The organism is Albimonas pacifica (assembly GCF_900113695.1).
Classification (GTDB): domain Bacteria; phylum Pseudomonadota; class Alphaproteobacteria; order Rhodobacterales; family Rhodobacteraceae; genus Albimonas; species Albimonas pacifica.
Genome location: NZ_FOQH01000014.1, coordinates 1 through 55,145 on the forward strand (window position 1 = coordinate 1; position 55,145 = coordinate 55,145).

The 55,145-nt window shown below is 74.4% G+C and carries 51 protein-coding genes (1 of these 51 running past the window's edge); 26 read left to right on the forward strand and 25 right to left on the reverse strand.

Features of this window, described 5'->3' with window-relative positions; translation table 11 throughout:
• On the reverse strand, positions 1-233 hold a 233-nt coding region (locus BM064_RS23715), incomplete at its 3' end, for a transposase (RefSeq protein ID WP_092865287.1).
• A gap of 216 nt (positions 234-449) precedes the next feature.
• On the opposite strand from BM064_RS23715, the gene BM064_RS23720 reads away from it, so the two are divergent.
• The gene (locus tag BM064_RS23720) at positions 450-1,640 is read left to right on the forward strand and encodes a phosphoglycerate kinase (RefSeq protein ID WP_092865045.1); all 1,191 of its coding nucleotides are present in this window, start codon (positions 450-452) and stop codon (positions 1,638-1,640) included.
• 170 nt (positions 1,641-1,810) lie between these two features.
• Positions 1,811-3,382 carry a sel1 repeat family protein gene (locus BM064_RS23725; RefSeq protein WP_092865048.1) on the forward strand — a complete coding sequence of 524 codons (1,572 nt, stop codon included), beginning with the start codon at positions 1,811-1,813 and terminating at the stop codon, positions 3,380-3,382.
• A gap of 4 nt (positions 3,383-3,386) precedes the next feature.
• Here BM064_RS23725 and BM064_RS23730 read toward each other — a convergent pair whose 3' ends face one another.
• Entirely contained in the window at positions 3,387-3,899 is a 513-nt protein-coding gene (locus tag BM064_RS23730; RefSeq protein ID WP_092865051.1) for a TspO/MBR family protein, read from the reverse strand.
• 383 nt (positions 3,900-4,282) lie between these two features.
• On the opposite strand from BM064_RS23730, the gene BM064_RS23735 reads away from it, so the two are divergent.
• Positions 4,283-5,212 (forward strand): class I fructose-bisphosphate aldolase, encoded by a 930-nt coding sequence (locus BM064_RS23735; protein WP_092865054.1) that lies wholly within the window; start codon positions 4,283-4,285, stop codon positions 5,210-5,212.
• A gap of 88 nt (positions 5,213-5,300) precedes the next feature.
• Here BM064_RS23735 and BM064_RS23740 read toward each other — a convergent pair whose 3' ends face one another.
• The gene (locus BM064_RS23740) at positions 5,301-5,735 is read right to left on the reverse strand and encodes a lasso peptide biosynthesis B2 protein (protein ID WP_177236388.1); all 435 of its coding nucleotides are present in this window, start codon (positions 5,733-5,735) and stop codon (positions 5,301-5,303) included.
• A gap of 411 nt (positions 5,736-6,146) precedes the next feature.
• The gene (locus BM064_RS23745; RefSeq protein ID WP_092865060.1) at positions 6,147-7,511 is read right to left on the reverse strand and encodes a class I SAM-dependent methyltransferase; all 1,365 of its coding nucleotides are present in this window, start codon (positions 7,509-7,511) and stop codon (positions 6,147-6,149) included.
• Positions 7,512-7,787: 276 nt separating this feature from the next.
• Between BM064_RS23745 and BM064_RS23750 the strand changes: the two genes are divergently transcribed.
• From BM064_RS23750 to BM064_RS23760, 3 genes are read left to right on the forward strand one after another with little or no spacing between them, the layout of a single operon-like run.
• Complete coding sequence (locus BM064_RS23750; RefSeq protein WP_092865063.1) at positions 7,788-8,804, forward strand: hypothetical protein; 1,017 nt, start codon at positions 7,788-7,790, stop codon at positions 8,802-8,804.
• A gap of 33 nt (positions 8,805-8,837) precedes the next feature.
• Positions 8,838-9,119: a PqqD family protein gene (locus BM064_RS23755; protein WP_092865067.1), complete on the forward strand. Its 282-nt coding sequence runs from the start codon at positions 8,838-8,840 to the stop codon at positions 9,117-9,119.
• A gap of 7 nt (positions 9,120-9,126) precedes the next feature.
• A complete protein-coding gene (locus BM064_RS23760) occupies positions 9,127-11,142 on the forward strand; it encodes an asparagine synthase-related protein (RefSeq protein WP_092865070.1) in 2,016 nt (671 codons plus the stop codon).
• A gap of 375 nt (positions 11,143-11,517) precedes the next feature.
• Here the strand turns inward: BM064_RS23760 and recR are convergent, their stop codons facing one another.
• Both recR and BM064_RS23770 read right to left on the reverse strand, forming a co-directional pair.
• A complete protein-coding gene (recR, locus tag BM064_RS23765) occupies positions 11,518-12,111 on the reverse strand; it encodes a recombination mediator RecR (RefSeq protein ID WP_092865073.1) in 594 nt (197 codons plus the stop codon).
• Positions 12,108-13,910 (reverse strand): ABC transporter ATP-binding protein, encoded by a 1,803-nt coding sequence (locus tag BM064_RS23770; protein WP_092865076.1) that lies wholly within the window; start codon positions 13,908-13,910, stop codon positions 12,108-12,110. The genes recR and BM064_RS23770 overlap by 4 nt, the downstream gene beginning before the upstream one ends.
• 213 nt (positions 13,911-14,123) lie before the next feature.
• Between BM064_RS23770 and BM064_RS23775 the strand changes: the two genes are divergently transcribed.
• Complete coding sequence (locus BM064_RS23775) at positions 14,124-15,950, forward strand: alpha-amylase family glycosyl hydrolase (protein ID WP_218161119.1); 1,827 nt, start codon at positions 14,124-14,126, stop codon at positions 15,948-15,950.
• Between the two features lie 431 nt (positions 15,951-16,381).
• Here the strand turns inward: BM064_RS23775 and BM064_RS23780 are convergent, their stop codons facing one another.
• Positions 16,382-16,762: an NADH:ubiquinone oxidoreductase subunit NDUFA12 gene (locus BM064_RS23780; protein ID WP_092865079.1), complete on the reverse strand. Its 381-nt coding sequence runs from the start codon at positions 16,760-16,762 to the stop codon at positions 16,382-16,384.
• Between the two features lie 228 nt (positions 16,763-16,990).
• Here BM064_RS23780 and BM064_RS23785 point away from each other — a divergent pair, with 228 nt between their 5' ends.
• From BM064_RS23785 to BM064_RS23800, 4 genes are all read left to right on the forward strand, one after another.
• Positions 16,991-18,484: a phosphomannomutase/phosphoglucomutase gene (locus BM064_RS23785; protein WP_092865082.1), complete on the forward strand. Its 1,494-nt coding sequence runs from the start codon at positions 16,991-16,993 to the stop codon at positions 18,482-18,484.
• Between the two features lie 564 nt (positions 18,485-19,048).
• Positions 19,049-19,504 carry an outer membrane lipid asymmetry maintenance protein MlaD gene (gene mlaD / locus BM064_RS23790; protein ID WP_092865084.1) on the forward strand — a complete coding sequence of 152 codons (456 nt, stop codon included), beginning with the start codon at positions 19,049-19,051 and terminating at the stop codon, positions 19,502-19,504.
• The gene (locus BM064_RS23795; protein WP_092865087.1) at positions 19,501-20,286 is read left to right on the forward strand and encodes a class I SAM-dependent methyltransferase; all 786 of its coding nucleotides are present in this window, start codon (positions 19,501-19,503) and stop codon (positions 20,284-20,286) included. The genes mlaD and BM064_RS23795 overlap by 4 nt, the downstream gene beginning before the upstream one ends.
• Positions 20,283-20,984, forward strand: a complete 702-nt coding sequence (locus BM064_RS23800) for a DUF2155 domain-containing protein (RefSeq protein WP_092865090.1) — start codon at positions 20,283-20,285, stop codon at positions 20,982-20,984. Before BM064_RS23795 ends, BM064_RS23800 begins: the two co-directional genes overlap by 4 nt.
• On the opposite strand, the gene aat is transcribed toward BM064_RS23800, so the two are convergent.
• Complete coding sequence (aat, locus tag BM064_RS23805) at positions 20,921-21,577, reverse strand: leucyl/phenylalanyl-tRNA--protein transferase (RefSeq protein ID WP_245779270.1); 657 nt, start codon at positions 21,575-21,577, stop codon at positions 20,921-20,923. The genes BM064_RS23800 and aat overlap by 64 nt on opposite strands.
• Positions 21,578-21,723: 146 nt before the next feature.
• Positions 21,724-22,773 carry a DUF2235 domain-containing protein gene (locus BM064_RS23810; protein WP_092865093.1) on the reverse strand — a complete coding sequence of 350 codons (1,050 nt, stop codon included), beginning with the start codon at positions 22,771-22,773 and terminating at the stop codon, positions 21,724-21,726.
• Positions 22,774-23,125: 352 nt separating this feature from the next.
• Between BM064_RS23810 and BM064_RS23815 the strand changes: the two genes are divergently transcribed.
• Positions 23,126-23,485, forward strand: a complete 360-nt coding sequence (locus BM064_RS23815; protein ID WP_092865096.1) for a hypothetical protein — start codon at positions 23,126-23,128, stop codon at positions 23,483-23,485.
• Positions 23,486-23,795: 310 nt separating this feature from the next.
• Here BM064_RS23815 and BM064_RS23820 read toward each other — a convergent pair whose 3' ends face one another.
• Positions 23,796-26,084, reverse strand: coding sequence for a xanthine dehydrogenase family protein molybdopterin-binding subunit (locus BM064_RS23820; RefSeq protein ID WP_092865099.1), 2,289 nt, complete (start codon positions 26,082-26,084; stop codon positions 23,796-23,798).
• A gap of 246 nt (positions 26,085-26,330) precedes the next feature.
• Here BM064_RS23820 and BM064_RS23825 point away from each other — a divergent pair, with 246 nt between their 5' ends.
• The gene (locus BM064_RS23825; RefSeq protein ID WP_092865102.1) at positions 26,331-26,903 is read left to right on the forward strand and encodes a hypothetical protein; all 573 of its coding nucleotides are present in this window, start codon (positions 26,331-26,333) and stop codon (positions 26,901-26,903) included.
• Between the two features lie 168 nt (positions 26,904-27,071).
• On the opposite strand, the gene BM064_RS23830 is transcribed toward BM064_RS23825, so the two are convergent.
• Positions 27,072-27,785, reverse strand: a complete 714-nt coding sequence (locus BM064_RS23830) for an HAD family hydrolase (protein WP_092865105.1) — start codon at positions 27,783-27,785, stop codon at positions 27,072-27,074.
• A gap of 200 nt (positions 27,786-27,985) precedes the next feature.
• On the opposite strand from BM064_RS23830, the gene BM064_RS28405 reads away from it, so the two are divergent.
• From BM064_RS28405 to BM064_RS23845, 3 genes are all read left to right on the forward strand, one after another.
• The gene (locus BM064_RS28405) at positions 27,986-29,329 is read left to right on the forward strand and encodes a calcium-binding protein (RefSeq protein WP_092865108.1); all 1,344 of its coding nucleotides are present in this window, start codon (positions 27,986-27,988) and stop codon (positions 29,327-29,329) included.
• Between the two features lie 111 nt (positions 29,330-29,440).
• A complete protein-coding gene (locus tag BM064_RS23840) occupies positions 29,441-29,893 on the forward strand; it encodes an acyl-CoA thioesterase (protein WP_092865111.1) in 453 nt (150 codons plus the stop codon).
• 193 nt (positions 29,894-30,086) lie between these two features.
• Positions 30,087-30,596, forward strand: a complete 510-nt coding sequence (locus BM064_RS23845; RefSeq protein WP_092865115.1) for a pyridoxamine 5'-phosphate oxidase family protein — start codon at positions 30,087-30,089, stop codon at positions 30,594-30,596.
• A 153-nt stretch (positions 30,597-30,749) separates the two neighbouring features.
• On the opposite strand, the gene BM064_RS23850 is transcribed toward BM064_RS23845, so the two are convergent.
• Together BM064_RS23850 and ttcA are read right to left on the reverse strand one after the other, a co-directional pair.
• Positions 30,750-31,169 carry a VOC family protein gene (locus BM064_RS23850; RefSeq protein ID WP_092865118.1) on the reverse strand — a complete coding sequence of 140 codons (420 nt, stop codon included), beginning with the start codon at positions 31,167-31,169 and terminating at the stop codon, positions 30,750-30,752.
• A 37-nt stretch (positions 31,170-31,206) separates the two neighbouring features.
• The gene (gene ttcA / locus BM064_RS23855; RefSeq protein WP_092865121.1) at positions 31,207-32,145 is read right to left on the reverse strand and encodes a tRNA 2-thiocytidine(32) synthetase TtcA; all 939 of its coding nucleotides are present in this window, start codon (positions 32,143-32,145) and stop codon (positions 31,207-31,209) included.
• 170 nt (positions 32,146-32,315) lie between these two features.
• On the opposite strand from ttcA, the gene BM064_RS23860 reads away from it, so the two are divergent.
• The gene (locus BM064_RS23860; RefSeq protein ID WP_092865124.1) at positions 32,316-32,909 is read left to right on the forward strand and encodes a hypothetical protein; all 594 of its coding nucleotides are present in this window, start codon (positions 32,316-32,318) and stop codon (positions 32,907-32,909) included.
• A gap of 246 nt (positions 32,910-33,155) precedes the next feature.
• On the opposite strand, the gene yidD is transcribed toward BM064_RS23860, so the two are convergent.
• The 3 genes from yidD to rpmH all read right to left on the reverse strand — a co-directional run bounded on the left by yidD (position 33,156) and on the right by rpmH (position 34,311).
• Complete coding sequence (gene yidD, locus BM064_RS23865) at positions 33,156-33,425, reverse strand: membrane protein insertion efficiency factor YidD (protein ID WP_092865127.1); 270 nt, start codon at positions 33,423-33,425, stop codon at positions 33,156-33,158.
• Positions 33,422-33,886: a ribonuclease P protein component gene (gene rnpA / locus BM064_RS23870; RefSeq protein WP_245779271.1), complete on the reverse strand. Its 465-nt coding sequence runs from the start codon at positions 33,884-33,886 to the stop codon at positions 33,422-33,424. The genes yidD and rnpA overlap by 4 nt, the downstream gene beginning before the upstream one ends.
• A gap of 290 nt (positions 33,887-34,176) precedes the next feature.
• On the reverse strand, positions 34,177-34,311 hold the full coding sequence (gene rpmH, locus BM064_RS23875) for a 50S ribosomal protein L34 (protein ID WP_092865130.1): 135 nt from the start codon (positions 34,309-34,311) through the stop codon (positions 34,177-34,179).
• Between the two features lie 300 nt (positions 34,312-34,611).
• Between rpmH and BM064_RS23880 the strand changes: the two genes are divergently transcribed.
• Positions 34,612-35,382 carry a TVP38/TMEM64 family protein gene (locus tag BM064_RS23880; RefSeq protein WP_092865133.1) on the forward strand — a complete coding sequence of 257 codons (771 nt, stop codon included), beginning with the start codon at positions 34,612-34,614 and terminating at the stop codon, positions 35,380-35,382.
• The gene (locus BM064_RS23885) at positions 35,379-36,749 is read left to right on the forward strand and encodes a dihydrolipoyl dehydrogenase family protein (RefSeq protein ID WP_092865136.1); all 1,371 of its coding nucleotides are present in this window, start codon (positions 35,379-35,381) and stop codon (positions 36,747-36,749) included. The genes BM064_RS23880 and BM064_RS23885 overlap by 4 nt, the downstream gene beginning before the upstream one ends.
• An 81-nt stretch (positions 36,750-36,830) precedes the next feature.
• On the opposite strand, the gene BM064_RS23890 is transcribed toward BM064_RS23885, so the two are convergent.
• Genes BM064_RS23890 through BM064_RS23910 form a run of 5 tightly spaced genes read right to left on the reverse strand, consistent with a single transcriptional unit; the run spans position 36,831 to position 42,686 of the window.
• Positions 36,831-37,901, reverse strand: coding sequence for an ABC transporter ATP-binding protein (locus BM064_RS23890; protein WP_092865139.1), 1,071 nt, complete (start codon positions 37,899-37,901; stop codon positions 36,831-36,833).
• A gap of 13 nt (positions 37,902-37,914) precedes the next feature.
• On the reverse strand, positions 37,915-39,561 hold the full coding sequence (locus tag BM064_RS23895; RefSeq protein WP_092865142.1) for an alpha-glucosidase: 1,647 nt from the start codon (positions 39,559-39,561) through the stop codon (positions 37,915-37,917).
• A complete protein-coding gene (locus BM064_RS23900; RefSeq protein ID WP_245779272.1) occupies positions 39,558-40,433 on the reverse strand; it encodes a carbohydrate ABC transporter permease in 876 nt (291 codons plus the stop codon). Before BM064_RS23900 ends, BM064_RS23895 begins: the two co-directional genes overlap by 4 nt.
• A complete protein-coding gene (locus BM064_RS23905; protein WP_245779273.1) occupies positions 40,430-41,416 on the reverse strand; it encodes a carbohydrate ABC transporter permease in 987 nt (328 codons plus the stop codon). Before BM064_RS23905 ends, BM064_RS23900 begins: the two co-directional genes overlap by 4 nt.
• A gap of 10 nt (positions 41,417-41,426) precedes the next feature.
• Positions 41,427-42,686 carry an ABC transporter substrate-binding protein gene (locus tag BM064_RS23910; RefSeq protein WP_092865145.1) on the reverse strand — a complete coding sequence of 420 codons (1,260 nt, stop codon included), beginning with the start codon at positions 42,684-42,686 and terminating at the stop codon, positions 41,427-41,429.
• A gap of 745 nt (positions 42,687-43,431) precedes the next feature.
• Here BM064_RS23910 and BM064_RS23915 point away from each other — a divergent pair.
• Together BM064_RS23915 and BM064_RS23920 are read left to right on the forward strand one after the other, a co-directional pair.
• Complete coding sequence (locus BM064_RS23915; RefSeq protein ID WP_092865148.1) at positions 43,432-44,361, forward strand: alpha/beta hydrolase; 930 nt, start codon at positions 43,432-43,434, stop codon at positions 44,359-44,361.
• 123 nt (positions 44,362-44,484) lie between these two features.
• The gene (locus BM064_RS23920; RefSeq protein ID WP_092865151.1) at positions 44,485-45,252 is read left to right on the forward strand and encodes an MBL fold metallo-hydrolase; all 768 of its coding nucleotides are present in this window, start codon (positions 44,485-44,487) and stop codon (positions 45,250-45,252) included.
• A 103-nt stretch (positions 45,253-45,355) separates the two neighbouring features.
• Here BM064_RS23920 and BM064_RS23925 read toward each other — a convergent pair whose 3' ends face one another.
• Positions 45,356-46,243: a LysR family transcriptional regulator gene (locus BM064_RS23925; RefSeq protein ID WP_092865154.1), complete on the reverse strand. Its 888-nt coding sequence runs from the start codon at positions 46,241-46,243 to the stop codon at positions 45,356-45,358.
• 103 nt (positions 46,244-46,346) lie between these two features.
• On the opposite strand from BM064_RS23925, the gene BM064_RS23930 reads away from it, so the two are divergent.
• A complete protein-coding gene (locus BM064_RS23930) occupies positions 46,347-47,084 on the forward strand; it encodes an SDR family oxidoreductase (RefSeq protein ID WP_092865157.1) in 738 nt (245 codons plus the stop codon).
• A 29-nt stretch (positions 47,085-47,113) separates the two neighbouring features.
• Positions 47,114-47,323 (forward strand): tautomerase family protein, encoded by a 210-nt coding sequence (locus tag BM064_RS23935; RefSeq protein WP_092865160.1) that lies wholly within the window; start codon positions 47,114-47,116, stop codon positions 47,321-47,323.
• Between the two features lie 73 nt (positions 47,324-47,396).
• On the opposite strand, the gene BM064_RS23940 is transcribed toward BM064_RS23935, so the two are convergent.
• Positions 47,397-48,530, reverse strand: coding sequence for an acyl-CoA dehydrogenase family protein (locus BM064_RS23940; RefSeq protein WP_092865163.1), 1,134 nt, complete (start codon positions 48,528-48,530; stop codon positions 47,397-47,399).
• Positions 48,531-48,731: 201 nt separating this feature from the next.
• On the opposite strand from BM064_RS23940, the gene BM064_RS23945 reads away from it, so the two are divergent.
• Complete coding sequence (locus tag BM064_RS23945) at positions 48,732-50,252, forward strand: calcium-binding protein (protein WP_092865166.1); 1,521 nt, start codon at positions 48,732-48,734, stop codon at positions 50,250-50,252.
• A gap of 192 nt (positions 50,253-50,444) precedes the next feature.
• Here BM064_RS23945 and BM064_RS23950 read toward each other — a convergent pair whose 3' ends face one another.
• The gene (locus BM064_RS23950; protein WP_092865169.1) at positions 50,445-51,218 is read right to left on the reverse strand and encodes a gamma-glutamyl-gamma-aminobutyrate hydrolase family protein; all 774 of its coding nucleotides are present in this window, start codon (positions 51,216-51,218) and stop codon (positions 50,445-50,447) included.
• A 293-nt stretch (positions 51,219-51,511) separates the two neighbouring features.
• Between BM064_RS23950 and BM064_RS23955 the strand changes: the two genes are divergently transcribed.
• Positions 51,512-51,748: an HP1242/YdcH family protein gene (locus tag BM064_RS23955; protein ID WP_092865172.1), complete on the forward strand. Its 237-nt coding sequence runs from the start codon at positions 51,512-51,514 to the stop codon at positions 51,746-51,748.
• An 82-nt stretch (positions 51,749-51,830) separates the two neighbouring features.
• Here the strand turns inward: BM064_RS23955 and BM064_RS23960 are convergent, their stop codons facing one another.
• Positions 51,831-53,993, reverse strand: a complete 2,163-nt coding sequence (locus BM064_RS23960; protein ID WP_092865176.1) for a malate synthase G — start codon at positions 53,991-53,993, stop codon at positions 51,831-51,833.
• 192 nt (positions 53,994-54,185) lie between these two features.
• On the opposite strand from BM064_RS23960, the gene pepN reads away from it, so the two are divergent.
• On the forward strand, positions 54,186-55,145 hold the beginning of the coding sequence (gene pepN, locus BM064_RS23965) for an aminopeptidase N (protein ID WP_092865179.1). 1,605 nt of this gene lie beyond the right edge of the window; only the first 960 of its 2,565 coding nucleotides appear in the window; its start codon is at positions 54,186-54,188; its stop codon lies beyond the right edge, outside the window.

Consider the following 55,145-nt stretch of genomic DNA (forward strand, 5'->3'; position numbering starts at 1 on the left):
CGACCGACCAGGCGTTCCAGCGCGGCGATCCGCGCCTCGTAGCCGGAGAGCAGCTCGGCGGCCACCTCCTCGTCGTCGAAGGCGCCCGTCTCCGCCTTCTCGACCCAGACGCGGACCAGGTTCCGCGAGAGATCGTGGCGGCGCGACAGGGCGTGCAGGGTCTCGCCGGCATGATACTCGGCGACGACTTGGCGCTTGAATTCGGTGCTGTGGCTGCGATGGCGTCTTGGCATGGACCTTCCTCATCGGAAAGCCCGCCCCCGGTCAATTCAGACCCGGCCGACCTGCCCACTCCGAGGGGCGCACTCCACCCTGCATCAGCCTTAACCCGGGGGCCGTGTCGCCGTCCCGCACCTGCGCGCGACCCCGGCGCCCTTGCGCCCCCCGCGTCGCTTGCGGTCTATATCCGCCCGAGAAACGCCCCCTCCCGATCGCGAGAGCCGAATTCCATGAGCCGCAAGACCCTCGACGACCTCGACCTCTCCGGCAAACGCGTGCTGGTGCGCGTGGACGTCAACGTGCCGGTGTCGAACGGGAAGGTCACCGACGACACCCGCATCCGCGCCATCCTGCCGACCGTGAAGGATATCCTCGCCGCCGGCGGCAAGCCGATCCTGTTGGCCCATTTCGGCCGGCCCAAGGGCCAGGTCGTGCCGGAGATGAGCCTCGCCGTCGTGCGCCCCGCGCTCGAGGCCGCCATCGGCGCGCCGGTCGCCTTCGCCTCCGACTGCGTGGGCGAGACCGCCGCGGCCGCCGTGGCCGCCCTGGGCGCGGGCGAGACCCTGCTGCTCGAGAACACCCGCTTCCACGCGGGCGAGGAGAAGAACGACCCCGCGCTCGCCGCGCAGATGGCGAAGCTCGGCGACATTTACGTCAACGACGCCTTCTCCGCCGCCCACCGCGCGCATGCCTCGACCGAGGGGCTCGCGCGCCTGCTGCCTTCCGCCGCCGGCCGGCTGATGGAATCGGAGCTCTCCGCGCTCGAGAAGGCGCTGGCCCATCCCGAGCGGCCGGTCACCGCGGTCGTCGGCGGGGCCAAGGTCTCGACCAAGCTCGACCTGCTGTCGAACCTGATGGAGAAGGTCGACGCCATCGTCATCGGCGGCGGCATGGCCAACACCTTCCTCGCCGCCCAGGGGATCGGCGTGGGCAAGAGCCTGTGCGAGCACGACCTGCTCGACACCGCCCGCGAGGTGATGGCCAAGGCCGAGGTCCGCGGCTGCAAGCTTCTGCTGCCCGCCGACGTGGTGGTGGCGCGCGAGTTCAAGGCGGGCGCCGCCAACGAGACCGTGCCGGCGACCGCGTGCCCCGAGGACGCGATGATCCTCGACGCGGGCCCCGAGGCGGTCGCCGCGGTGGCCGCGCAATTCGAGGCCTCGAAGACCCTGGTCTGGAACGGCCCGCTGGGCGCCTTCGAGATCGAGCCCTTCAACGCCGCCACCGACGCCGCCGCCACCCGCGCGGCGGAGCTGACGGCCGCGGGCAAGCTGCTCTCGGTCGCCGGCGGCGGCGACACGGTGGCGGCGCTGAACGCCTCCGGCGCCGCGGCGAAATTCTCCTACGTCTCCACCGCCGGCGGCGCCTTCCTCGAGTGGCTCGAGGGCAAGACCCTGCCGGGCGTCGCGGCGCTGGAGAGCTGATCCCCCCGGCCGGCGGGCGCCGCTGCGTCCGCCGGCCGCCTCCCACCGGGGGCCGGCGCCATCGGGGCGCCCTTTCGCCGTCCCAATCCTCTGCCCATGCTCGTCGTCGACCGCCGCCGCGCCCCCGCGGCGCCCCCGTCGACGGCCGCGCGCCGCGCATGAGGAGAAGAATGCAGCGACCCTCCCCCCGCATCGCGGCCGTCGCGGCCGTCGCCTGTCTGGGCGCCGGCGTGGCCGTCGCGCCCCGCCCGGCCGCCGGGCAGGGTCTGCTCGACGCGCTCGGCCTCGGCCGGATCTCCGAGCCCACCCTGCGCCTGGCCATCGAGGTGGCGCTCTCCTCCCTGCGCTCGACCATGGACGTCACCTACGACGGCTTCGCCATCGGTCCCGGCGGGGAGGAGGTGATGATCTCCGGCCTGCACCTCTCGCCGCCGGTCGAGCAGGGCTGGTGCGAGATCCACATCGGCCGGGTCGAGGTCTTCCCCGGCGCCGTCTTCGGCCCCGGCGAGACGGTGCTGGGCCTGCACGAGGGGACCGCCTCGCTCGACTGCCTGCCGCCCTGGCTCGCCGCGGAGGCGGAGCGGGCGGGCTACGAGCGGCTCGAGATCGACGGGCTCGACCTGCGGCTGACCTACGATCCCAGCTCCTCGGCGCTGACCGTCGACCTCGCCGCCGCGGCCGCCGAGGCGCTGGACCTGCAGGTGGAGCTGGACCTGGGCTATTTCTGGCCGGTGAACCCGGGCTTCAGCCGCTCCTCCCCGCTGCCCTCGGCGCGCTTCGACCGGCTGGCGATCCGGGTGGACGAGCAGGGCCTGATCTCCCGCGCCGTGCGGCTCGCGGGCTACGAGTCGGACCCCGACGCGCTGGCCGAGGTGTTCCGCGAGGGGCTGCACGCGATCCTCGCCCCCGGCGAGACGGCGGAGCTGTCGGAGGAGGCCGAGGAGATCGCCGGCCGCCTCGCCGCCGCCGCCGCCCGCGTCGCCGCCGAGGGCGGGGCGATGGAGGTCGAGATCGTGCCCCGGGACGAGCTGTGGCTGGAGACCGGCCTCTTCGACGACCCGGCCGGGCTGCTCGCCTCGGTGCAGGTGCGCCTGCCCGCGGGCGACGACCCGCCGCCCGAGGACGCCGCCAGCCCCGCCGAGGTCCGCCGGGCGACCGAGGACCCCGGGTCCCTGCCGCCCGAGCGTCTGCGCGCCCTGGCCGAGGCGCTGGCCGAGGGTCGCGGCGCCCCCGAGGCCCCGACGCTGGCCCGCCGCCTGCTGCGCCCGCTGGTCGACGCGGGCGACCTCGACGCCACGGTGATGCTGGCCGGGATGATCTCGAAGACCGAGCCGTCGGAGGCCTACCGGATGCTGCTGGCGGTCGCCGCCTCCGGGCGCGCCGACGCGGCGGCGCGGATGGACGAGATCGAGATCGAGCTGGGCCTCGCCGAGGTGATCGCCGCCCAGGACGACGCCGGCGCCGACGTGGGCGACGCGGACCCGCTGCTCGAGCCCGGCGCGCCCCGCGTGATCGTGGCCGCGCAGGCCGCGCGCCTGGAAGCGGGGCGCGAGGTGGCGCGCAACTACGAGCGCGCCTACCTCGGCTACACGCTGGCCGCGGCGCTGGGCGACCGCGGCTCGGCGATGCGGCGCGACCTGCTGGACCGGCGGATGATGGCCCGCGGAGCGGATTTCTGGAACGTGCGGCGCGAGCTGCTGCGCGGCCGGGCCTTCGACGCCTGGCTGGCGCGGGCCGAGTAGCGCCTCAGCCGCCGGGGGCGCGGAACGCCTCCGGCGGGTTCAGGCGCAGGATCGCGGCGTTCAGCGCGCCGGCGTAGGAGGCCCAGACGAGGTAGGGCGCGAACAGCGCCGCCGCGACCGGGTCCGCGCCGGCGAAGGCGATCAGCGTGCCCAGCACCGCGAGCCACAGGGCGCCGATGCAGATCAGCCCCGCGCGCCCGTTGCGGGCGCCGAAGAAGATCGGCGACCACATCGCGTTGAGCACGAGCTGGGTCCCCCACAGGCACAGGCCCGCGACGGCATGCAGCTCGCTCCCCGCGGGGAGCGCGCCGCTCGCGAGACCGGTCGCCACCCGGAAGGCCGCGATCACCATCATCGCGTAGAGCAGCGTCCAGGCGATGGGGAACAGCACGTTGGGCGGGGTCCAGGAGGGCTTCGCCAGGCTGCGGTACCACTCGCCCGGCTGGAACAGGACCCCCGTCGTCGCCGCCCCGGCCGCGGCAGCGGCCAGCGCCAGCGCGATCAATGCCTCGAACATCTCATCCCCCAAGCCCGGCCGGGTGCGCAGGGCGCGCGTCCGGCGCGCCGTGCGCACAAGCTAGCGCCCCGCGGCGCGCTGTCGACCGCGCGCTTTCGGCGCCCCCCGGAGGGCGGGCCGGGCGCCGGGCTACGCGTTGCGGAACGGAACCGTCCGGCGGGGGTGAGCGGGCGTTCAGGCTTCCGGCGCGATTTGGCCGAATCCGGCGCTCAGACGGCGTTATGGCCTCGTCGCGGCGCGGAATCCTGCTGACCGACGGCTGAATCCGCCCATCGCCCGCGGCATCTCGCGCCCGCGTCCCCCCGCCGCTTGACCCTGCGGGGCCGGCGGGCTACCCGACTGAGCGACCTGTTCGAACCGGCGTTAACGGCCCAGGAGCTCCCATGAAAGCGACGCGCACCGTCAAGCAGATCCTCTCGAAATACGAGAGCGACAACCCCGGCGTGAAGGCGAACCTCTGCCGGATGCTGATGACCGGCAAGCTCGCCGGCACGGGCAAGATGATCATCCTGCCGGTGGACCAGGGCTTCGAGCACGGGCCCGCGCGCTCCTTCGCGCCGAACCCCGCGGGCTACGACCCGCACTACCACTACCAGATGGCGATCGACGCCGGCCTCAACGCCTACGCCGCGCCGCTGGGCATGATCGAGGCGGGCGCCGACACCTTCGCCGGCCAGATCCCGACCATCCTGAAGTGCAACTCGGCCAACTCGCTGATGTCGGGCTCGGCGGGCAAGGACCAGGCGGTCACTGCCAACGTTTCCGACGCGCTGCGGCTGGGCTGCTCGGCCATCGGCTTCACCATCTACCCCGGTTCCGACTGCGCCCTCGACATGTTCGAGGAGATCGTCGAGATGCGCAACGAGGCGGCCGAGGTCGGCATCGCGACCGTGATCTGGTCCTACCCGCGCGGCGAGGGCATCTCCAAGGAAGGCGAGACGGCGATCGACGTGGCCGCCTACGCCGCCCAGATCGCGGCGCTGATCGGCGCCCATATCATCAAGATCAAGCTGTCGACCGACCACCTGATGCTGCCCGAGGCCAAGAAGGTCTACGAGGAGCAGGGCATCGACGTCTCGACCCAGGCCGCGCGCGTGAAGCACTGCGTCGAGAGCGCCTTCGGCGGCCGCCGCATCATGGTCTTCTCGGGTGGCGCCAAGAAGGGCGAGGACTCGGTCTACGACGACGCCCGCGCGATCCGCGACGGCGGCGGCAACGGCTCGATCATCGGCCGCAACACCTTCCAGCGCCCGCGCGAGGACGCGCTGGCGATGCTCCAGAAGCTGGTCGACATCTACAAGGGCAAGGCCTGAGGCCGGCCCCGCGTCCGCCGCGACGGCGGGACGGCGGGACGCAGGCGAAACGGGGAGGGCCCGGCCGCAAGGCCGGGCCCTTCGCCGTTCAGGCCGGCCGATCGCCCGCCGAGGCGCCGCTCGAATCGGTTTCCGCTGCGCCTGCGAAGTCGGCGAAATCCTGCACCGCGAGCCCGCCGGTGACGACCCGCCCCCCGACCTCGATCCAGGCGTGGGCGCCCAGACCCGCGGGGCCGCGCCGCATCCCCAGCCGGAACGCGAAGGGCACGCCGCGCCGGTCGAGCCACATCCGCGCCGCCAGCGACTGCACCATGCAGTCGGCCCGGCCGGGCAGCCGCCGGCCGATCCGGGCCAGCGCCACGCGCATCCGCTCGCCGTCCCCGGGCCCGAACCCGGCGGCCGCCGCGTCCGCGGCGCGGGCGCGCGCCGGGGCGCGCAGCCGCCGCAGCAGCTCCGAGGCGGGCAGGGCGCGATACAGGCGCTGCGCGCGCAGCATCCACCAAAGCGCTGGAATCAGGGCCAAAACGTCTCCGGCGGAACGGCGCGTGGGGGAAGGGCTCATGCGTCTGCGGTCCGGGAGCGGGTGGGGACGCGCACGAAGGGCGCCCCCGGAATCAAGAAAGCGCACCCTGAGGCGCGCTTTCGGACTTTCGGAGCTCGGTCCGGGAGCGTCATGCGTCCCGAAGGCTCCCTGCCTCAGCAGTCCCCGATCAGGGGATGCTGCAGTCGATGATGGCGCCGCTGCCGCCGCACACATCGCTCGGCGGGCCGCCAGTGCCCTTGGTCATTTCCCGAACCGAGAGTTTCGAAACTTTCGGCTCCAGCCAAACTTTTTTGTTCATAGGCTCACCTCGTGAGTCTGCATCACACCCACACGCAGCATACGCACCATGGACTCGATCGCAACGCATTTTTTGCATTGCGGCGGGAACGTTCACCCTGAAGTCAGGCCCAGCGCGCGGGCTGCCGCGGCGGCCGTCGGGACCGGCGTCGCCACCGCGCCGCCGAGCAGCGCGGAGACGCTCCAGCGGCCGTGGCCGCGCGCCGCCAGGACCTCGGTCAGGCGGGCGCTGGCCGCGTGGGCCGCGACGGGGACGGCGGCGGGCGCTGCGAAGGCCGCGGGCGCGGCCAGACCCGCCCCGATCAGCGCCCCTGCAAGGGGAATCGTCGCCTCCAGCGGGCGCCCGGCGTCGGCGGCGAGCTCGGTCAGCGAGGCGGTCTCCTGCCGCTCCAGCCGCGCCAGCATCGGGCCGTAGACCGCCCGCGACAGGGCGGCGGCGCCGAGCAGACCTTCGGTGCGCAATTCGCCCGTCTCGGCGAGCCCCGGCGCCCCCAGCCCGCGCAGCCGAACCGCCCCCGGATCGGGGGCCGGACCGCCGGGCCGGATGAACAGATCGAGCCGCGAGACGCGCCACATCATCAGGTCCGCGAGCTCCGCCGCCGACCAGGGATCGGGGCAGGCGTCGACCTCGGCGGCCTGGGCCGCGGACATGTCGAGATCGCGCGCCAGACGCTCCGGCCGGCCGGGGACCAGGGTCTCGAACCCCGCCGCGCGCAGCTCCCGGCCGAAGTCGCGCATCCCGCGCAGCTCGGCGGCCGGGGCGATCCACGCCCGCTCGAACATCGCCGGGGTGCAGGCCGACATGGCCGCGAGCGTCGCGGCCCATCGCGGCGTCTCGCGCACCAGCCGGTAGGAGGCCCCGAAGCCCCGGCGCAGCGCCTCGACCGTCCAGTCGCGCCGCGCCGCGCCCGAGAGGCCCGCGGGCGCCGCCGCCCAGCGGTTGGCGACGAGCTGGCGCAGCGCGGTCTCCGGCCGGGCGCCGGGCTGCACCGAGAAGGCGCACAGGAACCCGCCCCCCGGCGCCACCCGCGCGCCCAGGAAGGCGAGCGCCGCGGCGCGCGCCGTCTCGTCCAGCAGGTCCCAGCCCCAGGGGGCGAGCGCGAGGTCGAATTCGGGCAGGTCCATCGCGGCGAGGCCGCCGGGCCCCGCCTCGATCACCCGCGCGTCCAGCCCGGCCGCGTCGAGCAGGGCGCGGGCCTCGGCGACGAGCTCCGGATCGCTCTCCGCGCCCCAGACCTCCAGCTCCGAGCCGGCGCCGGCCGCGGCGATCGCGGCGAGCCCGACGCCGATCCCCGCCTCCAGCAGCAGCACCCGGCGCGGGGGGCGCAGGCCGGCCCCCGCCATCGCCGCCGCGGTCGCCGCGCCCAGCGGCGTGGCGGCGGGCGTCAGCCCGCCGAAGGCCGGCCAGGCGGCGCGCGGATCCCCCTCCGGCGCCGCGTCATTCCGCGCAGGATTCACGTCGTTTCCCCCGTGAGTTGCACACCCGCGTCATGTATGACAGAGCGACACGGCGAGACAAGGCGACCGGCCGGCCTCGGGATGGGACCCGGGGAGGCGGCCTTCGCCCGGATGCTCCGCGCGGGTGTGCGCGCGGCTCTCGCGGTCGGAACCGGGGCGACCCGGAGAAGGCCTGTTCCGCGCGATCCGGCGCGGGGCGGGCGGCATGGGGAAGCGATCGGTGGATTGCGCGCGACATCATGGCGCCCGGCGGCGCGCCGGACGGAGGGCGGCCGCATGAGCGAAGCCCGTTCCCTCGTCGCGCCCGACTCCGTCTCCGCGCCCGACGCCCTCGCCGCGTCCGACGCCTCGGCGCCCGCCCGGCACCGCTTCCGCGCCTACGGGCTCGTCTACGTCGGCGACCTCCCCGCCCCCTGGGCCGAGCCCGCGCCCCCCGGCGCGCCCGCCGACGTCTGCGTCGACCTCGGCCCCGTTCGGGGCCCCGCCCATCCCGAGCGCCTCGACGGCTCCTGGATCGTCGAAAGCCCGTCCGAGGCCTATTGCGACTGGGAGGGCCTGCGTCTGCGGGTCTCCGAGGGCCGGCGCATCGGAGTCGAGATCGGCCCCGGCGCCACGCGCGAGATGGCGGTCGTCCAGATCGGCTACGCCGCCTCGACCGTGCTGCTCCATCAGCGGGGCGCGATGCCCCTTCATGCCGCCGGCGCCGCGGGCCCGGCGGGGGGCGCGCTGCTGCTGGGCGATTCCGGCGCCGGGAAGTCCACCTTCGCCACGATGATGGCCCGCGGGGACTGGGCGCTGGCCGGGGACGACACCATCGCCCTCGACGTCGCCCCGGGCCGCCCGGTCGGCCTGCACCGGGCGATGCGCACCGCGCGGCTCTTCTCCGACTCCGCCCAGGCCGTGGCGGAGGCCGCGGGCGACCCGATCCTCGCGGCCGGGCAGGGCATGGGCAAGGACGTGCGCGCGCTCGTCGATCCCGCCCGCGGGCCGGCCTGGCCCGCCCCCCTGCGCGCCGTCTTCAAGCTGGAGTGGCTGCACCCCGCCGACGCGCCGCTGGAGCTCGAGCGGCTGGCGACGCTGCCCGCCCTGCACGCCCTGCGCGGGGCCATCGGGCGGCCCGAGATCCCGCGGCAGATGGGCCTCGACGGGGCCTATTTCCGCCTGCTCGCCCGGGTCGCCGCCGAGGTCCCCGTCTACGTCCTGCGCCGTCCGCGCGACTTCGCCGCCGCCGAGCCCGCCCTCGCCCTCGCCCGCCGAACGGTCGAGCGTCTGGCCGCGGGCGAGACCCCCTGACCCGATCCGCCGCGTATCCGAAGGAGCCCTCCCGTGAAGTCCACCGACTTGCTCAGCCGCCGCGAGGGCGTGCTCGAGGCCCGCGTCAGCGACGACGAACTGGTGCTGCTCGGCCCGGAGTCGGAGGAGTATTTCGGCCTCGACGCCATCGCCTCGGACGTGTGGGAGCGGCTGGAGAGCCCGATGACCCTGGGCGCGCTGATCGACGCGCTCGCCGCCGACTACGACGCCCCGGCCGAGCGGATCGAGGCGGACCTGACCCCCGCCATCGCGGCGCTGGTCGAGGGCGGCCTGCTCTCCCGCGCCGCCGCCTGAGCCGTCGGTGAGCTCCGAGGCCCCCGCCGCGTCCGCCGCCGCCGCGCCTCCCGGGCCCTGCGGCACGATGCCCGCGGCGCGTTTCTTCGGCGTCTTCGACCCGCGCGGCCGGGCCGACCGGCTGGACGCGCTGCACCGGGCGATGGCCTCGGCCTTCGCCGACCCGGGCTGGACGGGCGCCGATCTCGACGGCGCCGGCGCCGGCGGCGATCCCGCGGCGCGGGTGCTGCGCCTCTCGGTGCGGCTGCCGGCGGGGCTGCCGGGGGCGACGGGCGACCCCTCCGCCTGGCTGCGCCGCGGTCCGGGCGGGCGGATCTGGACCGGGCTCGCCCGGATCTGGACGCCCCCCCGCCCCGCCTCGGTCGAGGAGACCCGCCCCCTGCCGGCGCCGCTGCGCGACCTCGACCGGGTGGCCTCGGCCGAGGCCGCCGGCCGCTTCGACGAGCTCCACTCCGCCGCGCAGGCGGTCGAAGGGGACTACGCGCTCGCGATCTGCGACCCGCAGGTTCCCCGCCTGACGCTGCTGCGCGACGCGATCGGGGCCGAGCCGCTGGTCTACGCCCGCCTCGCCGACGGCGCGGTCGCCTTCGCCAACTGGACCCACGCGCTGCTGGCGATCCCCGAGGTCGGGCGCGAGCCGGACGCGCAGGCGTTGACCGACATCTTCGCCTGCAACCGCCCCGCGCATGGCCGCACCGCCTGGCGGGGCGTGGACGAGGCGCCGGCCGCCCATGTCCTGCGCGTCGACGACCGGGGCCTGCGCCTCGCGCCCCACTGGACCCCCGGCCCGGATCCGGCGCTCCGGGGCCTCGGCGACGACGACGTGGTCGAGCTGATGCTGGAGCGCGCGCGCCTCGCCGTCGACAGCCGCTGGCGGGGGCTCGGCCGGTCGCCGGCGCTGCTGTTCTCGGGCGGGCTCGACAGTTCGCTGATCGCGGCGCTGGTCTGCACCGGCGCCGGCGCGGACGAGGTCGCGCCTGCCTGGTCGAGCCGCGCCTCCAGCGGCGCCGAGCCCGCCGAGCGCGCCTCGCGCCTCGCCCTCGCCGCCCGATATCCCGGCCTCGCGCTGCACGAGACCTTCTCCGACGACGCCGATCCGCTGGACGGGGCCGAGCAGGCCTGGCGGCGGATGGCCGAGCCCTGCGCCGACGCGGGCGCGGGGACCCGCTTCGCCCTGCACGGGGCGGCGCTGGCGGCGGGGGCGGACGCGATGCTGGGCGGCTTCGGGGGCGACTACGTGATCTCGCACGTGCTGCCCAACTATCTCCACGACCGGCTGCGGGCGGGCGCCTGGTCGGAGGCGGCGGCCGAGATGCGGCGGATGCGGGCCCTGGGCTCGCGCCGCCGCCAGGTGCTGCGCCGGGCGCTGTGGGCCTCGTCGCCGCTGGCGTCGCGCTGGCGGATGCGTCGGGGCGACGGGCTGGGGGAGAGCCAGTTCGGCCCCGCGCCCGACCTCGCCACGCGCCGGCGCTGGCACGCGCAGGGCCACCGCCCGTGGGAGGTGGGGGCGGGCTCGATCGCCGAGGAGTTCCGCGTGCGCATGCGGGGCCGCCACACCTGGATGCTGTGCGACCTGCATTTCTGGGACGGCCCGGCCACGGGCGTCGCGGCGCCCCCGCGGGCGGTGCAGGCCTACGGCAGCCCGCTCTTCGACACGCGGGTGCTGTCGGCGGCGATGGCCGCGCCGCCGCGGCTGCAGCGGCGCGGCGGCCAGGTCCGCGGCCTGATCCGCGCGATGCTCGAGCGGGTGGCCCCGCCCGAGGTCGCGCGGCGTCCCGACAAGTCCCCCTTCCAGCCCGACGCCGCGATCATGGCCGCCGCCCGCCGCCCGATCCTCGCAGCGGGCTTCGCCGAGGCCGCGCGCCACCCGCTCTGGCCGGCGCTGGTGGACGTCGCGCGCCTCGAGGCCGACCTCGCCGCCCTCGACCGCGGCGCCCCGGCCGAGCGCAACGCCCGCGCCGGCGGCGTGCTGCGCGCCTGGTTCCTCGCCGAGTTCCTCCGCCGCGCCGCCGAGGCGCCCTGACCCCCGGCCCCGTCCAGCCCCCTCCGCCCGCCCCACGCGCCCATGGCGCGCCGCCGGCAACGCCCGCGAAGCGCCTGTTCTCCGGAGCCGTCTCTCGCGGATGCCGGAAAGAGCGAATCGGCCGCCGGGGTCAAGGATCGCGCAGCGACCGGCGAAGCCGGCTCGTCCTTGACCCCGGGGGCCGATTCGCTCAGGCATCCATCAGCGAGAGACGGCTGCGGAGAACAGGCGCGGCCTTGTTCTTGGGTGAGTCAGGAGCCCGCCGGAGGCTTGCGCCCTCCCCCATCCCTCGCACCGCCCCCAGCAGGCGCACCCCCGCCAAGCCCGCCCGCAGGGCGCCTGCAGACCGCCTGCCGGCCCCGCTCCAGGCCTGCGCTAGAGGCTGCGCCTCGCCCGCAGCGCCGCCCCGATGGTCCCATCGTCGAGGAAGTCGAGCTCCCCTCCCACCGGCACCCCCTGCGCCAGCGAGGTCGCCTGGACCCCCTCGGGCAGGATGTCGGCGACGTAGTGGGCGGTGGTCTGGCCGTCGATGGTGGCGGGCAGGGCGAGGATCACCTCCGACACCCCCTCGCGCACCCGCTCGGCGAGGCGCGGCAGGCCCAGTTCCTCGGGCCCGGTCCCGTCGAGCGCGTTCAGCAGCCCCCCCAGCACATGGTAGCGCCCGCGATAGGCCGAGGAGCGCTCCATCGCCCACAGGTCCGCCACGTCCTGCACCACGCAGATCTGGGCCGCGTCCCGCCGGGGATCGGCGCAGATCGCGCAGCGCTCGGCCGTCGAGAGATTGCCGCACTCGAGGCACGGCCGCACCGAGCGCGCGACCTCCGCCATCGCCTCCGCCAGCGGCGCCAGCAAGAGGTCGCGCTTGCGCACGAGATGCAGCGCCGCGCGGCGGGCCGAACGGGGGCCGAGGCCGGGCAGGCGCGCCAGCAGCTCGATCAGCTTCTCGATGGGCTCCTGTCCGCGGGTCATGCCCCCTCCCGGAACTGCAGGCGGTGGAGGTCGGCGTAGAGGCCGCCGCGCTCCAGCAGCTCGTCGTGGCGCCCGGTCTCCACGATGCGCCCTCCGTCCATCGCCGCGATCAGGTCGGCGTCCCGGATGGTCGACAGCCGGTGCGCGATCACCACCACCGTGCGCCCTTCCGCCAGCCTGTCCAGCGCCGCGCGCACCTTGGCCTCGGATTCCGCGTCCAGCGCCGAGGTCGGCTCGTCCAGCAGCAGGATCGGCGCGTCCTTCAGCATCGCCCGCGCGATGGTCAGCCGTTGCCGCTCCCCGCCCGAGAACCTCAGCCCCCGCTCCCCGCAGGGCGTGTCGATCCCCTCGGGCAGGGCCGAGACGAAATCCCAGGCGTTGGCGTCGCGCAGGGCCTGCTCGATCTCCTCCCGGCTCGCCTCCGGCCGGCCGAAGCCCACGTTGCGCGCGATGGTGTCGTCGAAGATCACCGCGTCCTGGCCCACGACCGCCACCTGTCCGCGCAGGCTCTCGAGCGTCGCGTCGCGCACGTCGTGGCCGTCGACGGCGACCCGGCCCCCGGAGACGTCGTAGAGCCGCGGGATCAGGTTCATCAGCGTGGTCTTGCCCGCGCCGGATCTGCCCACCAGCGCTACCTTCGCCCCCGCCGGGATGGTCAGCGACACGCCCGCGAGCGCCGGCACGCCTTCGCCGTAGTGGAAGGAGACGTCCTCGAAGCGCAGCTCGCCCTGCAGCCTGGGCAGCGCCGTCGCCCCGGGGCGGTCGGAGATCGCGGGCGTCGCGTCGATCACGTCGAAGATCCGCTCGCCCGCCGCCGCGCCTTGCTGGATCTCGGCATAGAGCGTGCCGAAGCCGCGCAGGCTCTGCCCCGCGATCAGGAAGGAGGAGACGAAGGCCATGAATTCGCCGATGGAGTTCTCGCCCGAGGCGATGCGGGTCCCGATCACCCAGAAGATCACCGCGAGGCCGAGGCCCGCCAGCCCCTCGAGGAACGGGTCGATGCGCGCGCGCTGGTCGGCGGCGCGCACCCGCAGGCGGCGCAGGCTGTCGAAGGTCTCGCCGGCCTTGTCGGCCAGGTAGCCCTCCAGCCGATAGGTTTTCGAAAGGCGGATGCCGCCCAGCCCCTCGGCGACCCGGCCGGCCATGACGGCGGCCTCCTCGTTCGACCGGCGCGCGATCCGGCGCAGGCGGCGGCCGATGTTGCCGATGGGAATGGCGGCGGCGGGCAGGGCCGCGAGCGCGTAGAGCGTCAGCTCCCAGTCGATCCAGAGCAGCGCGCCCAGCAGGCCGATCACCGTCAACCCGTCGCGGATCAGCGCGGTGATCAGCTTCTCGCAGGCGGTGTGCAGGACCAGGATGTCGGTGGTGAAGCGCGACGCCGTCGCCGCCGGCGCCTCCCGATCCAGCCGGGCGAGGTCCGCGCGCACCAGCGCGCCGTACATCGCGACCTGCAGGTTGCGGTCGACCTCGGACAGGATCTTGTTGGTCTGCAGGCGCTGGGCGTAGAGCGCCGCCGACTTCGCCGTGACCGCCGCGATCACCAGCCAGGGCGCGAGCGAAATCATCTGCACGTCGCGCGTCTCGAACGCGTCCAGCGCGTTCTTGATGATCAGCGGATAGGCCGAGGTGGTTCCCGCCACCAGCCCGATCAGCATCAGGTTCACCGCCAGCCGCTTCCAGTGCGGCGACAGCCAGTCGCGCCACATGCGCATCATCACGTCGCGCGAGCGGCCCTCGGGCGCGCGGGGCGGCGCGGCCGATGCGGGAGCGGCCGGGGCGGGGGCGGCGGCCTTGGCCATGCAGGATCTCCGTCGTCTCGGGCCCCCATGTCTAGGGGTTCGCGCGCCGAGGTCCAGAGGGCAGGGCGCCCCGCCGCGTCCCCGCGCGCTCCCCTCGGCGTGCGCAGGCGCGGCCCCGCCGCCGCTGGCCGGGGCCGCGGAGCGGTCCATATCACGTCCGAGCGATCGTGCGCGGCGACCTCCCCGCCGCGGCGTCTCCAGGAGATATCGGCCATGAGCGAGGCCCCTTCCCACGCCCCCGACCGGGGCGCGGACGCGCCCGAGTCCCTTCCCCCCGCGATGGGCGCCGTCGCCCATGAGGGCGGCGTCGCCTTCCGCGTCTGGGCGCCGCACGCCGAGGCGGTGCACGTGACCGGCGACTTCAACGACTGGTCCGGGGACGCCGACCCGATGCGCCGCGAGGACGACGGCTGCTGGGCCGCCGACCTCCCCCACGCCGCGCCGGGGCAGGAATACCGCTACCTGGTCGCGACCGCCGAGGGGACGCTCTCGCGCATCGACCCCTGGGCGCGGGCGGTCACCAACTCGGTGGGCAACGGCATCGTGACGGCTCCGCCGCCCCGGCCGGACGAGAACTTCCAGCGCCCCGACTGGAACCGGATGGTGATCTACGAGATGCACATCGGCACCTTCCACCGCTCGGACCCCGAGCGGCCGGGGGGCTTCGCCGAGGCCGTCGAGAAGTTCGACCGCCTGCGCCGGCTGGGGGTGAACGCGATCCAGGTGATGCCGATCGCCGAGTTCGCGGGCGACCTGAGCTGGGGCTACAACCCCGCCCACATCTTCGCGGTCGAGACCGCCTACGGCGGGCCGGACGCCTTCCGCGACTTCGTGCGGGCGGCCCACGAGGCCGGCTTCGCGGTGCTGATGGACGTGGTCTACAACCACTTCGGGCCCTCGGACCTCGACCTCTGGCGCTTCGACGGCTGGGGGGAGGGGGAGAAGGGCGGGATCTATTTCTACAACGACCACCGCTCGGACACGCCCTGGGGCGACACGCGCCCCGACTACGGCCGGCCGGAGGTGCGCCGCTTCATCGTCGAGAACGCGCTGCACTGGCTGGCGGACTACGGCGTCGACGGGCTGCGCTTCGACATGACGCTCTACATCCGCACGATCTCGGGGGACGAGCATTCGGAGGGCGACCAGATCCCCGACGGCTGGAGCCTGATGCAGGAGATCACCGCGGCGATGGCCGAGCGCTTCCCCGGCCGCATCGCCATCGCCGAGGACCTGCGCCGCTGCGCGGCGATCACCGGGCCGGTGGCGGAGGGCGGCGCCGGCTTCGGCGCGCAGTGGGACGCGGGCTTCGTGCACCCGATCCGCGAGGCGCTGATCGCGGCCGAGGACGCCGACCGCTCGATGCAGGCGGTGGTGGACGCGGTGACGGACGCGGGCGTGGGCGACCCCTATCAGCGGGTGATCTACACCGAGAGCCACGACGAGGTCGCCAACGGCCGCGCCCGCGTGCCCCACGAGATCGACGGCGAGGGCCCCTCGGGCTGGGCGGCGCAGAAGCGCTCGGCGCTGGGGGCGGCTCTGGTGTTCACCACGGCGGGCATCCCGATGCTGTTCCAGGGGCAGGAGTTCCTGGCGGGCGGCTGGTTCGACGACTCGGCGCCGCTCGACTGGGATCTCGACCGGACCTACCGGGGGATCGCGCGCCTCTACCGCGACCTGATCGCGCTGCGCCTCGACCGGGTCGGTGACGCGGCCGGGCTCTCGGGGCGGGAGACGGAGGTGCTGCTGATGGACGAGGCGCGCAAGCTGGTGGTCTACCGCCGGTTCGAGCACGGCGAGGACCCGGGCGCGATCGTGGCGCTGAACTTCGCTCACCAGCCCGCCGAGGACGTGACCGTGGGCCTGCCCGCCGGCGGGACCTGGCGGCTTCGGCTGAACACGGACTGGGAGGGCTACAGCCCCGACTTCGCCAACTTCCCCTCGACCGACCTCGAGGCCGAGGAGGACGCGCACGACGGCCGCCCCTGCCGCGCCCGCTTCGCCATCGGCGCCTACTCGGCCCTGGTCTTCACCCGCTGAGCCCGGCCGCCCCCGGGCGGCGCCGCGTCGGGCGCGGCGCCGGGGGCGAGGTCGCGCCCGCGGCGCAGGGGCGGGCGGGGGCGCGTCCGGCGACGGGCGCCCGGGGCGCGCCGCGGTCCGTCGCGATGCCGGCTGCGCCGGCGGCGGCGCGGGAGCGCCGCGTCGGGCCGCGCGCCCGGGGCGAGGGTCCGCCCGCGGCGCGGGGCGAGGGGCGCGCCTGTGGGAAGGGCGCCTGGGACGGGTCGGGGGATCGTGCCGGCGCCGGCGGCGCAGGCCTGCGCGGCGGGAGCGCCGCGTCGGGCCGGGCGTGCGGGTCGAGGGTCCGCGCGCGGCGCGGGGCGCGGGGCCGGCGGCTTGTCGGACGGACCGGGGCGCGCACGAAAAAGGCGGCCCGGGGGGCCGCCTCTTCGGGGTCGGTCTCGGGCCGCGCCTTACTCGGGCGACCAGGCCTCGTAGTCGCCGGCGACGCGGGGGCGCGTGGCGGGGGTGAGGACGGAGCCGGGGGGGTGGTAGGCGGCCTCGGTGCCCGTCAGGTTCGGGCGGTGGGGCTTCTCCCAGCTCTGGGTGCGCAGCGGCTTCTCGGTCGGCGGCTCGTCCCAGGTGAAATGGATCCAGCCGTGCCAGTCCGGCGGCACCAGGGAGGCGTCGGCCTCGCCCTTGTAGAGCACCCAGCGACGCTTGCCGTCGGCGGTCCGCCAGTAGGTGTTGCCGAGCTCGTCCTCGCCCACCTTCGTCTGCTTGCTGACGGTCAGGCGCGTGACGATGGGCGCGCCGTTCCACCAGGTGAAGATGCTCTTGAGCGTGTCGATCATCGCCGCCTCGGTCTGCTGCCTTCCCGGGGCTTCTACCACGAAACGCGCGCGCGTCCAGCGGGCCGGGTGACGCGGCAGGCGGGCGATGAGGCGGCGATGAACGGCCCCCGGGCGCCTTGCCGCGGCGCCGCATAGACGCTCGCAATGCCGGGCCGGGCGGGCCATAAAACCTCTCGCGCAGGGCGTCGCCCGGCGCGCCGCAGGCCCGAAGACCTCCCGGAGCAACAGATGCCCAAGCCGCTTCCCGCCGTCGCCGCCAACACCTGGGACGAGCTGCGCGAGCCGATGATCGTGCCCACGGGCTTCCGCGAGTACGACGCCCGCTGGCGCTTCCCGCAGGAGATCAACCTGCCCGGCATGACCGCGCTGGGCCTGGGGCTGGGCACGCAGATGCACGAGGCCGGCGTGCCGCTGCGCATCGCGGTGGGCAACGACTACCGCTCCTATTCGCTGAGCATCAAGAACGCGCTGATGCTGGGGCTGATGCAGGCGGGGATCGAGGTGCTGGACATCGGGCCCGCGGTCTCGCCGATGGCCTATTTCGCGCAGTTCCACCTGGATGCGGCGGTGGCGATGGTCACCGCCTCGCACAATCCCAACGGCTGGACCGGGGTGAAGATGGGCTTCCACAGGCCCCTGACCCACGGGCCGGACGAGATGGCGCGCCTGAAGGCGATCGTGCTGAACGGCGAGGGCGTGGAGCGGCCCGGCGGCTCGATCAGGCGGGTCGACGGGGTGCGCGAGGCCTATCTCGACGACCTGGTCGGGGACTTCAAGCTCTCGCGCCCGCTGAAGGTCGTCTGCGCCTGCGGGAACGGCACCGCCTCGCATTTCGCGCCTGAGCTGCTGGCGCGCATCGGGGCCGAGGTCGTGCCGCTGCACTGCGGGCTGGACTACGACTTTCCCAACTACAACCCCAACCCCGAGGCGATGGAGATGCTCCATGACATGTCCCGGGCGGTGCGGGAGAGCGGGGCCGACCTGGCGCTGGGCTTCGACGGGGACGGCGACCGCTGCGGGGTGGTGGACGACGAGGGCGACGAGATCTTCGCCGACAAGGTGGGCGTGATCCTGGCGCGCGACCTGGCGCCGATGCACCCCGGCGCGACCTTCGTCGCGGACGTGAAATCGACCGGGCTCTTCGCCTCGGACCCCGAGCTGAAGGCGCACGGGATCAAGGCGGATTACTGGAAGACCGGCCACTCCCACATGAAGCGGCGGGTGAAGGAGCTGGGGGCGCTGGCCGGCTTCGAGAAGTCGGGCCACTACTTCCTCGCCGAGCCGATCGGGCGCGGCTACGACTGCGGGATGCGGGTTGCGGTGGAGATCTGCAAGGCGCTGGACCGCAATCCGACCAAGTCGATGTCCGACCTCAAGCACGCGCTGCCCAAGACCTGGTCGACGCCGACCATGTCGCCGTTCTGCCCGGACGGGGAGAAATACGGCGTCATCGACCGGCTGGCCGCGACGCTGACCGCGATGGCGCAGGCGGGCGAGAGCCTGGCGGGCCGGAAAATCGTCGAGGCGATCACCGTCAACGGCGCCCGCCTGATGCTGGAGAACGGGGCCTGGGGCCTGGTGCGCGCCTCCTCGAACACCCCCAACCTGGTGGTGGTCTGCGAGAGCCCGGACTCCGAGGCCGAGATGCGCGCGATCTTCGAGGACCTCGACGCGATCATCCGCACCGAGCCGACGGTCGGGGAGTACGACCAGAAGATCTGACGCAAGGCCGTCTCCCGGGTCCGGAGGCGCCCTGCGGGCGGGCTTGGGCCTTGGGGGGGCGGGGCGCCTGGATCGGGGGAGGGCGGAAGCCTCCGGCGGGCTCCTGACTCACCCGGGAACAGGGCCGCGCCTGTTCCCCGCAGCCGTCCGTCGCCGATGGATGCCTGAGCGACTCGCCCCCTCCGGTCAAGGACAAGCCCCGCTTCGCGGGGTCGCTGCGCGATCCTTGACCGGAGGGGGCGAGTCGCTCTTTCCGGCATCCGCGACGGACGGCTCCGGGGAACAGGCGCTTCGCGAGGGGGGGCGTTCCGGGCGCCCGGGGGCGGGCGGCGCCGGGCCCCGGGGGGTTGCGCTGCGCGCGAGGGCGCCCATCTGCGAGGGCTCGAGACCCCGTGCGCGCGGCCGTACGGGCGCCGCGCAGGGCGCGTGCGGGGCTGCGGCGGCGTCGCGGATTGCGCAATCCGCCCGCAGGCGGCAACCTGCCGCCGAAATTTCGCCCGGGTCCTGTGATCCCCGGGCAGGCGACGAAGCAGGCAGGCGCGCCCGGGCGCGGAAAGGAACACGATGGCGAGCAGCGCGGCGGAGACCCTGATCGGGGCGGCGGTGATCGCGGTGGCCGCCGGATTCCTCGTCTACGGCGCCCAGACCGCGGACCTGGGGCCCGGCGGCTCGGACCGCTACGAGCTCAAGGCCGCGTTCCGCAAGGTCGAAGGTGTGTCGGTCGGCGCCGACGTCAAGATCGCCGGAGTGAAGGTCGGATCGGTGTCCTCTCTGGAGCTCGATCCCTCCACCTACCAGGCCGTCGCCATGCTCAGCATCGACGGGTCGGTGAAGCTGCCCGACGACTCCGACGCCGCCATCCAGTCCGAAGGCCTGCTGGGCGGCAATTACGTCGCGATCACGCCGGGCGGCTCGGACCTGATGCTCGCCCCGGGGGAGGAGATCCTCTACACCCAGGGCTCGGTGAACCTGATGGACCTGGTGGGGCGGGCGATCTCCTCGGCGGGGGCCTCGGATTGACCCGCGCCCCCGCTCCTGAACAGGCCGCCCCCGACCACTGGGACGCCAGGGGCTATGCCCGGGCCGCGCGGTTCGTCTCGGACCTCGGCGCGCCGGTGGCGGCGCTGCTCGATCCGCGCCCGGGCGAGCGGATCCTGGACCTCGGCTGCGGCGACGGCGCGCTGACGGCGCGGCTGGCCGAGGCGGGCGCGCGCGTCACCGGCGTCGACGCCTCGCCCGACATGGTCGCCGCCGCCCGGGCGCGCGGGATCGAGGCGCAGGTGATGGACGCCGCCGCGCTGACCTTCGCGCGCGAGTTCGACGCCGTCTTCTCCAACGCCGCCCTGCACTGGATGACGGACGCCGAAGCCGTGCTCGCCGGCGTGGCCCGCGCCCTCGTCCCCGGCGGCCGCTTCGTGGCCGAGCAGGGGGGCATGGGCAACGTGGCCGCCATCCGCACCGCCCTGATCGCGGTGCTGGCCGAGGAAGGCGTGAGCACCACGCTCCACGACGTCTGGCGCTTCCCCTCGCCCGCCGAGCAGACGGCGGCGCTGGAAGCCGCGGGCTTCGTCGTGGAAACCATCGAGCTGATCCCCCGCCCCACCCCCGTCGCCGCGGGGATGGAGCAGTGGCTGGCCGTGCTGGCCGCCCCGGCGCTGGCCAAGCTCCCCGAAGCGCGGCGCGAGGCCGCCCGCGCCCGGGTCGCCGCCCTCGCCGCCCCCGCCCTGCGCGACGGCGCCGGGAACTGGACCGCCGACTACGTGCGTCTGCGCTTTCGCGCGCGACTGGAGAGAGCCGAATGACCCTCGGACCGATCCGCATCCCCCGCCGCTGGCGGCCCCGCGCGGGCCTGCTTCTGGCGCTGGCCGTCTCGGCCCCTGCGCTGGCCCTGGCCCAGGCCCAGGGGGCGACCTCGCCCACGATCTCGCTGGCCCAGGCCCCCTCGGGCATCGAGACCTGGACCGAGCGCCGCGCCGCGCCCGAAAGCGCGCTGCCCGGCGCCCAGGGGGCCGCGCTGCAGAACACCCAGGGGCCGATGGGCCTCGAGGAGGTCACGCCCGGGCGCGACGTGCCCGCGGGCGACCGCGGCTCGTTGAACGACAACTTCCGCCAGGTCCCCCGGGACGAGGCCGGACGCCTGCGCGAATACGAGCCGCCCAAGCCCGAGCGCCGGCCTTCGGTCGCGATGGAGGGGGCGCGGCTCAAGGTCCTCGACAAGATGACCGGCCAGGTGGACGAGATCGACCTCAAGGTCGGCGAGACCCGGGTCGAGGACCGGCTGGAGCTCGCGCTGCTGACGTGCCGCGCGCCGGAGGAGGACGTCCGCCAGGACGCCTTCGCCTATCTCGAGATCCGCGACCTGCGCGAGGATGCGCCGCGCTTCGCGGGGTGGATGTTCGCCTCCTCCCCCGCGCTGTCGGCCATGGACCACGCGCGCTACGACGTCTGGGTGCTGAGCTGCAACGCGAGGCCGGGCGAGGCGTCGCCGGGCAGCGAGTAGAAGTCGGCCCGCGACTTCACCGCCTCCTCCAGCATCTGGTGGTAGCGGGCGCGGGAGATCTCGATCGCGCCCAGGCGGCTGAGGTGGGCGGTCACGAACTGCGTGTCGAGCAGCTTGAATCCGCCCGCCCGCAGCCGCGCCACCAGCCACACCAGCGCGATCTTGGAGGCGTCGGTGCGGGTCGAGAACATCGACTCCCCGAAGAACGCCGCGCCGAGCTGCACGCCGTAGAGGCCGCCCGCCAGTTCGCCGTCCATCCAGATCTCGACCGAATGGGCGTAGCCCAGCCGGTGCAGCGTGCCGTAGAGCTCGCGGATCTCGGGGTTGATCCAGGTCTCCTCGCGCGCCGCGCAGCCGTCGAGCACCTGCTCGAACGCGCGGTCCACGGTGCAGACGTGCCCGTCGCGCTTCATCCGCTTGGCGAGGCTTTTCGGCACGTGCAGCCCGTCGAGCGGCAGGATTCCGCGCCGCTTGGGGTCGACCCAGAAGATGTCGTCCGCGTCCGCCGACTGGGCCATCGGGAACACGCCGGCCGAATAGGCCCGCAGAAGCAGGGTCGGGGTGATCTCCAGCGGTTCGATGGGCTCGCTCATCGCGGCGGACGCTCCTGACCGGAAGCCGAAGGATAGGCACGGGCCGCGGGGCTGCGCAACTTTTCGTGGCGGCAACCGGCCGGCGAACAGCCGCAGCGGGCGGTCTCGGGCGGCGGATCGCGCCTCGCGGCGGGGCGAGGGGGGCCTCAGGCCTGTTCGGGGGCCGGGGGCTCGGGCAGGGGCGGCGCCACGCCCCGCGCCAGCGGGCGGTAGCCCAGGCGCACCATGCGCAGGGCCGCGGCGGGGTGCAGGACCTCGCCGTTCTCGGGATGCACGCGGCGACGCTCGCGGATCACGAACATCTGGCCCGAGCCGCGCCGCGCGCCGCGCATCGGCGCGGTGGCGTCGGGCATGACCCGCTCGCGCCAGTCGGGGGGCAGGGGCAGCCCCAGGGCCTCCGACCGCTCCAGCATCCAGTTCAGCGACAGGTCGGCCAGCGGACGGGCGGCCTGGAAATGGCCGATATGCCCGCCGACGTCGCCATGGGCGCCGGGGAACCAGACCTGCTCGACCCGACCCGGGTGCAGGTGGTCGAGCCGCCAGATCTCCGGCCGAAACGCCACCCGGTCCTCGTCCAGCGCCAGCGCGTGCAGCCCGTGGCCGACGTGAGAGCCGAGGTGGTGGTCGTGGAACTCGGTCGCCATCGGGTGCAGGAAGGACAGCACCGGCCAGGGAATGCCCAGCGCCTTCACCGTGTCCCAGACCCCGATCACGTCGATCAGCGCGGGCTCGGGGTGGCCGTGCAGGGCGCGGAACGCCGCCGCCCGGTCGCGGTCGCCGGCTTCGTAGAGGCGGAAGGACCGCTCCACCCGCCGCTGGATCGCCCGCTCGGGGCGCAGCAGGCCCACGAAGCCGATCAGCCCGGCCAGCGAGCGCACCGCGTAGGCGCCCCGGGAATAGCCGTAGAGGAAGATCCGGTCCCCCGGCCGCCAGCGCGACGACAGCCGCGCGTAGCCGTCGAGGATCGCGTCGTTCAGCCCCAGCCCGATCGCCGCCCGCAGCCAGCCCCTCGGCCCGCGCCCCTGCACGCCGGGATGGTGGTCGACCCGCAGGCCCGCGCGCGGCCCGCCCCGGGTCAGCATCCGGAACAGGCGGCCGGCATGGGTCTCCTGCCCCGGTTCCAGCGAGGACAGGGTCCCGTCGACGATGAAGACATGGGTGCGCGGGGGGCGGGGAGGGGAGGCGGGCTCGGTCATGGCGGCGGCCCGGAGGGGCCGGGAGATCTCCGGACGGGGGCGGGGACCCGGAAAGTGGGGGGCGAGGGGGCCCCGGTGCAAGAGGCGGCGATGCGGCCGGCAGAATCGCTGCGATGCAGCGAAAGCGGCGGCGCGGCGCCGGGACCCGGGCGCCCGGGCGCCGGGGCGGAGGCGGTCCGGCGCCCGTCCGGCGCCGATCCGGCGATGCTACGGATCCCGGATCGAATGCCTCGGATTGCTCCCATCCTCCGCCCGGTTTGCGCCTCATTTACCCCCGACGTGGCACATCGAACCCGTGGGAAGCGGCGCGGCAGGGAACCGGCCGCAGGAACGAGCGGAGCGTTGGACAGAGATGCGTGACCTGATCTTCATGGATTGCGGCCCCGAGGCCGCCGAGCAGGCCGAGCTGTGGGCTGGCGGCGCCCTGGCGCGCGCCGGCGTGTCGGAGGCGGAGGCCGCCGCCTCGGCCGCCCGCCTGGCCGAGGGCGTGCGCGCCGCGGCCGCGGCCTTCGAGGCGCAGGGCGGCGGCGCCCGGCCCCAGGCGATGCTGGTGCTCAGCGACGAGGGCGGCCGCCTGTCCTTCGAACTGGTGGCCGACGGCCGCCTGCCGCGCAACGCCGCCTGCGCCTGCGGCGAGGGCGCCTGGACGCCGGCCGACCGCGCCGCCGCCGGCGACGGCGCCGTGCGCCTGACCATGGCCGCCGTCGCCTGAGCCGCACGCCGCGGCGCGGCCGGGACAGGGACCTTGGCGGTCCCGCCCGCCCGCCCGTCGCAAGCCGCAGGTCGCCCGGCGCAGGACGGACGCGCGACGTGGATCGCCCGGTAGGACGTCCGCGGCCCCCATCCCTCGCCCGCCGTGGCGTGGCGCGGAGCGCCCGGACCGATGGTCCGAGAGCCGGCCCCGGAATGACGCAAGGCGCGCCCCGCGGGGCGCGCCTTGCTGGTTTCAGCGCCGGCGGCTCGCCCGCGCGGCGACGGGGCAGGCGGCGCCGCGCCGACCCCCGCGCCCCCGCGCCGCCGTCTCAGGCGGCGTTGAGGTAGCTCCAGACCCGCACCGGGGTGAACGGGGGGGCGGCCGCCTCGACGCCCGCCGCCAGCAGCGCGTCCTGGATCGCCAGCGCCAGCGCCGGGATCGCGCCGACCGCGCCGGCCTCGCCGCAGCCCTTCACCCCCAGCGGGTTGGTGGTGCAGGGGATCTCGTTGAGCTTGAACGAGATCGGCGGGAAGTCCGAGGCCCGCGGCATCCGGTAGTCCATGAAGGTCCCCGACAGCGGCTGCGCGGTGTCGGGGTCGAAGACCATCACCTCGCCCATCACCTGGCCCGCGCCCTGCACCAGCCCGCCATGCACCTGGCCCTCGACCAGCAGCGGGTTGACGATCTTCCCGAAATCGTCGGCGATCGAGTAGCGGGTGATCTCCACCGCGCCGGTCTCGGGGTCGAGCTCCACCTCCGCCACGTGGCAGCCGTTGGGGAAGGTGGCGACGCGGTCGTTGACCTCGCCCAGTCCCTGCACGCCGCCCATCTGCCCCGCCGCCTCGAACAGCGTGACCGAGCGGTCGGTGCCCTTGATCCGGAAGCGCCCGCCGTCCTCGACCGAGTATTCGATGTCGGCCCTGGCCGCCTCGAGCAGGGCCGAGGCGCCGTCCATGGCCTTGTCGACCACGTCCTTGGCCGCCAGCATCAGAACCCGGCTCGCCATGATCAGCGAGCGCGAGCCGCCGGTGCCCCCGACCGCGGTCAGCACGTCGGAATCGCCTGCCAGCAGGCGGATCTTCATCGGGTCGACGCCCAGCTCCTCATGCACGATCTGGGGCCACACCGTCTCGTGGCCCTGGCCGGTGGACTGGGTGCCGACGGCGAGCGTGATCTCCCCGTCCGGCTTCACGTCCATCAGCGCGCTCTCCGCGGGGCCGCCGCCGGTGCGCTCGAAGTAGTAGACCGCGGCGATGCCGGCGAGCTTGCCGCGGGCCGCGGCCTCGGCCCGGCGCGCCTCGAAGCCCGCCCAGTCGGCGGCGGCGGTGGCGTCGTCGACGTTGCGCGCGGGGTCGGCGCTGTCGAAGACGCAGCCGCCGTGGTTGGTGTAGGGCGTCTGGTCCGAGGTGATCAGGTTGCGCTTGCGGAACTCGGCCCGGTCGGCCCCGAAGGCGCGGGCGGCGGTCTCCATCAGCTGCTCGGTGATGTGGATCATCTCCGGCCGCCCGGCGCCGCGGTAGGCGTCGGTGGGCACGGTGTTGGTGAAGGCGCCCTTCACCTCGTGCCGCCAGACCGGCACGTCGTACATGCCCCCCGAGATCGGCACCGAGAAGAAGGTGTGGATGGCCGCGCCGAAGGTCGAGTAGTAGGCGCCCAGGTTCGAGACCGAGCGGAAACGCATCGCCAGCACCTTGCCGTCCGCGTCGAAGGCGCCCTCGGCCAGCGTCAGCAGGTCCCGGCCCTGGGCGTCGGACAGGAACGCCTCCGAGCGGTCCGCGGTCCAGCGGATCACGGCGCCGAGGTCCCTGGCCCCGATCGCGATCAGCGCGTCCTCGGGGTGGGCCTGCAGCTTCATGCCGAAGCCGCCGCCCACGTCGGGGGTCAGCACGCGGATGGTCCCCGCGTCCACGCCCAGCTGGCGGGCGAGCTTGCCGCGCAGGTTGTGGGACCCCTGGGTGCCCGCATGGATCTCCCACCGCGCGCCGTCCCAGCCGATGCGGGCGGCGCGCGGCTCGAGCGAGGCGACCACGATGCGGTTGTTGACCACCTCGACCGAGACGGTCTTCGCGGCCCTGGCGAAGGCCGCGTCGGTCGCCTCGGCGTCGCCCATCCCCCAGTCGTAGGAGAGGTTGCCCGGCGCCTCGTCATGGAGCTGCGGCGCGCCGGGCTCCAGCGCCTCGCGCTGGCCGACGACGACGGGCAGCTCCTCGAGGTCCAGCTCGATCAGCTCGGCGGCGTCGCGGGCCTGGGCGAGGGTCTCGGCCACGATCATCGCCACCGGCTGGCCGACGAAGCGCACGCGCTCCCTGGCGAGGTGGGGCATGGCCACGGGCTTCGCCGGCTCGACGCCCTCGCCGGTGCTCTCCAGCGGGAAGTCGTTGGTCAGCGGGTTCAGCCGGCCCTCGATCTCGGCCCAGGTCAGCACCAGCCTCACCCCCTCGGCCTCGCGCGCGGCGGAGACGTCGAGCGAGGCGATTCGGGCGTGACCGGCGGGCGAGCGCAGGAAATACGCGTGCAGGTCGCCGGCGGCGTGGATGTCGTCCACATAGCGGCCTTCGCCTTTCAGGAAACGCACGTCCTCGCGACGACGAATGGGCTGGCCGAGACCGAATTTCATCAGCAGGCTCCGAATTTTGCGGAAAGATGCGCGGAGGGTCGCGCGGCGCGGCGATCGACGTTACTATTGTCTGGACAGACTGTGCAACGGGCCGATGAGTCGGCCGCCGGCAGGCAGTATCTGAAGATTGCGTGAACGATTTCACTGGCGTTCATAGAAGCGCGACGTTAATCTTCAGCAGTGTATCGAGCGTGTTGTGTGCGTGCATGCGGTGGAGTGAGTTGCGTGCGTGGTGACGACAGACTGATGACGATTCTGACCGGAGTCGTCTTGACAATCGCCCTGGGCGCCGTGGTCCAGAGCGGCGATCTCATGGAGCGCTTCGGCGCCGGACCCGGCATCCATCCCCGTGACGACGTGGTCGCGCTCGCCGCCGGCGACGCCTACGCCATCGACGTTGTCGCCAACGACCGCGGCGCGGTGGAGGGCGACGGCCGACGGGTGCTGATCATGACCGCGCCGGCCTGCGGCGTCGCCTATCGCTCCGGCGACCGGGTGGTCTACCAGGCCGGGACCGACTGCGCCGGCCTCCAGCGCCTGACCTACTGCATCGCCCGCGGCGACGAGTGCCCGGGCGCCGAGGTGACGCTTGACGTCGCCTCGGTCGAGGTCGCCTCCAGCCCCACAGAGACTCCGGTCCAGCGCCTGGCCGAGCGGCCCTCGCGTCCCTCCGACGCGGAGGTCTCGATGATGCCCGGCGGCTCCGGCTTCACGCTGGAGACCGAGGCCGCGCCGGGCGACCGTCCGCTGGCCGGCCTGAGCACCGCGCTCGGCTCGCTGGCGCCTGACGAGACCCGGTCCGAGCCCGCGGCCGAGTGATCCGGCGGGCCCTGCGAAGGGCCCGGATGCGGGAAAGCCCCGACCCATTCGGCCCGTCCCCGGCGGGCCTCGACGCAGCGGGTCCCTCGCCGGGGCCCGGCGCGTTCGCGGCCGCCCCCGCGGCGGGCCGGCGCGGCCCCGACCCGAGGCCCGCCCTCAGGCCTGCCCTCAGGCCCGCCCCAGCCGCTCCAGCAGGTCCGGCAGCTCGACGATGGAGCCGAGCACGTGGTCGGCGTGGGGGGCGAGCTCATGCGCCTCCGCCGGCCCGGTCAGCACGCCCACCACCAGCCCCGCGCCTGCCGCGCGGCCCGCGCCCAGGTCGTGCAGGCTGTCGCCGATCATCGCCACCTCGCGCGGGTCCAGCCCGGCGGCGGCGGCGAAGGCCAGCACCATCCCCGGCCCCGGCTTCAGCCCGTGGCCGCTGTCGTAGCCGGCGATGAAGTCGAAGCGGTCCAGCGCGCCGAGGCTGCGCATGTGGGCGCGGGCCGCCCGCTCGGAATCGTGGGTCGCCACGCCCAGCGCCAGCCCGCGGGCGCGCAAGCCGTCCAGCAGCCCCGGCAGGTCCGGCGCCGCGGCCGTGGGCCCGTCCAGCACCGCGGCGGCGGCGCGGTCGTCGATCTCCGCCTCCAGCTCCGCCGCGTCGCGCCCGGGCAGGTGCGGGGCCCAGAGCGCCGCCACCTCCGCCGTCGAGCCCGCGACCACCGGCGAGCCGGCGCGGAACCGCCGCGTCGCGGGGTCCAGGCCCGCCAGGTCGCCCAGCAGGGCGCGCAGCTCCAGGTCGTCGGGGGCGACGGCGGCCAGCGAGTCCTCGACGAAGCCGCGCCAGGTGGCCTCGAAGTCCAGCAGGGTGCCGTCCTTGTCGAAGAGAATGCCCCGGATCATGCCTGCCCGCCCCTCGTGTCTGCGCCGCGACCTCGCCTCCGTGTCTAGCCGCCGACGCCCGCCGGGGAAAGCCGCCGCGGGCGCCTGATGCTCGCGGTGCGGGCGGGTGCGGGCGGGAGACGCACGCAAGGGTTGATCGTGCGCCACGCCCCGTGCAGGGTGGGCGGCGGAGCGCGGGGCGGCGCGGAAAGGCCGGCCCCATGGCGAGGCTGACGATACGGGCGGGCGATCCGCCGGGCGCGGTGCGCTACACGGCCCAGGCGGCGCTGGACGGGCTCGCCGTCCTTTCGCCGCAGGTCGGCCCCCTGCGGCCCCGGCCCGACGGCCGCGAGGCGCTCCAGACCCTCCAGGGCCCCGAGGATCCGTTCCTGGTCTTCGCCCGCACGCTGACCGTCTCCTGGCGGCTGGACGCGCAGGGGCGGGCGACGCGCGCGCTCTCGGCCTTTCTCGAGCGGCCGGACGGCGAGGTCGAGTGGCGCTTCGTCGCCGTCGGCGCCCGCGCCGGCCGCCTGCTGGGCGCGGCGGTCGAGGCGGTGGGCGCGGGCGGCGACCCGATGCGCCCCCTCGCCCAGGTGGCGCAGCGGGTCGAGGGCGGGCGCGGCGACGACACGCTGGAAGGCGGGCTGCGCGACGACGTGATCGCGGGCGGGCGCGGCGACGACCGGCTGCACGGCTCGGCGGGCGCCGACCGGCTGGACGGGGGCGCGGGGGAGGACCGGCTCGACTACGCCCAGCTCGGCGCGGCGCTCGGCCTCGGCCCGCGGCAGGCGGGCCTGCGGCTCGACGTCGAGGCGGGGCTCGTGCGGCTCCCCGGCCGGTTCCGCGACGCGTTCGAGGATATCGAGGGCTTCGCCCTGACCGACGCCGCCGACCGGGCCCGGGACGGGCGCGGGGCGAGCTTCGTCGCGCTCGGCGGCGGCGCCGACCGGGCGGCGATGGGCGGGGGCGACGACCGGGTCCACGGCGACGGCGGCCCCGACCGGATCGCGGGGCAGGGGGGCTCGGACCTCGTGTTCGGCGGCGACGGCGACGACCGCCTGAACGGCGGCGACGGCGCCGACGCCCTGTGGGGCGAGGGCGGCGACGACCTGCTGCGCGGCGGCGCGGGAGGCGACACGCTCGACGGCGGCGCGGGGCGCGACCGCCTGTTCGGCGCCGCCGGCGACGACACGCTGCGCGGGCAGGACGGCGACGACGAGCTGGCCGGCCAGGCGGGCGACGACCGGCTCGAGGGCGGGGAGGGCGACGACCTGCTCCGGGGCGGCGGGGGCGACGACGACCTCGACGGGGGCGGCGGCCTCGACCGGCTCGCGGGCGGGCCCGGCGCCGACCTCTTCCGCTTCGGCGCGCAGGGCGGCGAGGCGCTGGACTTCGAGCCCGGCCTCGACCGCGCCGCGCTGGCCGGCGCGGACCCCGCCGACCTCGCCTTCGTCGACGTCGCGGACGGCGTGCGGGTGGAGGCGCCGGAGGACGGCCCCGCGGTCCTGTTCCACGGGCTGAGCGCGGCGCAGCTCGACGACCCGGCGAACTTCCTCCTCGCCTGAGCCCGCATCGGGGCGCGCGCCGGGGTGCGACCGAAGCCGAGCTTAACAACGTCCCCGATTTCATCGAAGGCTAGGGCCGGAGGAAACCCCGACCCGAGAGAAGGAGCCCCGATGCCCCGCGAACGTCCGCTGCGCGACCAGTACGTCCGGTTCGTCCCGATGACCACCCGTCTGAAGGACAACGACCAGTACCTGCACATGAACAACACGGTCTATTACGAGTATTTCGACACCGTGGTGAACCTGTGGCTGATCCGGGACTGCGGGCTGACCCTGCCCAACGGCCCCTACATCGGCATCATCGCCGAGACGCAGTGCTCCTACCTCTCGGAGGTGAAGTGGCCGCAGAACGTGGTGGTGGGGATGCGGATCGACCGGATCGGCTCCTCCTCGATCACCTACGGGCTGGCGCTGTTCGGCGAGGATGAGGCGCGGGCGAACGCCATCTGCCGCTACGTGCACGTCTACTGCGACGGCGCCTCGCGCAGGCCCAGGCCGTTGCCAGACTACATGCTGGCCGAGGCCCGCAAGCTGATGCTGCCCGAGGCGGCGACGGCCGGGTGATCCCGGCCCGCCCGGCCCCGTCGGGCGGGCCGCACGCAGCCCGGGGCGCAGGCGCGCTCCCGCCTCATGGAACCGAGGCGCCGGCGGGTGGAAACGTCGGCCGCCTGCCCGGAAATCGCCATCCCGGGCGACAGGTCCGTTCCCGAGGGCCCCGGACGCGGGGCCGAGCCCGAAAGCGCAAGGGAGCGACCAGATGACCGACCTCAAGAAGGCCGAACGCAATCCCCAGGCCCTGTTCTGGGAGGAGCTCGACGACGTGACCGCCGGGATGCTGGGGGTCGAGGGCATGAAGGCGAACCTTCAGCCGATGTCCCACCATGCCGAGCCCGCCAAGGGCAAGCTGTGGTTCGTCACCCGCCGCGACGCCGAACTGGTGCGCGAAATCGGCCAGGGCGCCACGGCGCGCTACGTGGTGGTGGGCGACGACCACGACTTCCACGCCTGCGCCTCCGGCGCGATCCGCCAGCGCCGCGACGACCGGGTGCTCGACGACCTGTGGAACCCGGTGGTGGCGAGCTGGTTCGAGCACGGCCGCGACGATCCCGACCTGGTGATGCTGGAGATGGACCTGCGCGAGGCCGACGTCTGGGCCTCGACCGACAGCGCCACGCTGTTCGGCTGGGAGATCGCCAAGGCCAACATCAAGGGCGGCGAGCCGGACGTGGGCGTGCGCACCAGGATCGAGTTCGCCGTCGCCGCCTGATCGCGCGGGCCCGATCCCGGGATCCCGGGGCCTCCGCCCGCCCCGGGCCGCCCGCCGCGCGGGCGCGCCCGCCTCACGCCCCCGGCCGCGCCAGCGCGCGGCCGGGGGCGATGCGTTTCAGAGGCGGGCCAGGGGGTCGCGCTGAGGGGCTGCTCAAAGGCCCCAGATCTTCGGCTCGGCGAACTCGACCGAATTGCCGGCGGGGTCGCGGCAGTAGATCGAGATGGCGCCGTTGGGCCACTCGATCCGGGTCTCGATCTCGATCCCGTGCTCGGCGAGCCGCGCAGCCCACCCCTCGATCCCCGGCCCTTCGGCCGAGAAGCAGACGTGCCCCGGCCCATGGGCGCCGTGGGGCGGCACCCGGATCGGCGCGTCGGCCGGGGCGGGGATCGCGGTGGCCAGCGGGTTGAACAGGAACACCATCCCGCCCGCCGCGCGGAAGAAGCGGTGGCGATCCTCGACGGACTGGATCATCTCCAGCCCCAGCGCCTCGCCGTAGAAGCGCGCGGCGGCGTCGAGGTCCTCGGCGTAGAGGCAGGTCTCGAGCACGCGGGGCGGGGCGGCGTCGGTCATGGCGGGACTCCTGTGTCGAGGCGACCGCAGGGCGGGCCTATTCGGCGGCCTGCGGCCTCAGGCGCGGCGGCGCCTCGTAGCCGTCGCCGAGCGCGCCGCCGGGCAGGGCCTCGGCGCGGGTCGGGCCCGCCTCGGCGCCCAGGCCCGCCATCAGGCCGGCGAAGTCGAACAGCGCGGGGTCGGCGAGATGCGAGGGCCGCACGTTGGTCAGCGCCCGGAACATCACCGAGCGCCGGCCGGGGGAGCGGCGCTCCCACTCGTCGAGCATCGCCTTGACCTGCTGGCGCTGGAGGCCCTCCTGGCTGCCGCAGAGGTCGCAGGGGATGATCGGGTAGTCCATGGCCCGCGCATAGCGCTCGCAGTCCTGCTCGGCCACGAAGGCGAGCGGGCGCAGAACCGTCAGGTCGCCGTCCTCGTTGACCAGCTTCGGCGGCATGGAAGCGAGGCGGCCGCCGTGGAACAGGTTGAGGAAGAAGGTCTCGAGGATGTCGTCGCGGTGGTGGCCCAGCACCACGGCCTGGCAGCCCTCCTCCCGCGCGATGCGGTAGAGGTTGCCGCGGCGCAGGCGCGAGCAGAGCGCGCAGTAGGTGCGCCCGGCCGGCACCTTCTCCTTCACGATCGAGTAGGTGTCCTGATGCTCGATCCGGTGGGGGACCTGCATCCGGGTCAGGAACTCGGGCAGGACCGTCGCGGGGAAGCCGGGCTGGCCCTGGTCGAGGTTGCAGGCCAGCAGCTCGACCGGCAGCAGGCCGCGCCACTGGAGTTCCACGAGGGTCGCGAGCAGCGTGTAGCTGTCCTTGCCGCCCGAGAGGCAGACCAGCCAGCGCTGACCCTTCACGGCCATGCCGTAGGTCTCGATCGCCTCGCGCGTCTCGCGGACCACGCGCTTGCGCAGCTTGCGGAACTCGGTGGTTCCGGGCGCGCCGCGCAGCAGCGGCGGGAGATCGGTCTCGGCGGAGGTCGCGACGTCGGACATGAGGCCGCGATAGGGGATCGCGCGGCGGCGCGCAACCGGATTCCGGGGGGGCGGCGCGCCGCGGCGCGCGGGCGCGGACCGCGGACGGCCCCGGGTCGCTCCCCGGTCGGTCTTGCGGCGGGGGGGCGGGCCATCCTATCGTCCCGCCGTCCAGGAGGAGGACCGGGACGATGCCAATCCATCCAGCCGCTTCGCGCCTCGGCACGGCGCTCGTGGGGCTCGCGACGCTGGCCGCCTGCGCGGGGGGGACGCCGGGCGGCGACGCCGGCCCGCCGCCGCGCCCGCCGATGGCCGAGGCCGAGTGCCGGGGCCTGCTGGCCACCGCCTCGCCGCGGACGCTGGCCGCGCAGGGCGCGGCGCTGCTGATCGCCGAACCGGAGCTGATCGAGGGCGGGACGGCCCGTCCCGTCTCCCTGCGCCTGCGCGAGCAGGTCTCGGGCGAGACGGCCTCGCTCGACTGCGTGGACGGGTCGGTGGTCTGGGGGGCGATCCCGCCGGGGCGCTGGAACGTCGAGGCGCTGGTCCCCGCGGGCGGCGCGCCCGGCGCGGCGATCCCGCTGGCGGGCACCGAGGCGGGCGCGGACGAGCTTCGCCTGGGCGCGGGCGAGACCATGCACCTCAGCCGCCCGACCTGGACCCGCCAGGGCGGCGCGCTGAGCTTCCGCTCGCGCATCGATGCGCGCGCCCAGACGGCCCTGGTCGAGCGCATGGCCCCCAACGTCGGCACGGCCCTGCTGCTGCGCGAGCTCGGCGAAGGCGGCTGACGCGCCCCGCGCCGGCCGGGCCGCGGCGCGACGCGCCCGCCCGGGGCGGGCGTCCGGCTCGCCGCGGCGGGTCGGGCGATGCGCCCGGGGCCTGCGGGGCGGGCGAGGTTTCCAGAAGATCGGGAGGGCGTGCGGCGTGGCCGGCGGCGCCGCGGCGCGACGGGCGCGCCTGAGGCGGGCGGTCGGCCCGCCGCGGAAGGGGCTCTGGCGCGCCCGGGGCGGAACCGCGGCGCGCCGGGCGCGGGATCAGGCGGGCGGGGGCCCGTCGCGTCGCGGGGGCACCGGGTCGTGGCCCTCGCCGCCCCAGGGGTGGCAGCGCAAGAGGCGGCGGGCGGCGAGCCAGGTCCCGCGCAGCGGGCCGTGGGTCTCCAGCGCCTCGAGCGCGTATTCCGAGCAGGAGGGCGCGAAGCGGCAGTTGCGGCCGAGCCAGGGGGAGACGAACAGGCGGTAGCCGTGCACCGGCAGCGCGAGCAGGCGCGCGAGGAGGCGCCCGAGAAGGCGCGGGGCGCCCGTCACGGGCCGGGCTTCGCGGGCGGCTTCGGGGCCTTGCCCTTGCCCTTCGCTCCCGGCTTGCGGGGCGGACGGGGGGCGGGCTCGGGGACCGGCTCGCCGCGGGCGCGGGCGGCGTCGGCCTTGTCCTCGCGCGCATGCAGGCGGGTCAGCCCGGCGGCGAGGTCGCCCAGGAGCTCGGGAAACGGCCGCTCGGCGGTGGCGTCGCGCCGCCCGATCAGGACGTAGTCCCAGCCTGGGCGCGCGAGGCCGGGCAGCACCTCGGCCGCGGCCGCGCGCAGGCGGCGCTTGGCGCGGTTGCGCTGCACGGCGCCGCCGACCTTCTTCGAGCAAGTGTAGCCGACGCGGACCGGCGCCTCGGCCGGCTCCTCCGCGCGGCGGCGGCGGGCCTGCAGGTTCAGGCCGGGCAGGCCGAGGCGCTGGCCGCGGTTGGCGGCCAGCACGAAGTCGCGGCGCCGCTTGATCACCGCCGGGCGCCGCCGGGCGGCGGCGTCCGCCCCTGGCGGGGGCCCGACCATGGCCTCCGCGCCGCCCGCGGACGGGGCGGGGACGGAGGCGCCCTCGCCCGGCCCGCGGCCGGCAGGCGCGCAAACGGCGTCGCCGCCGGCCGCGCCCGATGCGTCGGAAGCGGGCGAGGCGGGCTCGTCGGCTCCGGACATGCGGGGCGGCTCGGCGGCGGACATCACCGTCTGGCCTCTCGGCTGCGCGGCGCGGATCGGCGTCGGCCCGCGGGACGGAGCCCGCGGGCGGGACGCGATCAGGCGCTCAGCTTCTTGCGGCCCTGGCGGCGGCGGCGAGCGATGATCTGCTGACCGCTCTTGGTCGCCATGCGGGCGCGGAAGCCGTGGCGGCGCTTGCGGACGAGCCGGCTCGGCTGGTACGTGCGCTTCATCTCGTGTCGCTCCTTGATCGGGGCCCCGGACCGGCCGACCGACGCCCCCTGGCGCCCGCCGCGATCCCGGACCTCGCCCGCACGGCCGCGACTTCGCGCGACGGAGGGGCCTCGAAAATTCCGGAGCCGGTCGGATAAGCGCCACGCCCCCCGCTGTCAATGGCGCAGAGCCCGGGGACGCGCGGCGGGGCGCGAAGAAAGCGCCATCAACCCGGCGTGAGGGGAGTGGCCCGGCCGCCGAACCCCGTGCATATCGCTGGAACGCCGCCGCGGCGCCCCGCGGCGAGAGGGAGACGAGCGATGACGCAGGCCCCGATTCCCCCCGGCCCGGGCGCCGAGGCGCCCCCGCGCCCCGGCTGGCGGCGCTGGCTCCCGCTGGCGGCGATCGTCGCCGGGGCGCTCCTGGGGGCCTGGCTGCTGGGCGACCGGCTGTCGTTCGAGACGCTGCGCGAGAATCGCGCGGCCCTGGTCGCCTGGCGCGATTCGGCCTGGGCGGAGGCGGCGGCGGCCTACGTGCTGGCCTATGTCGCGGTGGTCGCCTTCTCGCTGCCCGGCGGGGCGATCATGACGCTGGCGGGGGGCTTCCTGTTCGGCGCGGCGGCGGGCACGGCGCTGACCGTGGTCGCAGCCACGATCGGGGCCACCGCGATCTTCCTCGCCGCGCGCAGCTCGCTCGGCGCGGCGCTGGAGCGGCGGCTGCAGGGGCGGGGAGGCTTCCTCGCCCGCCTGCGCGCGGGCGTGGCGGAGAACGAGGCCTCGGTCCTGCTGACCCTGCGCCTGATCCCGGCGGTTCCCTTCTTCATCGCCAACCTCGCGCCCGCCTTCCTGGGCGTGCGCACGCGCACCTACGTGTGGACCACCTTCGTCGGCATCATCCCCGGCACGGCGGTCTATTCCTGGACCGGCGCCGGCCTCGGCGCGGTCTTCGACGCGGGAGGGGAGCCGGACCTGGGCCTGATCTTCCGCATCGAGGTGCTGGGCCCGCTGCTGGCGCTCGCCGCCCTGGCGGCCCTGCCGGCGGTCCTGCGCGCGGCGCGCGGCCGCGGCTCCCGGCTGGAGGGCGAGGGATGAGCGGTCCGGTCCTGACCCCCGACCTCTGCGTCATCGGCGCGGGCTCCGGCGGCCTGTCGGCGGCTGCGGGGGCGGTGCAGCTCGGCGCCTCGGTGGTGCTGGTCGAGGGCGGCGAGATGGGGGGCGACTGCCTCAACTTCGGCTGCGTGCCCTCCAAGGCGCTGCTCGCCGCGGGCGCGCGGGGCCTCGGGTGGGAGGATGCGCTCGCCCATGTCCGCGAGGCCATCGCGACCATCGCCCCCCACGACTCGCAGGCGCGGTTCGAGGGGCTGGGCGTCACGGTGATCCGCGCCTGGGCCCGTTTCACCGGCCCCGACGAGATCCAGGCCGGCGAGACCCGCATCCGCCCGCGTCGGGCGGTGATCGCCACCGGCTCTTCCCCCGCGGCCCCGCCGGTCCCGGGGCTGGAGACGGTCCCCCACCTGACCAACGAGACGCTGTTCGACCCCCGCCCCCGCCCCGGGCGCCTGCTGATCCTGGGCGGCGGCCCCATCGGGATCGAGATGGCGCTCGCCCACCGCCGCCTGGGCTGCGCGGTCACGGTGATCGAGGCCGGCCGGGCGCTCGGCCGCGAGGACCCCGAGGCCGCGGCCCTGGTGCTGACCTCGCTGAGGGCCGCGGGCGTGGAGATCCTGGAAGACGCCCCCGTGGCGCGGGCCGAGACCACCGGGACCGGCGTCGCCCTGATCGCCGAAGACGGCGCCCGCCACGAGGGCGACGCGCTGCTGGTGGCGGCGGGGCGGCGGCCGAACCTCGACCGGCTGGACCTTGCGAAAGCGGGGATCGAGGCGGGGCCGGCGGGGGTGAGGGTCGACCGCGGCCTGCGCAGCACGAACCGGCGGGTCTACGCCATCGGCGACGCGGCGGGCGGGCCGCAGTTCACCCATGTCGCCGGCTGGCACGGGGGGCTGGTGGTGCGCTCCGCCCTCTTCCGCCTGCCGATCCGCACCGACCGCACGCCCATCCCGCGCGTGACCTACGCGAGCCCCGAGCTCGCCCAGGCCGGCCTGACCGAGGCCGAGGCGCGCGACGCCCATGGCGACCGGCTGGAGGTGATCCGCGAGACCTTCTCCGGCAACGACCGCGCAGTGACCGAGGGCGCGACGGAGGGGTTCCTGAAGCTGATGGCGGTCAAGGGCCGGCCGGTGGGCGTGACGCTGGTCGGCCCCGGCGCGGGCGACCTGATCCAGCCCTGGGTTCTGGCGATGTCGGCGGGGCTGAAGCTGACGGCGATCACCTCGATGATCGCCCCCTATCCCACCCGCGGCGAGATCTCGAAACGCGCCGCGGGGGCCTATTTCACGCCCCGCCTCTTCGGCAGCCCCTGGCCGAAGCGGATCGTCCGCCTGCTCTCGAAGCTCCCCTGATCCGCCCCCGGGCAGAAGGCCCCGGGCTCGACCCGGGGCCTCCTGCCCGCCGACGGCCGCCAGGCGCGGCCCGAGAGGTCTTCACCCCGCCCGCACCGCCTGGCCCGCGTCGTCGAAGAGGCGCAGCGCCTCGGGGTCGGTCGCCAGGCGCATCCGGTCGCCCTTCTTCGCCGGCAGCGCGCCGGGGAGGCGGGCGACCAGCGGCTCGGCCTCGGCGCCCATGTCGAAATAGACGAGCTGGCTCTCGCCCAGCTTCTCCACCAGGCTCGCGTCGCCCTCGTAGAAGGGCGTCTCGCCGTCCTCCGCCAGGCGCAGGTTCTCGGGGCGCACGCCCAGGCTGAGGCCGCGCGCGCCTGGCGGCGCGGTCAGGGGGGTGGGGGCGAAGCCCTTGACCTGCACGCCCGCGTCGGTGGGCTCGGCCGCCAGAAGGTTCATCGAGGGCGAGCCGATGAAGCGGGCCACGAAGGTGTTGGCGGGGTGATGATAAAGCTCCATCGGCGCCCCCACCTGCTCCACCCGCCCGTCGCGCAGCACCACGATGCGGTCGGCGAGCGTCATCGCCTCCACCTGGTCGTGGGTGACGTAGATCATCGTGGTCTCGGCCATCCGCTCGTGCAGGCCCGCGATCTCGATCCGGGTCTGCACCCGCAGCGCCGCGTCGAGGTTCGAGAGCGGCTCGTCGAAGAGGAACACCCGCGGGTCGCGCACGATCGCCCGCCCGATGGCGACGCGCTGGCGCTGGCCGCCGGAGAGCTGGCGGGGGAGGCGGTCGAGCAGCGGCTCGAGCTGCAGCATCCTCGCGGCCTCGCGCACCCGCTCCTCGACCGCGCCCTTGCCGGCCTTCGCGAGACGCAGGCCGAAGGCCATGTTCTCGTAGACCGTCATGTGCGGGTAGAGCGCGTAGGACTGGAAGACCATGGCGACGCCCCGTTCGGCCGGGGTCAGCTCGTTCACCCGCTCGCCGTCGAAGGCGAGCTCGCCCTCCGAGATCTCCTCCAGCCCCGCGATGCAGCGCAGCAGGGTGGATTTCCCGCAGCCCGAGGGGCCGACGAAGACCACGAACTCGCCCGTCTCGATGGCGAGGTCGATGTCGCTCAGCGCCTGCACGCGGCCGTAGCGCTTGCCGAGTTTCTCCAGCGTCAGGCGAGCCATGGGGTTCCTTTCTTCATGCGGCCTCCGGCGCCTCGGCCCCGAAATAGGCGTCCCAGGGCCCCAGCCGCAGGGAGCCGTCGATCAGCCGGCCGGAAAAGCCGTGCCCGTTCAGCCCATGCGCCGCCCAGGGGGCGCGCAGGGCGCGGGTCTGGTTCGAGAGGTTGAAGGCGCAGAGGATCCGCGAATTGCCCGTCGACCGGGTGAAGGCGACGACGGGGTCCGGCGCCTCCTCCAGCTCCAGCGCGCCGCGGGCGAGCGCCGGGTGCGCGCGCCGGAACGCCAGCAGGCGGCGATAGGCGTGCAGCGTCGAGGCGGGGTCCCCTTCCTGCACGTCCACCGCATGGGCCACATGCTCGGGCGCCAGCGGCAGCCAGGGTTTGGCGTCGGAAAACCCGGCGTGGGGCGCGTCATGCGCCCAGGGCATCGGGGTGCGGCAGCCGTCGCGGCCCTTGAACTGGGGCCAGAGCCGCAGGCCGTAGGGGTCGCGGATGTCCTCGTAGGCGAGATGCGCCTCGGTCAGGCCCAGCTCCTCGCCCTGGTAGAGGCAGACGGAGCCGCGCAAGGACAGCAGCAGGGCGGCCATCACGCGGACCTGCTCCGGCTCGTCCAGCTTCCAGCGGGAGGGGTGGCGCACGGTGTCGTGGTTGGAGAAGGCCCAGCAGGGCCAGGAGCCGCCGCCGGCCCCCGCCACGGCCTGCACGCCGGCGATCACCTCCTTCACCCGGGCCGCGTCGGGCAGGTCGGGGGCGAGGAAGTCGAAGTCGTAGCACATGTGCAGCTTGTCGGCGCCTGCGGTGTAGTCGGCCATGACCTGCTTGCCGCGCTGGCTTTCGCCGACCTCGCCCAGCGTGGCCCGCATCCGTCCCTCGCCGCCGAATTCGTCGAGCAGGGCGCGCAGGCGCCTCAGGAACTCCAGGTTCTCCGGCCGGGTCTTGTCGTGCAGGTGGTCCTGCCAGTTGTAGGGATTTTCCGAGGGCGCGGTGTTGGCGTTGCGCTTCGAAGGCGCCAGCACCGGGTTGTCGGTCAGCGCGGGGTCGTGAAAGTAGAAGTTCACGGTATCGAGGCGGAAGCCGTCCACCCCCCGCTCCAGCCAGTGGCGGGCGACGCCCAGCACGGCCTCCTGCACCTGCGCGCAATGGAAATTCAGGTCCGGCTGCGCGGCGAGAAAGTTGTGCATGTAATATTGCTGGCGGGTGGTGTCCCACTCCCACGCCGGCCCCCCGAAGATCGAGAGCCAGTTGTTCGGCGCCGTCCCGTCGGGCTTCGCGTCCGCCCAGACGTACCAGTCGGCCCGCGGCCCCTCGCGGCCCGAGCGGCTTTCGACGAACCAGGGGTGCTGGTCGGAGGTGTGCGACAGCACCAGGTCGATGATCACCTTCAGGCCCAGGCCATGAGCCTCCTCGACCAGGGCGTCGAAGTCGGCGTCGGTCCCGAACATCGGGTCGACCTCGGTGAAGCCCGACACGTCGTAGCCGAAGTCCTTCATCGGCGAGCGGTAGAAGGGCGTCAGCCACACCGCGTCCGCCCCCAGCTCGGCCACGTGGGGCAGGCGGGCGCGCACGCCGGAGAGATCCCCGATCCCGTTGCCGTCGCCGTCCTGGAAGGAGCGGACGTAGATCTCGTAGATCACCGCGCCCCGCCACCAGTCGTCGCCGCTCATCCCTTCACCCCTCCCGCGGTCAGCCCGGCGACGATCTTGCGCTGGAAGACCAGCACCATGACCACCAGCGGCGCGGTGACGACGACGGAGGCCGCCATGATCTCCCCCCACGGCACCTCCTGCCCCGAGGACCCGGACAGCATCGCGATGGCGACGGGGACGGTGCGCGTCTCGTTCGAGGCGACGAAGGTCAGGGCGAAGAGGAACTCGTTCCACGCCTGGATGAAGGCCAGGAGGCCGGTGGTGACCATGGCGGGCCACAGCAGCGGCAGGAACACCTTCCACACGATCTGGAAGGGCGTGGCGCCGTCGACGATGGCGGCCTCTTCGAGCTCGGCGGGCATGTCGCGCATGAAGGTGGTCAGCACCCAGACCGTGAAGGGCAGGGTGAAGATCATGTAGCTCAGGATCAGCGAGCCCAGCGAGTTATAGAGATCGAACGCCCGCACCATCTCGAACAGCCCCGCCAGCACCGCGATCTGCGGGAACATCGAGACCGAGAGGATGGTCAGCAGCAGGAGCCCGCGCCCGCGGAAGCGCACGCGCGACAGCGCGAAGGCCGCGGTCACGGCCAGAAACAGCGAGATCGCCACCACCGCCACCGCCACCAGCACCGAATTGAGGAAATTCAGCGGGAACGGCCCCTTGGTCAGGACCGAGACGTAGTTCGAGACGTCCAGCGAGGTCGGCAGGTAGTTGACCTCGAACAGCGCCGAGCCGCTCTCCAGGCTGGTCAGGATCGCGTAGTAGAACGGGAACACCGAGAACAGCACCACGAAGACCACCAGCGCCCAGAAGCCGAGGGTCTTCAGGGCCCGGGTCGCCCGGCGCATCGCGAGGTTGGGGCGGGGCGGGGTGCTGCGGTCGCTCATTTCCCGCTCCCCTCCAGGTCCAGCCGCGCCACGCGGATGTAGCCGATGGTGATCAGCGCGATGGTCAGGAACAGCATGGTCGAGGCGGCCGAGCCGTAGGCGAACTTGTCGAACTGAAACAGGTTCTGATAGGCGAGCACCGACATCGTCGTGGTCTCGTCGTTGTTGGGCGTCAGCACGTAGACGATGTCGAAGACCCGCAGCGCGTCCAGCCCGCGGAAGATCGTCGCCACGATCAACGCCGGCGCCACCAGCGGCAGGGTCACCTTCCAGAAGACCTTCACGGGGTTCACCCCGTCGATCTTCGCCGCTTCATAGATGTCGCGCGGGATCATCTGGAGCCCCGCCAGGATCAGCAGCGCCATGAACGGCGTGGTCTTCCAGATGTCGACCAGCATCACCGCGATCATCGCCGTGTCGCTAGACGCGATCCACGCCACAGGCCGGTCGATCAGGCCGAGCGTCATGCCGAGGTCGTTGATCACCCCGAACTGGTCGTTGAGCATCCAGCCCCACATCCGCGCCGAGACGATGGTCGGGATCGCCCAGGGGATCAGCACGGCGGCGCGCACCCAGCCGCGGCCCGCGAACTCCTGGTTCAGGACCAGCGCGATGGCCATGCCCAGCACGGTCTCGACCGAGACGGTGACCAGCGCGAAGCGCACGGTGTTCCAGACCGCATTCCACCAGTCGGCGGAGGCGAGCAGCCCGAACCACTCGCCGTCCCCGTCGCCGTAATCGAACCACTCGAGGTAATTCTTCAGCCCGTACCACTGCGCGCCGGGCAGATCGCTCAGCGAGGCGTCGGTGAGGCTGAACCAGATGGTGCGGAACAGCGGCCAGCCCGCCACGAAGGCCAGCACCGCCAGCATCGGCAGCAGGAACAGCGCCGCCGAGCGCAGCCGCTGCGCCCGCAGGCGCGAGCGGCCAGGCGGGGTCCTGGGGGCGGGCGGCCCGCCCCCGTCCTTGGCGCGATCGGTCACGCGGACGGCCTTACCAGCCCGACCCCTTGATCCGCTCGAGCCGCGCCGCCAGGCGCTTCAGGCTCGCGGCCCCCGGGCGCTCGCCCGAGAGGGTCGCATGCACCGCGTCCCAGAACTCGTTCGAGACCTCGTTGTAGGCGCTCTTGGTGGGCGCGGACGGCCGGGGCACGGTGTTGAGGAAGATCTCCTTCCACTGCGGGATCGAGGGCTGGGCTTCGGCGATCTCGGGATCCTCGTAGAGCGCCTCGATGGTGGGCAGGCGGGTGATCTCGATGGCGCGGGTCTTCTGCGCCTCCTCGCCGGTGAGGAACATCACCAGCTCGATGGCGGCCTCCTGGTTCTCGGAATAGGCCGACACCGCCAGGTTCCAGCCGCCCAGCGTGGCGGCCGAGCCCGCGCCGCCCGAGGGCAGGGGGGCGATGGCGAACTTGTCCTTCACCGCCGAATCCTCGCCCTGGCCGAGCGCCCAGGCGTAGGGCCAGTTGCGCATGAAGGCGGCGTTGCCGGTCTGCCAGACGCCGCGGCTCTCCTCCTCCTTGTAGGCGAGCACGCCCTGGGGGGAGATCGTGCCGATCCAGCCCGCGGCGACGTCCAGCGCCTCGGCCGCCTCGGGGTTGTCGATGGAGATGGTTCCGTCCGGCTCCACGATCTGGCCGCCGCCGTGGGACATCACCCACTCCAGCGCGTCGCAGGTCAGGCCCTCGTAGGCGGCGCCCTGGAAGACGAAGCCGTGGAAGTCCGAGGCGCCCTCGCCGCGCTCGCCGTCCTGGATGGCCTTGGCCTGCTCGGCCATCTCCTCCCAGGTCTGCGGGGGCTCGAAGCCGTATTTCTCCATCAGGTCGGTGCGATAGAACAGGGCGGGGGCGTCCGAGAACATCGGCATCGCCACCAGCTTCCCCTCGACCGTCTGGGACTGGATGATCGAATCGAAGTGTTTTTCGACTTCACCCTCGGCGGCGGCGGAGAGGTCGACGAAATGGCTCGCGAGCTGCGGCGCCCAGACGACGTCGGTGCGGTAGACGTCGATGTCCGAATTCCCCGCCGACAGCCACAGCCGGTACTGGGCGAACTGGTCGGTGGTCGAGGAGGGCATCTCCACGATCTCGACCGTGTGCCCGGTCATCTCCTCGAACTTGTCGAGGTTCATCCGCAGCACCTCGTTGTCGCGGCCCACGGGGCCGGAGACGATCGAGAGCTCCGCGGCGAAGGCGGGACTGGTCAGCGCGACGAGCGCGGTCGCCAGCGCGAAGGGACGGATGGGGCGGCTCATGCGGCGGGTCCTCCTGACGGCGGGGCGTCGGGTCGGGCCGGCGCTCCTGTCCAGATCTCGAGTCACGACGGGCCCGGCCCGAAGGGATCTCCGCCCCGGCGCCGCCGCGCATGTGCAATGCGCGTAAACATGAAGGCCCGCCCGGCGATGTCAAACCGCCCTCTGCAAGAGCATCCCGGCAGGCGGCGCCCGCAATATGGGCGCAGGCCAGCGGCGGAAAGGCTTCCGCGCTGATTCCGGGGTTTCCGTCTGACGGGGAGGTTTCCGCGAAATGGGATCAGGGCGGGAGCCGCAGGCGCAGGCGCGCTCGGCCGGTTCGCGGGTCGGACGGCCCTGCGGGAGGGGCGACGCCGCCGTGCGGCCTTCGCCGACCGCCCCGGCGCCGTCATCGGCCCGGGCAGGTCCTGGGAGACTCGGCCCCGGCCGGGGCCGCGCGCGTCCCGGACGCCGCCAGGGTCGTCCCGAAAAGAAAAGCGCCGGCCGGGCGCTGGGCCCGTCCGGCGATGGGCGGATCGGCCGGTCCGGCAGGTGCGGCCAGGGAGGGAGGTCCCGAAGCCGCCCGGTCCGAGCGTCGCGACTGCACAGGGAGGAGCAGGCGCTTTGCGATCCGTTGGTTCCCTTACTAACTCCCGACCGACCGCCCGGCAAGTGTTCTTGACGCGTCCTTCGACCGCAGCGCACCTTGCGCCCGACAGACGGCGGACGCCCCCGCGATCCGCCCGCCGCGATGGGAGGAGACCCCGCCATGCCCCTGCATCCGTTCATCGAGGTCATGCTCGAGAGGCTCGCCCAGATGCCCGGCCTCTCGGACCAGCCGCCCGAGGCCGGCCGCGCCCAGATCGCCGCCGGCCGCGAGGCGGTGGGCGAGGGGCCGCGGATGCACGAGGCGCGCGACCTTTCCATCCCCACCCGCGGCGGGGAGATCCCGGGCCGCCTGCTGGTCCCCGCGGCCGAGCCCGGGGGGCTGGTGGTCTATCTCCACGGCGGCGGCTGGGTGCTGGCCGACATCGACGACTTCGACGCCCTGGGCCGGCAGCTCGCCAGCGACAGCGGCTGCGCGGTGCTGATGGTCGACTATCGCCTGGCGCCCGAGCACCCGTTCCCCGCCCCGCTGGAGGACGCCGAGGACGGGGTGCTCCACGGGGCCGAGCTCGCCCGGACCGCCTTCGCGCGGCCCCTGCCGCTGGCGGTGGCCGGCGACAGCGCGGGCGCCAACCTCGCCACCATCGCCGCCCGGCGGCTGAAGGGGCGGGTCGAGATCGCCCTCCAGGCGCTGATCTACCCGGTGACCGACTGCGACTTCGAGCGGCCCTCCTACCGCGAGCGTTCGGAGGGGATGCCCCTCAAGCGCAAGGACATGGAGTGGTTCTTCGCCCACTACGCGCCGCCCGAGGCCTGGGCCACGCCCGACATCTCTCCGCTGCGGGCGAGGGACCTCTCGGGCCTGCCGCCGGCGGTGGTGACGCTCGCCGAATACGACGTGCTGCGCGACGAGGGGCTGGCCTACGCCCGGGCGCTGGAGGCCGCGGGGGTGCCCGTCACCCTGCGCGAGGCGCCCGGGCTGACCCACGGCTTCATCCGGCTGCACAACCTCTGCGCGCCGGTGGCCGAGGAGCTCGCCGCGATCGGCCGCGACATCGCCCGCGCCTGCGAGGCCGCCCGCGCCGAGGCCTGAGGCCCCGCAGGACGCGGGGCCCGCCTCGCGTCCTGCGCTCACGTCCATTTCAATTGCCCTAGCGGCGCAACGCTCCAAGTTGCGGGTCGCGGGAACACGCCCGCGATCATGAGGGAGATCGAGATGGACCGCACGCGGCGCGAAGCGATGAAGCTGGGGGCGGCGGCGCTCGCAGGGATCGGCACGATCGGGATCATGCCCTGGCGGGCCAGGGCCGCCGGCGACGCCTACGCCACCGACGGGGGCGAAATCGGCATCCACCCGGTCGCGCACGCCTCCTTGGTGATGACCACGCCCGGCCCGGTGATCTACGTCGATCCGGTCGGCGACCCCTCCGCCTACGCCGACTTCCCCGACGCGGACGTGATCCTGATCACCCACCAGCATGGCGACCACTACGCGCCCGAGACGCTGGCGGCGCTGGCCGCCCACAACGGCGCCCGGCTGATCGTGAACCCCGCGGTGATGGAGATGCTGCCCGCCGACCTGAAGACCCGCGCCACCGCGGTCGCCAACGGCGAGACGGCGGACGCCGCCGGCATCCCCTTGCGCGCCATCCCCGCCTACAACACCACCGAAGGGCGGCTGCAGTATCACCCCAAGGGCCGGGACAACGGCTATGTCCTCGAGATCGACGGCAAGACCGTCTACATCGCCGGCGACACCGAGGACATTCCCGAGATGCGCGCCCTGACCGGCATCGACATCGCCTTCGTGCCCTTCAACCTGCCCTACACGATGACCGAGGAGCAGGCCGCCTCGGCAGTCGCCGAGTTCAGGCCGGCGGTGGTCTATCCCTACCACTACCGCGACTCCGACCTCGACAAGTTCGAGACCGCCCTGAAGGCCGCCGCCGACGGGGTCGAGGTGGTCCGCGGCCCCTGGTACTGAGCCCGGGCGCCCGGCCTCCGGGCGCCCCGCAGAGCGACGAGGCGCGCCCCCTCCGGGGCGCGCCTTTGCTTTCGGGCGGGCGGGGCCGCCGGCGCCGGCGCGCTCAGGCCAGACCGGCGAAGCAGCTCTTCGCCCAGTCCAGGAACGCCTCCAGCCGGCGGGAGACGAAGCGGTCGCCGGCGTGCAGGGCGTTGAGCGGCATCGCCTCGGGCGGCGAGCCGGGCAGCACCTCCACCAGCGCGCCGCGGGCGAGATCCTCGGCGAAGCGGTAGCGCGGCGCCTGCACCAGCCCCAGCCCCTGCAGCGCCAGCGCCGCGGCGGTGTCGGAGTTGTCGGTGGCCACCGTCGCGGGCAGGGCGCGGGTGCAGGTCCTGCCGTCCACCACGAACTCCAGCGGCAGCACGTCCCCGGTGCGCGAGGAGACGAAGCCCACCATGCGGTGCCCCTCCAGGTCGTCGACATGGCGCGGCGTGCCGTGCCGCGCGAGGTAGGCGGGGCTCGCGCAGGTGATCTCGGGCAGCTCCCCCAGCCGGCGCATCCGCAGGCTGCTGTCCTGCGGCCGCCCCGCCCGGATCGCGCAGTCCACGCCCTCGCGCACGATGTCGGCCAGCCGGTCGCCCTGCGAGAACGACAGGGTCAGGTTCGGGTGGCGGGCCAGGAACTCCGGCAGGCGCGGCGCCAGGAAGGTCCGCGTCAGCAGCCCCGGCGCCTCGATGCGCAGGTGTCCCGAGGGGCTGCCGGCGAAGCGGCCCAGCGCGTCCTCCACCTCGGCCAGGATCCGGCGGGCGCGGCGGTGGAACTCCACCCCCTCGGGCGTCGGGGCCACGTGGCGGGTGGTGCGGGCGAGCAGGCGCACGCCGGTCTCGCGCTCCAGCGCCTGGATCGCCTGGGTGGCCGAGGACCGCGCCACCCGCAGCTCCCGCGCCGCGCGGGCGAAGCTGCCGCCCTCCACGATGCGGACGAAAAGTTCGAGGCGGTCGAGACGGTCCATGCCCGATCATTCGCCTGAGCCGAATTATGATGTCAATCCTGAGCGGATTGTTCCGCATGAGCCGCCGGGCCAGATCTCCCCCCAAGGCAGCAAGGAGCATCCCATGACGCATCGCCAGCCCGTCGCCCTCGTCACCGGCGCCTCCCGCGGGATCGGGGCCGAGATCGCCCGCCGGCTCGCCGCCGACGGCTTCGCCGTGGCCGTCCACTACGTCCGCTCGTCCCGCGCCGCCGAGGCGGTGGCCGCCGAGATCCGCGCGGCCGGCGGCCGGGCCGAGCCGGTGCAGGCCGACCTCGCCGACCCCGCCGCCGCCGCGGCCCTGTTCGCGGCCGCCGAGGCCGCGCTCGGCCCCGTCCACGTGCTGGTCGCCAACGCCGGCATGATGGCGCTGTCGCCGCTGGAGGCGCTCTCCGACGCCGATCTCGAGGCCCAGCTCGCCCTCAACCTCGCCGCCCCCCTGCGCCTGATGCGCGAGGCGGCGCGGCGCCTGCCGCGGGGCGGGCGCATCGTCGCGCTCTCCTCCTCCGTGGTGGGGCTGAGCCAGCCCGGCTACGGCGTCTATGCGGCCACCAAGGCGGGGCTCGAGGCCGCGACCCGCGTGCTCGCCAAGGAGCTGGGGCCGAAGGGGATCGCGGTGAACGCGGTCGCCCCCGGCCCGGTCGCGACCGAGCTGTTCCTCGAGGGCAAGAGCGACGAGCTCGTCGCCCGCATCGCCGCCATGAACCCCGCCGGGCGCCTCGGGGCGCCCGGCGACATCGCCCCGGTCGTGGCCTTCCTCGCCGGGCCCGACGCCGCCTGGATCAGCGGCCAGACGATCCGCGCCAACGGCGGCGTGGTCTGACCGCCGCCCCCCTCCCAAGGAGACGCCCCATGCCCTTCGTGAACATCAAGACCCCCGAGGCGGCGCTCAGCGCCGAGCAGAAGGCCGAGATCGGCCGGCGGGTGACCGCGCTGATGGTCGAATACTTCTCCGAGGCCGCCCGCCCGCACACCATGGTCCTGATCGAGGAGGTGAAGGACGGCGGCTACTATCGCGCCGACGAGACCTTCGTGATCCCCGGCCCCTGGCGCGCCGGCTGAGCCGGGGGCCCGGCCGGCGCCCGCAGGTGAAGAACCCGCCGGCCGGCCGCCCCGGCCGGCGGGCCCGCCTGTCTCAGCGCCCTGAAAGCCGCCCGATCCGCTCCAGCATGATCTCGGTCGAGCCGTCGGCGAAGCTCGCGGCCTGCATCCCGGCCATGTGGCGGGCGAACATCGAGCGCTCTCCCAGCCCCGAGGCGCCGTGGGCGTGCAGCAGCTCCGGCACCCAGCGGTTCGCGAGCTGGATGCCCACGTATTTCGCCTGCGCGGCGATGAGCTGGGTGTCCTCGCCGGCCGAATGCGCGGCCTCGGCCTTGCGCACCAGGGCGCGGGCGGCCGCGAGCTCCGCCTCCGCCGCGGCGAGCCGCCAGCGCCAGCCCTGCTTCGCCTCCAGCGCCGCGCCGAAGAGCGGCCGGGACCGCCCGTAGGCGGCGGCCGAATCCAGCCCCGCGTCGACCATGCCCAGGCACATCGCCGCCACGTAGATCCGCGCGCCGTTGATCTCGGTCAGGATCTGCTTGAAGGCCGTGCCGGGCTGCGAGATCACCGCCTCCGGCGGCGCCTCGTAATTCTCCAGCCGGTAGCCGCCCAGGCCGTTGGCGAAGATCCCCCAGCTGCCCGAGCCCTCGACGCGCGCGAACCCCGGCTTCTCCGCCTGCACGAGGAAGGCGGCGATGCCCGCGGCGTCGCCGATCTCCCCCGTCTGCGCGAAGCAGATCGAGGTCGAGGCGTGCTGCGCGTTGGTGATCCAGGCCTTCTCGCCGTTCAGCACCCACGAGCCGTCGTCGCGCAGCCGCGCCGTGGTGCGGATCGCGGCGAAGTCGGAGCCCGCGCCCGGCTCGGTCAGCGCCGCGCAGCCGGTGGCCTCGCCGCGCAGCATGGGCGCGACGCGGCTCTGCGCCAGCGGGTTGTCGGTCAGCCGCGCCAGCCGCCAGGCGGTGTTGTGGGTGTTCAGGATCGCCATCGAGAAGCCGAAGCAGGCGCGGGCGAACTGCTCGGCGATCTCCGACTTGCACGCGAAGGAGAGGCCCAGGCCCCCCAGCGCCTCGGGCACCTGGATGCCGGCGAAGCCCGCCTCGGCGGCCAGGCGCAGGGCGTCGAGGTCTGCGCGCCGCTCGCGCTCGCAGGCTTCGGCGGCGGGGACCAGCACGTCGTCGGCGAAGGCGCGCGCCTTCGCCACCAGCGCCTGCTCGGCTGCGGTCAGGGTCATCGCTCATCCTCCCAAGTTGCGCGCAGAGGCGCCTGTTGGAGGCCGCCGGGCGGCCCCGCGCGCAGCCTAGGCGCCGACCGGCCGCCCGACAAGCCGGGCCGCCGCGCGCCGGCGCGCTTCGCTTCCCGGTTGACGGATCGCCCCTGCGCCCTCACCCTGTGCGCGAGGGAAACGTGGGGCGCGGTCCTGCAGGGGAGCAGGATGGCCCGACTGACGGTGACCGGCGACGACGACGCCGACCTGCTTTACCTGTCCGCGGGCTTCGGCCGCGACGGCGCAGGCGAACTCAGCGACGATTCCGCCACGGCGCGCTACGAATGGACCACCGCCGCCGGACGCGCGGCGACGGCGATCGGCCCCTCGGGCGCGATCTCGGTGAACCTCTCCGACAGGCCCTCCGGCCGGGCCGAGACCCTGACGCTCGCGGTGACCGAGGGCACGACGCTCTCGGTCGAGGCCGACCGGCCGTCGATCCGCGTGGGTCTGCTGGCGGGCGACGGGCCGCCTGGCGCGGCCTTCGACCACATGCTCGCGCGCGAGGACCGGTTCCGGGTCGACGGGGCGGGGGACGTGCGCCTGTTCGGCGACGCGGTCATGGCGGTCGACGGCGACCGCGGGCGCGCGGACGTGTTCCTGTTCGCAGGGACCGGCGGGCGGCAGGCGGCGGGGGACTTCTGGCTGGTCCCCGCGACGGTGTTCCAGGTGCGGATGGGCGACGACGACCTGCGCATCGAATCCCGCGGCGCGGTGCAGGTCTGGGGCGACGTCGCCTCGACCGTCGACAAGGTCGACTATGACGCCGCGCTCCTGCGGGCGGGCGACGACCGGCTGGACGCCCGCGACGCGCTCGAGGGCGTGCGCCGCCCGGACGCGCCGGTGCTGGTGGGCGACGTGGGCCACCTGGGCCGCGGCTGGCTGCTGCGCGGCGGCGACGACCTGCTGATCGCCCCGCGCGAGGCGGCCGGGGCGCTGGCCGGCGACGTGCTGCTGGCCGACGGTCTCTCGCGGCTCTACTGCGGCGACGACGTGCTGCGCGGCGGGCGGGGCGACGACCTGCTGTTCGGCGACGTGCAGGACGTGCTCGAGCCGCGGCTGCACCTGCGCCCGGGCGCCGACCTGCTGCGCGGCGGCCGGGGCGACGACGCGCTCTACGGCGACGCGCGCGAGGACGGGCCCGAGACGGTGCTGCTGGGCCCGCGGGCCGCGGGCGGCGACCGGCTCTACGGCGGCGCCGGGCGGGATCTCGCGCAGGGCGGCTGGGGCGACGACCGGGTCTTCGGCGGCGGCGGCCGCGACCGGCTGCACGGCGAGCATGGCGACGACCGGATCCGCGGCGACGGCGGCGCCGATCGTCTGTGGGGCGGCCGCGGGAACGACCGGCTGGAGGGCGGGGGCGACGACGACCGCCTGCTCGGCGCCGCGGGGAACGACCGGCTGTTCGGCGGCGCCGGCGCCGACCTGCTGCACGGCGGCGCCGGGCGCGACCGGCTGGCGGGCGGCGAGGGGGCGGACCGGTTCCTGCTGCGCGGCGGCGGCGGGCGGGACGTGGCGGTGGACTTCGACCCCGCGCGCGACTGGCTCTCGGCGCCGCGTGGGCTGGGCCCGATGCAGGTCGAGGAGACGGCGCGCGGGATGCTGATCTCGGTCCGCGGCGCCTCGATGCTGCTGCTGGGCGTGGACGAGCGGGAGCTGGACCGCGCCGACCCCGACTGGCTGGGCTGAGGGGCGCGAGGCCCTCCGCCCGGGAGCCGGACCGGGCCGGACCCATGAAGCCCGGGCGCGCCGGGGCTGGACCGCCGCCCGACGCCGCCGCCCGCAGAGGCGCGGCGCTTCACCGCCTCCGAGACGCACGGCGCTGAGTTCAGGGCGCTGCGTCGAGGAGGCCGGCTAGCTCAGGCAGCTGCGGCGGCTGGCTCAGGCGGCGAGGCGGCGGGCGGCGCGGGCGCGGGCGGCCTCGCCGAAGGCGCGGTAGACGGCCTGGCCGACGGCGCTCTCCCAGGCCATCCACTCCACGTGCCACTGCGCGCCCAGCGCGAAGCCCGGCGCGTCGCGGATCGACAGCGCCTCGGGCGTGCCGTCGGGGGCCGTGCCCTCGATCACCACGCGGGGGCCGGTCTCCATCACGCCCTGGCCGTGGAGCGTGTTGGTCATCGCCTCGGTCACGCCGAGGATGCGGTGGAATTCGCCGCCCTTGAGGAACTCGACCTTGTGGCGGAGCGCGAACTTCTCCTCGACCGTGCCGTCGGGGGGCATGCGGTGGTTCATGCGCCCGGGCAGGTCGCGGATCTCGGGGTGGAGCGTGGCGCCGAAGGCGACCGCCATCTCCTGGAAGCCGCGGCAGATGCCCAGCACCGGGGCCCCGGCCTCGACGGCGGCGCGGATCAGGGGCAGCGAGACGCCGTCGCGCTTGGGATCGAAGGGCTTGTGGGCCTCGGTCTCGTCATGGCCGTAGTGCGAGGGGTGCACGTTCGCCCGCCCGCCGGTGAACACGAACCCGTCGCAGGCGTCGAGCAGGTCGGGGACCGACAGCGCCTCGGGCAGGGCGGGGATCACCAGCGGCAGGCAGTCCGCGGCCTTGGCCACCGCCTGCAGGTTCATCTCGCCCGCCGCGGACACCGGGAAGGTGTCGTTGATCATGAAGGCGTTGGCGATGACCCCGATCACGGGGCGGGAGGCTCTGCCGGGCATGGGCTCTCGGAGTTCCGGGTCCTGGAAAGCCCGCGTCGGCGCCTGAGGGGCCGGGCGCGGGCCGTTTCGTCGCTGAACCGTCAAGATACCCAAGCCCGGACGCGACGTCGAGGCGCCGTCCCGCCGCGCCCCCATGGCCGCGCGCCCGCGCCCTCGTCCCCGCGCCGCCGTCCGGCGCTTGACCGGGATCAAGGCGCGCCGGCGCCCGGCGCGCGAGGGTCCGCGCCACCCCCCGGGGGCGGACCCTCGCAGGGGGTCGCCCCCGGGCGGGCAGACACTCAAGGGAGACCCAGATGTCCCACGTTCCGCACGAACTTTCCGAGGCCCTTCCGGACCTCGCCTCCCGGCTCGCCGAGCGGCGGCGCGAGGATCCGCGACTGGCGCGGCTCTCGGACGACTACCACGTGCTGAACCGCGAGATTCACCGCGCCGAGACCAACGTGCAGCCGATGGAGGACCTGGCGCTGGAGGCGCTGAAGAAGAAGCGCCTGGCGCTGCTGGACGAGATCCGGGGGATGCTGGCGGCCTGACCCGGGCCCGCGGGGCGGCCGCGCCCCGCCCCGGACGCGGCAGGCCCCGGGGCGACCCGGGGCCTGCCGCGCAGGCCGGCCCTCAGCCCGCCCGGCGCATCGCCTTGAGCTGGAGGCGGCGGCGGTGGAGCACCGGTTCGGTGTAGCCGGCGGGCAGGGTGCGGCCCATGAACACCAGGTTCCACGCCGCCGCGAAGGCCGGGCCGTGGAAGCCCGGGGCCATGGGCGTGTAGTCCGCATCGCCGGCGTTCTGGCGGTCGACCACCTCGGCCATCCGCTTCATCGTCTCCATCACCTGGTCCTCGCTCACCACCTCGTGGCACAGCCAGTTGGCGATGTGCTGGGAGGAGATGCGGCAGGTCGCGCGGTCCTCCATCAGCCCCACGTCATGGATGTCGGGCACCTTCGAGCAGCCCACGCCCGCGTCCACCCAGCGCACGACATAGCCCAGGATCCCCTGGGCGTTGTTGTCGAGCTCGGCCTGGATCTCCTCGGCCGACCAGTTGGGCCGGTCCGCCAGCGGCACGGTGAGGATGTCCGAGAGCGTCGCGCGGCGCCCCCCGGCCGCGATCCCGGCCTGCACGGCGCGGGCGTCGACCTTGTGGTAGTGGGTCGCGTGCAGGGTCGCGGCCGTCGGGCTGGGCACCCAGGCGCAGTTGGCGCCGGCCCTGGGGTGGCCGATCTTCTGCTCCAGCATGTCGGCCATCAGGTCGGGCGCCGCCCACATCCCCTTGCCGATCTGCGCCTTGCCCGCCAGCCCGCAGGCCAGGCCCACGTCGACGTTCCAGTCCTCGTAGGCCTTGATCCAGGGCTGGGCCTTCATCTCGGCCTTGCGCACCATCGGACCCGCCTCCATCGAGGTGTGGATCTCGTCGCCGGTGCGGTCGAGGAAGCCGGTGTTGATGAAGGCCACCCGGTGCTTCGCGGCCCGGATGCACTCGGCGAGGTTCACGGTCGTGCGCCGCTCCTCGTCCATGATCCCCATCTTGACCGTGTAGCGAGGCAGGCCCAGCGCCGCCTCCACCCGGTCGAAGACCTCCGAGACGAAGGCGGCCTCCTCGGGCCCGTGCATCTTGGGGCAGACCACGTAGATCGAGCCGGCGGGCGAGTTCCGGCCCGCCCCGCGCAGGTCGTGCAGGGCGCAGAGCACGGTGCACATGGCGTCGAGCGCCTGCTCCGAGATCTCCTGCGCGCCGGGGCCGTGGACGGCGGGCGTCTCCATCAGCAGGCCCACGTTGCGCACCAGCATCAGCGCCCGGGCGCGCACGGCGAAGGGGGCGCCGTCGGGGCCGGTCGCCTCGAAGTCGTCGACGAGGGTGCGGGTGAAGGTCTCCCCGCCCTTGGACACCTGCTCGCTCAGGTCGCCCTTCATCAGGCCCAGCCAGTTGCGATAGGCCAGCGCCTTGTCCTCGGCGTCCACGGCCGCGACCGAATCCTCGCAGTCGATGATCGCGGTCAGCGCGGATTCGAGCTTCACGTCCGCGATCCCCGCCGGATCGGTCGCGCCGATCGCGTGGCTCCTGTCGATCACGATCTGCGCCAGCAGCCCGTTGCGCCGCAGCAGGACCGAGGCGGGCGCCGCGGCCTCCCCCGTGCAGCCCGCGAACTGGGAGGGATCGGCGAGCCCGGTCTCCCCCGCCGCGCCGTCCACGATCAGCGCCCCGCCCTCGATGCGGATCGCGCTGACGTCGGCCCACTTGCCCCCCGCCAGCGGCGCGCTCTCGTCGAGGAAGCCCTTGGCCCAGGCGATCACCCGCGCCCCGCGCGCCGGGTCGTAGCCCTTGCCCGCGGGCAGGTCCCCCAGCGCGTCGGTGCCGTAGAGCGCGTCGTAGAGGGACCCCCACCGCGCGTTCGCCGCGTTCAGCGCATAGCGCGCGTTCGTCACCGGAACCACGAGCTGCGGCCCCGCGATCTGCGCGATCTCGGCGTCGACGTTCTGCGTCTCGATGGCGAAGGGCTCGCCCTCGGGCACGATGTAGCCGATCTCGTCGAGGAAGGCGCGGTAGGCCGCCGCGTCCCAGGGCTTGCCCTTCGCCTCGCGGCACCAGCCGTCCATCTTCGCCTGGATCTCGTCGCGCCGGGCGAGCAGCGCGGCGCGTTTCGGGCCCAGCTCGGTCACGATGCCGGCGAGGCCTTCCCAGAACGCCTCCGACGTCACGCCGGAGCCGGGCAGCGCCTCGGTCTCGATGAACTGGTGGAGCGGGCGCGCCACGCGCAGGCCGGCGACGTCGATGCGGTCGGGCATTGGGGTGTCCTGAAACTGAGTCGTCCCCCGCACCATGACCGCGCCGGCCGCTCTCGACCAGCGGCTGCGGAGCGGGTTTTCATCTGCCGGAAGCCGCCCGGCCCCGCCCTGCGCCCGCGTCAGCCCCCGGGGGCGCTTGCGCCCGCCCTCGGGCGCTGCAAGTCTGAGGCGTTCGTAAGAGAGGAGACCTCCATGCGTCCGGACGCCCCGCAGCCGATCCGCCTCGCCGATTACACGCCGCCCGCCTGGCGCGCCGAGACGGTCCGGCTGGTCTTCGACCTCGCGCCGCGGGGCGCCAAGGTGCACGCGAAGATCCGTTTCATCCGCGGCGAAGGGCCCGAGGGGCCGCTGCGCCTCGACGGGCAGAAGCTGATGCTGATGGCCGCGAAGCTCGACGGCCGCGACGTGTTCCACGACGTGGCGCTGGACGCGGACGGCCTGACGCTGGCGGGCCCGCTGCCCGACGCCTTCGACCTCGAGACCACGGTCGAGATCGACCCCGAGGCGAACACCGAGCTCGAGGGCCTCTACCTCTCCAACGGCATCTACTGCACCCAGTGCGAGGCCGAGGGCTTCCGCAAGATCACCTATTTCCCCGACCGGCCCGACGTCATGGCCACCTATTCCGTCCGGATCGAGGCCCCCGCCTCGACCCCCGTGCTGCTGTCGAACGGCGAGCCGGGCGAGGCCGGCGCTCTGCCCGACGGTCGCCTCTTCGCCGAGTGGCACGACCCCTGGCCCAAGCCCAGCTACCTGTTCGCGCTGGTGGCGGGGAACCTGGTCGCCCACCGCGACCGCTTCACCACCGCCTCGGGCCGCGCGGTCGACCTCGGCATCTGGGTGCGCCCCGGCGACGAGAGCCGCTGCGAATACGCGATGGACGCGCTCAAGCGCTCGATGCGCTGGGACGAGGAAGCGTATGGCCGCGAATACGACCTCTCGGTCTTCAACATCGTCGCGGTGGACGACTTCAACATGGGGGCCATGGAGAACAAGGGCCTCAACATCTTCAACTCGAAATACGTCCTGGCCTCGCCGGAAACCGCCGGCGATCGCGACTACGAGCTGATCGAGGGCATCATCGCCCACGAATACTTCCACAACTGGACCGGCAACCGCATCACCTGCCGCGACTGGTTCCAGCTGTGCCTG

What these genes read in the sequence shown, in the direction of transcription:
- BM064_RS23900 (WP_245779272.1), bottom strand. Translation starts at nt 40,433, where the DNA reads ATGAGCGACCGCAGCACCCCGCCCCGCCCCAACCTCGCGATGCGCCGG.
- BM064_RS23935 (WP_092865160.1), top strand. Translation starts at nt 47,114, where the DNA reads ATGCCCTTCGTGAACATCAAGACCCCCGAGGCGGCGCTCAGCGCCGAG.
- BM064_RS23915 (WP_092865148.1), top strand. Translation starts at nt 43,432, where the DNA reads ATGCCCCTGCATCCGTTCATCGAGGTCATGCTCGAGAGGCTCGCCCAG.
- BM064_RS23730 (WP_092865051.1), bottom strand. Translation starts at nt 3,899, where the DNA reads ATGTTCGAGGCATTGATCGCGCTGGCGCTGGCCGCTGCCGCGGCCGGG.
- BM064_RS23950 (WP_092865169.1), bottom strand. Translation starts at nt 51,218, where the DNA reads ATGCCCGGCAGAGCCTCCCGCCCCGTGATCGGGGTCATCGCCAACGCC.
- BM064_RS23775 (WP_218161119.1), top strand. Translation starts at nt 14,124, where the DNA reads ATGAGCGAGGCCCCTTCCCACGCCCCCGACCGGGGCGCGGACGCGCCC.
- BM064_RS23820 (WP_092865099.1), bottom strand. Translation starts at nt 26,084, where the DNA reads ATGAAATTCGGTCTCGGCCAGCCCATTCGTCGTCGCGAGGACGTGCGT.
- BM064_RS23840 (WP_092865111.1), top strand. Translation starts at nt 29,441, where the DNA reads ATGCCCCGCGAACGTCCGCTGCGCGACCAGTACGTCCGGTTCGTCCCG.
- BM064_RS23945 (WP_092865166.1), top strand. Translation starts at nt 48,732, where the DNA reads ATGGCCCGACTGACGGTGACCGGCGACGACGACGCCGACCTGCTTTAC.
- BM064_RS23850 (WP_092865118.1), bottom strand. Translation starts at nt 31,169, where the DNA reads ATGACCGACGCCGCCCCGCCCCGCGTGCTCGAGACCTGCCTCTACGCC.
- BM064_RS23830 (WP_092865105.1), bottom strand. Translation starts at nt 27,785, where the DNA reads ATGATCCGGGGCATTCTCTTCGACAAGGACGGCACCCTGCTGGACTTC.
- BM064_RS23960 (WP_092865176.1), bottom strand. Translation starts at nt 53,993, where the DNA reads ATGCCCGACCGCATCGACGTCGCCGGCCTGCGCGTGGCGCGCCCGCTC.
- BM064_RS23920 (WP_092865151.1), top strand. Translation starts at nt 44,485, where the DNA reads ATGGACCGCACGCGGCGCGAAGCGATGAAGCTGGGGGCGGCGGCGCTC.
- BM064_RS23925 (WP_092865154.1), bottom strand. Translation starts at nt 46,243, where the DNA reads ATGGACCGTCTCGACCGCCTCGAACTTTTCGTCCGCATCGTGGAGGGC.
- BM064_RS23955 (WP_092865172.1), top strand. Translation starts at nt 51,512, where the DNA reads ATGTCCCACGTTCCGCACGAACTTTCCGAGGCCCTTCCGGACCTCGCC.
- BM064_RS23810 (WP_092865093.1), bottom strand. Translation starts at nt 22,773, where the DNA reads ATGACCGAGCCCGCCTCCCCTCCCCGCCCCCCGCGCACCCATGTCTTC.
- BM064_RS23780 (WP_092865079.1), bottom strand. Translation starts at nt 16,762, where the DNA reads ATGATCGACACGCTCAAGAGCATCTTCACCTGGTGGAACGGCGCGCCC.
- BM064_RS23845 (WP_092865115.1), top strand. Translation starts at nt 30,087, where the DNA reads ATGACCGACCTCAAGAAGGCCGAACGCAATCCCCAGGCCCTGTTCTGG.
- BM064_RS23750 (WP_092865063.1), top strand. Translation starts at nt 7,788, where the DNA reads ATGAGCGAAGCCCGTTCCCTCGTCGCGCCCGACTCCGTCTCCGCGCCC.
- rpmH (WP_092865130.1), bottom strand. Translation starts at nt 34,311, where the DNA reads ATGAAGCGCACGTACCAGCCGAGCCGGCTCGTCCGCAAGCGCCGCCAC.
- BM064_RS23930 (WP_092865157.1), top strand. Translation starts at nt 46,347, where the DNA reads ATGACGCATCGCCAGCCCGTCGCCCTCGTCACCGGCGCCTCCCGCGGG.
- BM064_RS23785 (WP_092865082.1), top strand. Translation starts at nt 16,991, where the DNA reads ATGCCCAAGCCGCTTCCCGCCGTCGCCGCCAACACCTGGGACGAGCTG.
- BM064_RS23800 (WP_092865090.1), top strand. Translation starts at nt 20,283, where the DNA reads ATGACCCTCGGACCGATCCGCATCCCCCGCCGCTGGCGGCCCCGCGCG.
- BM064_RS23910 (WP_092865145.1), bottom strand. Translation starts at nt 42,686, where the DNA reads ATGAGCCGCCCCATCCGTCCCTTCGCGCTGGCGACCGCGCTCGTCGCG.
- BM064_RS23940 (WP_092865163.1), bottom strand. Translation starts at nt 48,530, where the DNA reads ATGACCCTGACCGCAGCCGAGCAGGCGCTGGTGGCGAAGGCGCGCGCC.
- BM064_RS23720 (WP_092865045.1), top strand. Translation starts at nt 450, where the DNA reads ATGAGCCGCAAGACCCTCGACGACCTCGACCTCTCCGGCAAACGCGTG.
- BM064_RS23890 (WP_092865139.1), bottom strand. Translation starts at nt 37,901, where the DNA reads ATGGCTCGCCTGACGCTGGAGAAACTCGGCAAGCGCTACGGCCGCGTG.
- BM064_RS23770 (WP_092865076.1), bottom strand. Translation starts at nt 13,910, where the DNA reads ATGGCCAAGGCCGCCGCCCCCGCCCCGGCCGCTCCCGCATCGGCCGCG.
- aat (WP_245779270.1), bottom strand. Translation starts at nt 21,577, where the DNA reads ATGAGCGAGCCCATCGAACCGCTGGAGATCACCCCGACCCTGCTTCTG.
- BM064_RS23735 (WP_092865054.1), top strand. Translation starts at nt 4,283, where the DNA reads ATGAAAGCGACGCGCACCGTCAAGCAGATCCTCTCGAAATACGAGAGC.
- BM064_RS23725 (WP_092865048.1), top strand. Translation starts at nt 1,811, where the DNA reads ATGCAGCGACCCTCCCCCCGCATCGCGGCCGTCGCGGCCGTCGCCTGT.
- BM064_RS23860 (WP_092865124.1), top strand. Translation starts at nt 32,316, where the DNA reads ATGCCAATCCATCCAGCCGCTTCGCGCCTCGGCACGGCGCTCGTGGGG.
- BM064_RS23825 (WP_092865102.1), top strand. Translation starts at nt 26,331, where the DNA reads ATGACGATTCTGACCGGAGTCGTCTTGACAATCGCCCTGGGCGCCGTG.
- ttcA (WP_092865121.1), bottom strand. Translation starts at nt 32,145, where the DNA reads ATGTCCGACGTCGCGACCTCCGCCGAGACCGATCTCCCGCCGCTGCTG.
- BM064_RS23895 (WP_092865142.1), bottom strand. Translation starts at nt 39,561, where the DNA reads ATGAGCGGCGACGACTGGTGGCGGGGCGCGGTGATCTACGAGATCTAC.
- BM064_RS23885 (WP_092865136.1), top strand. Translation starts at nt 35,379, where the DNA reads ATGAGCGGTCCGGTCCTGACCCCCGACCTCTGCGTCATCGGCGCGGGC.
- BM064_RS23880 (WP_092865133.1), top strand. Translation starts at nt 34,612, where the DNA reads ATGACGCAGGCCCCGATTCCCCCCGGCCCGGGCGCCGAGGCGCCCCCG.
- mlaD (WP_092865084.1), top strand. Translation starts at nt 19,049, where the DNA reads ATGGCGAGCAGCGCGGCGGAGACCCTGATCGGGGCGGCGGTGATCGCG.
- recR (WP_092865073.1), bottom strand. Translation starts at nt 12,111, where the DNA reads ATGACCCGCGGACAGGAGCCCATCGAGAAGCTGATCGAGCTGCTGGCG.
- BM064_RS23815 (WP_092865096.1), top strand. Translation starts at nt 23,126, where the DNA reads ATGCGTGACCTGATCTTCATGGATTGCGGCCCCGAGGCCGCCGAGCAG.
- BM064_RS28405 (WP_092865108.1), top strand. Translation starts at nt 27,986, where the DNA reads ATGGCGAGGCTGACGATACGGGCGGGCGATCCGCCGGGCGCGGTGCGC.